The organism is Hymenobacter perfusus (assembly GCF_003944765.1).
GTDB classification, from domain to species: domain Bacteria; phylum Bacteroidota; class Bacteroidia; order Cytophagales; family Hymenobacteraceae; genus Hymenobacter; species Hymenobacter perfusus.
In genome coordinates this window covers 172636-229538 of record NZ_RWIU01000001.1, presented here as the reverse complement: position 1 = coordinate 229538, position 56903 = coordinate 172636, and the positions used below count along the sequence as shown (strand labels likewise).

The 56903-nt window shown below is 60.9% G+C and carries 52 protein-coding genes (2 of these 52 only partly in view); 35 read left to right on the top strand and 17 right to left on the bottom strand.

Annotation, left to right across the window (positions count from 1 at the left end; translation table 11 throughout):
• The 8 genes from EI293_RS00960 to EI293_RS00920 form a co-directional block, all read left to right on the top strand.
• Positions 1–794, top strand: the 3' portion of a protein-coding gene (locus EI293_RS00960; RefSeq protein WP_170170192.1) for an MlaD family protein. It extends 211 nt beyond the left edge of the window; only the last 794 of its 1005 coding nucleotides appear in the window; the start codon falls outside the window, past its left edge; it ends in the stop codon at positions 792–794.
• Between the two features lie 200 nt (positions 795–994).
• Positions 995–2623 (top strand): acyl-CoA carboxylase subunit beta, encoded by a 1629-nt coding sequence (locus tag EI293_RS00955; RefSeq protein ID WP_125434835.1) that lies wholly within the window; start codon positions 995–997, stop codon positions 2621–2623.
• Complete coding sequence (locus tag EI293_RS00950) at positions 2623–3120, top strand: hypothetical protein (RefSeq protein ID WP_125434833.1); 498 nt, start codon at positions 2623–2625, stop codon at positions 3118–3120. Before EI293_RS00955 ends, EI293_RS00950 begins: the two co-directional genes overlap by 1 nt.
• 108 nt (positions 3121–3228) lie before the next feature.
• Positions 3229–3804, top strand: coding sequence for a hypothetical protein (locus EI293_RS00945; protein ID WP_125434831.1), 576 nt, complete (start codon positions 3229–3231; stop codon positions 3802–3804).
• A 547-nt stretch (positions 3805–4351) separates the two neighbouring features.
• The gene (locus EI293_RS00935) at positions 4352–5221 is read left to right on the top strand and encodes a DUF5694 domain-containing protein (RefSeq protein WP_125434827.1); all 870 of its coding nucleotides are present in this window, start codon (positions 4352–4354) and stop codon (positions 5219–5221) included.
• 34 nt (positions 5222–5255) lie between these two features.
• Positions 5256–5828 carry a DUF1572 domain-containing protein gene (locus EI293_RS00930; RefSeq protein ID WP_125434825.1) on the top strand — a complete coding sequence of 191 codons (573 nt, stop codon included), beginning with the start codon at positions 5256–5258 and terminating at the stop codon, positions 5826–5828.
• 88 nt (positions 5829–5916) lie between these two features.
• The gene (gene poxB, locus EI293_RS00925; RefSeq protein WP_125434823.1) at positions 5917–7644 is read left to right on the top strand and encodes a ubiquinone-dependent pyruvate dehydrogenase; all 1728 of its coding nucleotides are present in this window, start codon (positions 5917–5919) and stop codon (positions 7642–7644) included.
• 179 nt (positions 7645–7823) lie between these two features.
• Positions 7824–8693, top strand: coding sequence for a transglutaminase-like domain-containing protein (locus EI293_RS00920; RefSeq protein WP_125434821.1), 870 nt, complete (start codon positions 7824–7826; stop codon positions 8691–8693).
• A 105-nt stretch (positions 8694–8798) separates the two neighbouring features.
• Here the strand turns inward: EI293_RS00920 and EI293_RS00915 are convergent, their stop codons facing one another.
• The gene (locus tag EI293_RS00915; protein ID WP_125434819.1) at positions 8799–9407 is read right to left on the bottom strand and encodes a redoxin domain-containing protein; all 609 of its coding nucleotides are present in this window, start codon (positions 9405–9407) and stop codon (positions 8799–8801) included.
• A gap of 107 nt (positions 9408–9514) precedes the next feature.
• Positions 9515–10171 carry a 4'-phosphopantetheinyl transferase family protein gene (locus EI293_RS00910; protein WP_125434817.1) on the bottom strand — a complete coding sequence of 219 codons (657 nt, stop codon included), beginning with the start codon at positions 10169–10171 and terminating at the stop codon, positions 9515–9517.
• Between the two features lie 131 nt (positions 10172–10302).
• Between EI293_RS00910 and EI293_RS00905 the strand changes: the two genes are divergently transcribed.
• The 7 genes from EI293_RS00905 to EI293_RS00875 all read left to right on the top strand — a co-directional run bounded on the left by EI293_RS00905 (position 10303) and on the right by EI293_RS00875 (position 20779).
• Positions 10303–11229, top strand: coding sequence for a WD40 repeat domain-containing protein (locus tag EI293_RS00905; protein ID WP_125434815.1), 927 nt, complete (start codon positions 10303–10305; stop codon positions 11227–11229).
• Positions 11230–11347: 118 nt separating this feature from the next.
• Positions 11348–12385: a DivIVA domain-containing protein gene (locus tag EI293_RS00900; RefSeq protein ID WP_125434813.1), complete on the top strand. Its 1038-nt coding sequence runs from the start codon at positions 11348–11350 to the stop codon at positions 12383–12385.
• A gap of 227 nt (positions 12386–12612) precedes the next feature.
• Complete coding sequence (gene folB, locus EI293_RS00895; protein ID WP_125434811.1) at positions 12613–12969, top strand: dihydroneopterin aldolase; 357 nt, start codon at positions 12613–12615, stop codon at positions 12967–12969.
• Positions 12970–13250: 281 nt separating this feature from the next.
• Positions 13251–13670, top strand: a complete 420-nt coding sequence (locus EI293_RS00890) for a BlaI/MecI/CopY family transcriptional regulator (protein ID WP_044002930.1) — start codon at positions 13251–13253, stop codon at positions 13668–13670.
• Positions 13667–16288 carry a M56 family metallopeptidase gene (locus EI293_RS00885; protein WP_125434809.1) on the top strand — a complete coding sequence of 874 codons (2622 nt, stop codon included), beginning with the start codon at positions 13667–13669 and terminating at the stop codon, positions 16286–16288. Before EI293_RS00890 ends, EI293_RS00885 begins: the two co-directional genes overlap by 4 nt.
• A gap of 239 nt (positions 16289–16527) precedes the next feature.
• Positions 16528–19137 carry a DUF5916 domain-containing protein gene (locus EI293_RS00880; RefSeq protein WP_170170191.1) on the top strand — a complete coding sequence of 870 codons (2610 nt, stop codon included), beginning with the start codon at positions 16528–16530 and terminating at the stop codon, positions 19135–19137.
• Positions 19138–19318: 181 nt separating this feature from the next.
• Positions 19319–20779, top strand: a complete 1461-nt coding sequence (locus EI293_RS00875; RefSeq protein ID WP_125434805.1) for an alpha/beta hydrolase-fold protein — start codon at positions 19319–19321, stop codon at positions 20777–20779.
• Between the two features lie 20 nt (positions 20780–20799).
• Here EI293_RS00875 and meaB read toward each other — a convergent pair whose 3' ends face one another.
• The gene (gene meaB, locus EI293_RS00870) at positions 20800–21777 is read right to left on the bottom strand and encodes a methylmalonyl Co-A mutase-associated GTPase MeaB (RefSeq protein WP_125434803.1); all 978 of its coding nucleotides are present in this window, start codon (positions 21775–21777) and stop codon (positions 20800–20802) included.
• A gap of 131 nt (positions 21778–21908) precedes the next feature.
• On the opposite strand from meaB, the gene EI293_RS00865 reads away from it, so the two are divergent.
• The gene (locus tag EI293_RS00865; protein WP_125434801.1) at positions 21909–23306 is read left to right on the top strand and encodes a DUF5723 family protein; all 1398 of its coding nucleotides are present in this window, start codon (positions 21909–21911) and stop codon (positions 23304–23306) included.
• 235 nt (positions 23307–23541) lie between these two features.
• On the opposite strand, the gene EI293_RS00860 is transcribed toward EI293_RS00865, so the two are convergent.
• The 3 genes from EI293_RS00860 to EI293_RS00850 all read right to left on the bottom strand — a co-directional run bounded on the left by EI293_RS00860 (position 23542) and on the right by EI293_RS00850 (position 26102).
• Positions 23542–24642 carry a YncE family protein gene (locus EI293_RS00860; protein WP_125434799.1) on the bottom strand — a complete coding sequence of 367 codons (1101 nt, stop codon included), beginning with the start codon at positions 24640–24642 and terminating at the stop codon, positions 23542–23544.
• 103 nt (positions 24643–24745) lie between these two features.
• Positions 24746–25303 carry an NUDIX hydrolase gene (locus EI293_RS00855; RefSeq protein ID WP_125434797.1) on the bottom strand — a complete coding sequence of 186 codons (558 nt, stop codon included), beginning with the start codon at positions 25301–25303 and terminating at the stop codon, positions 24746–24748.
• A gap of 43 nt (positions 25304–25346) precedes the next feature.
• Positions 25347–26102, bottom strand: a complete 756-nt coding sequence (locus EI293_RS00850) for a L,D-transpeptidase family protein (RefSeq protein WP_125434795.1) — start codon at positions 26100–26102, stop codon at positions 25347–25349.
• A 133-nt stretch (positions 26103–26235) separates the two neighbouring features.
• Here EI293_RS00850 and EI293_RS00845 point away from each other — a divergent pair, with 133 nt between their 5' ends.
• Genes EI293_RS00845 through EI293_RS00835 form a run of 3 tightly spaced genes read left to right on the top strand, consistent with a single transcriptional unit; the run spans position 26236 to position 28880 of the window.
• A complete protein-coding gene (locus tag EI293_RS00845; protein ID WP_125434793.1) occupies positions 26236–27213 on the top strand; it encodes an alpha/beta hydrolase in 978 nt (325 codons plus the stop codon).
• A gap of 32 nt (positions 27214–27245) precedes the next feature.
• Positions 27246–27680: a DUF4174 domain-containing protein gene (locus EI293_RS00840; protein WP_170170190.1), complete on the top strand. Its 435-nt coding sequence runs from the start codon at positions 27246–27248 to the stop codon at positions 27678–27680.
• A gap of 42 nt (positions 27681–27722) precedes the next feature.
• Entirely contained in the window at positions 27723–28880 is a 1158-nt protein-coding gene (locus tag EI293_RS00835; protein WP_125434789.1) for an NAD(P)/FAD-dependent oxidoreductase, read from the top strand.
• 73 nt (positions 28881–28953) lie between these two features.
• On the opposite strand, the gene EI293_RS00830 is transcribed toward EI293_RS00835, so the two are convergent.
• Positions 28954–29745 carry an SDR family NAD(P)-dependent oxidoreductase gene (locus EI293_RS00830; protein ID WP_125434787.1) on the bottom strand — a complete coding sequence of 264 codons (792 nt, stop codon included), beginning with the start codon at positions 29743–29745 and terminating at the stop codon, positions 28954–28956.
• Positions 29746–29916: 171 nt separating this feature from the next.
• Here EI293_RS00830 and EI293_RS00825 point away from each other — a divergent pair, with 171 nt between their 5' ends.
• Positions 29917–30405 carry an ankyrin repeat domain-containing protein gene (locus EI293_RS00825; protein WP_125434785.1) on the top strand — a complete coding sequence of 163 codons (489 nt, stop codon included), beginning with the start codon at positions 29917–29919 and terminating at the stop codon, positions 30403–30405.
• A gap of 148 nt (positions 30406–30553) precedes the next feature.
• Here the strand turns inward: EI293_RS00825 and EI293_RS00820 are convergent, their stop codons facing one another.
• On the bottom strand, positions 30554–31288 hold the full coding sequence (locus EI293_RS00820; protein ID WP_125434783.1) for a metal-dependent hydrolase: 735 nt from the start codon (positions 31286–31288) through the stop codon (positions 30554–30556).
• 251 nt (positions 31289–31539) lie between these two features.
• Here EI293_RS00820 and EI293_RS00815 point away from each other — a divergent pair, with 251 nt between their 5' ends.
• The 3 genes from EI293_RS00815 to EI293_RS00805 all read left to right on the top strand — a co-directional run bounded on the left by EI293_RS00815 (position 31540) and on the right by EI293_RS00805 (position 33918).
• Positions 31540–32013, top strand: coding sequence for a hypothetical protein (locus EI293_RS00815; protein ID WP_125434781.1), 474 nt, complete (start codon positions 31540–31542; stop codon positions 32011–32013).
• Positions 32014–32219: 206 nt separating this feature from the next.
• A complete protein-coding gene (locus tag EI293_RS00810; protein WP_170170189.1) occupies positions 32220–33341 on the top strand; it encodes an MBL fold metallo-hydrolase in 1122 nt (373 codons plus the stop codon).
• A gap of 136 nt (positions 33342–33477) precedes the next feature.
• Positions 33478–33918, top strand: a complete 441-nt coding sequence (locus tag EI293_RS00805; RefSeq protein ID WP_211339456.1) for a VOC family protein — start codon at positions 33478–33480, stop codon at positions 33916–33918.
• Between the two features lie 22 nt (positions 33919–33940).
• On the opposite strand, the gene EI293_RS00800 is transcribed toward EI293_RS00805, so the two are convergent.
• The 5 genes from EI293_RS00800 to EI293_RS00780 form a co-directional block, all read right to left on the bottom strand.
• Complete coding sequence (locus EI293_RS00800; protein WP_125434775.1) at positions 33941–35383, bottom strand: Gfo/Idh/MocA family protein; 1443 nt, start codon at positions 35381–35383, stop codon at positions 33941–33943.
• 227 nt (positions 35384–35610) lie between these two features.
• Positions 35611–36048, bottom strand: coding sequence for a hypothetical protein (locus EI293_RS00795; RefSeq protein WP_125434773.1), 438 nt, complete (start codon positions 36046–36048; stop codon positions 35611–35613).
• Complete coding sequence (locus EI293_RS00790; protein ID WP_125434771.1) at positions 36048–36941, bottom strand: hypothetical protein; 894 nt, start codon at positions 36939–36941, stop codon at positions 36048–36050. Before EI293_RS00790 ends, EI293_RS00795 begins: the two co-directional genes overlap by 1 nt.
• An 11-nt stretch (positions 36942–36952) precedes the next feature.
• Positions 36953–39097, bottom strand: coding sequence for a methylmalonyl-CoA mutase (gene scpA, locus EI293_RS00785; RefSeq protein ID WP_125434769.1), 2145 nt, complete (start codon positions 39095–39097; stop codon positions 36953–36955).
• Between the two features lie 126 nt (positions 39098–39223).
• On the bottom strand, positions 39224–40999 hold the full coding sequence (locus tag EI293_RS00780; protein ID WP_125434767.1) for a methylmalonyl-CoA mutase family protein: 1776 nt from the start codon (positions 40997–40999) through the stop codon (positions 39224–39226).
• Positions 41000–41171: 172 nt separating this feature from the next.
• Here EI293_RS00780 and EI293_RS00775 point away from each other — a divergent pair, with 172 nt between their 5' ends.
• The 4 genes from EI293_RS00775 (at position 41172) to dnaA (ending at position 45973) form a co-directional block, all read left to right on the top strand.
• Entirely contained in the window at positions 41172–42401 is a 1230-nt protein-coding gene (locus tag EI293_RS00775; RefSeq protein ID WP_125434765.1) for a porin family protein, read from the top strand.
• Between the two features lie 30 nt (positions 42402–42431).
• Positions 42432–43187 carry a 5'-nucleotidase C-terminal domain-containing protein gene (locus EI293_RS00770; RefSeq protein WP_125434763.1) on the top strand — a complete coding sequence of 252 codons (756 nt, stop codon included), beginning with the start codon at positions 42432–42434 and terminating at the stop codon, positions 43185–43187.
• A gap of 124 nt (positions 43188–43311) precedes the next feature.
• A complete protein-coding gene (locus EI293_RS00765; RefSeq protein WP_125434762.1) occupies positions 43312–44238 on the top strand; it encodes a bifunctional metallophosphatase/5'-nucleotidase in 927 nt (308 codons plus the stop codon).
• A gap of 235 nt (positions 44239–44473) precedes the next feature.
• Positions 44474–45973: a chromosomal replication initiator protein DnaA gene (gene dnaA, locus EI293_RS00760; protein WP_125434760.1), complete on the top strand. Its 1500-nt coding sequence runs from the start codon at positions 44474–44476 to the stop codon at positions 45971–45973.
• Between the two features lie 161 nt (positions 45974–46134).
• Here dnaA and EI293_RS00755 read toward each other — a convergent pair whose 3' ends face one another.
• Positions 46135–46614, bottom strand: coding sequence for a hypothetical protein (locus EI293_RS00755; RefSeq protein WP_125434758.1), 480 nt, complete (start codon positions 46612–46614; stop codon positions 46135–46137).
• A gap of 117 nt (positions 46615–46731) precedes the next feature.
• On the bottom strand, positions 46732–47160 hold the full coding sequence (locus EI293_RS00750) for an OsmC family peroxiredoxin (protein WP_125434756.1): 429 nt from the start codon (positions 47158–47160) through the stop codon (positions 46732–46734).
• Between the two features lie 166 nt (positions 47161–47326).
• On the opposite strand from EI293_RS00750, the gene EI293_RS00745 reads away from it, so the two are divergent.
• From EI293_RS00745 to EI293_RS00725, 5 genes are all read left to right on the top strand, one after another.
• Positions 47327–48823 (top strand): GH3 auxin-responsive promoter family protein, encoded by a 1497-nt coding sequence (locus EI293_RS00745; protein ID WP_125434754.1) that lies wholly within the window; start codon positions 47327–47329, stop codon positions 48821–48823.
• A 92-nt stretch (positions 48824–48915) separates the two neighbouring features.
• On the top strand, positions 48916–49329 hold the full coding sequence (locus EI293_RS00740; protein ID WP_125434752.1) for a hypothetical protein: 414 nt from the start codon (positions 48916–48918) through the stop codon (positions 49327–49329).
• A complete protein-coding gene (locus EI293_RS00735; protein ID WP_211339455.1) occupies positions 49329–49811 on the top strand; it encodes a hypothetical protein in 483 nt (160 codons plus the stop codon). The genes EI293_RS00740 and EI293_RS00735 overlap by 1 nt, the downstream gene beginning before the upstream one ends.
• Positions 49812–49842: 31 nt before the next feature.
• Positions 49843–50688, top strand: a complete 846-nt coding sequence (locus EI293_RS00730; protein ID WP_125434750.1) for an endonuclease/exonuclease/phosphatase family protein — start codon at positions 49843–49845, stop codon at positions 50686–50688.
• Positions 50689–50731: 43 nt separating this feature from the next.
• Positions 50732–51178, top strand: a complete 447-nt coding sequence (locus EI293_RS00725; protein WP_125434748.1) for a 3-oxoacyl-ACP synthase — start codon at positions 50732–50734, stop codon at positions 51176–51178.
• Between the two features lie 99 nt (positions 51179–51277).
• On the opposite strand, the gene EI293_RS00720 is transcribed toward EI293_RS00725, so the two are convergent.
• The gene (locus tag EI293_RS00720) at positions 51278–51757 is read right to left on the bottom strand and encodes a hypothetical protein (RefSeq protein ID WP_125434746.1); all 480 of its coding nucleotides are present in this window, start codon (positions 51755–51757) and stop codon (positions 51278–51280) included.
• 159 nt (positions 51758–51916) lie between these two features.
• Between EI293_RS00720 and EI293_RS00715 the strand changes: the two genes are divergently transcribed.
• From EI293_RS00715 to EI293_RS00705, 3 genes are all read left to right on the top strand, one after another.
• A complete protein-coding gene (locus tag EI293_RS00715; protein ID WP_125434744.1) occupies positions 51917–53092 on the top strand; it encodes a 1-deoxy-D-xylulose-5-phosphate reductoisomerase in 1176 nt (391 codons plus the stop codon).
• Between the two features lie 198 nt (positions 53093–53290).
• Positions 53291–54634 carry an RIP metalloprotease RseP gene (rseP, locus tag EI293_RS00710; protein WP_125434742.1) on the top strand — a complete coding sequence of 448 codons (1344 nt, stop codon included), beginning with the start codon at positions 53291–53293 and terminating at the stop codon, positions 54632–54634.
• 155 nt (positions 54635–54789) lie between these two features.
• Positions 54790–55293 (top strand): DUF6702 family protein, encoded by a 504-nt coding sequence (locus EI293_RS00705; RefSeq protein WP_125434740.1) that lies wholly within the window; start codon positions 54790–54792, stop codon positions 55291–55293.
• A 236-nt stretch (positions 55294–55529) separates the two neighbouring features.
• Here the strand turns inward: EI293_RS00705 and EI293_RS00700 are convergent, their stop codons facing one another.
• Positions 55530–56903, bottom strand: the 3' portion of a protein-coding gene (locus EI293_RS00700) for an OmpA family protein (RefSeq protein WP_125434738.1). 696 nt of this gene lie beyond the right edge of the window; 1374 of the gene's 2070 nt are visible here — the last part of the coding sequence; the start codon falls outside the window, past its right edge; the stop codon is at positions 55530–55532.

Genomic DNA, 56903 nt, shown 5'->3' with positions numbered 1-56903 from the left:
AAGAAGGCAACCGGGTGAAAGTGGCCGTGGAGCTGCAAAAGGGCGTAACCGTGGGCGACTCCACGGTGGCTTCGCTCAGCGGCTCGTTGCTTGGTTCCAAAACCATTACTCTGTTTTTGGGCAAGGATAGCAAGGTGTACGACGGCGGGGAGGAGCTGAAATCCTATACCGTAGCCAGTATCACGGATGCCTTCCAGGCCAAGGCCCTGCCCGTGCTCGGCACTGTGGACTCCACGCTGATCAAGGTGAACGGCTTCCTGAACAAGGACGCCCGCGTGAGCCTCCAGGCCACCTTGCTCAATGCCCAGGGCAGCACCGAGGCCCTGAAAAATCTGCTGCTGATGAACCAGCGCAACATAAACGAAATTACCACCAACATGGCCCGCCTGACTTCGGAGCTGAACAAAACCAGCGCCAAGTTCGACCGTATTGCCACCAATTTCTCGGTGCTCAGCGACTCGCTGAAAGGTGCGCCCGTGGGTCCGGCCATGCGTAAGCTCAACGCCACCATGACGGAAGCTCAGGGCACCATGACCACCCTGAACCGCTCATTATCGGACCAGAAAGGCTCGTTGGGCAAGCTCATCAACGACACTACGCTCTACAACAACCTCAATGCTACGGCCGCCAGCACCAACACGCTGCTCACCGACTTCCAGGCTAACCCCAAGCGCTACGTACACTTCTCGGTGTTCGGTGGCGGTAAGGACAAAGCCAAGAAAGAGGTGGAAACCACGACCGTGAAGCCTAATGGCACCGTAACCGAAACCGAATCCAAAACGACCATCAAGTAGGTATCGACCACAAACAGCAATCCTCTTACCTTTGAATCCGCCCTGCGAGGGGCGGATTTTTTGCTTCCACCCAATGGTGAACTTGTGAGATGGTGAAATAGTGAGTTTGACGTTCAAACTGCGCCGCATAGGCCAGCAGAACGTCAAACTCACTATTTCACCATCTCACAAGTTCACCGCTCCCACCCGTTCCCACCCCAATGAACCTCGAATTCAACAAAAACGAAGACAGCATCAAGCAACTCAACTTCCAACTGAAAAAGCGGCTGGAGAAAGTGGCCCTCGGCGGCGGCGAGAAGCGCATTGCCGCGCACAAGGCTAAGGGCAAGCTCACGGCCCGGGAGCGGATCGAGTATCTGCTCGATAAGGACTCGGAAACTGTGGAAATCGGGGCGTTTGCGGGGGAGGGGATGTACCAGGAGGAAGGCGGCTGCCCTGGCGGCGGCGTGGTGGTAGTGATTGGCTGGGTGCAGGGCCGGCAGTGCGTGGTAGTCGCCAACGACGCCACCGTGAAGGCCGGCGCCTGGTTCCCGATTACGGCCAAGAAGAACCTGCGGGCCCAGGAAATCAGCATCGAAAATAAGCTGCCCATTATCTACCTCGTCGATTCGGCGGGCGTGTACCTGCCCATGCAGGACGAAATCTTCCCCGATAAGGAGCACTTCGGCCGCATCTTCCGCAACAACGCCGTGATGAGCAGCATGGGCATCGTGCAGCTGGCCGCTATTATGGGCCCATGCGTGGCCGGCGGCGCCTACCTGCCCATTATGAGCGACGAGGCCATGATTGTGGACGGCACCGGCTCGGTGTTCCTGGCGGGCTCCTACCTGGTGAAGTCGGCCATCGGCGAATCCATCGACAACGAGACGCTGGGCGGCGCTACTACGCACTCCGAAATTTCGGGCGTGACGGACTACAAGTTTGCCACCGACGAGGAATGCCTGGAGCACATTCGCAACATCTTCGATAAGCTGGGTGGCCACGCCACGGCTGGCTTCTCGCGCAAAACGCCCACCGCGCCCAAGGAAAATCCGGCCGAAATCCTGGGCTTGCTGCCCGCCGACCGCGCCAAGCCCTACGACATGATGGACATCATCCGGCGGCTGGTGGATGACTCGGAGTTCGAGCCCTACAAGGACCTCTACGGCCAGACGCTGCTCTGTGGCCTCGCCCGCATTGATGGCTGGGCCGTGGGCATCGTGGCCAACCAGCGCAAAATCGTAAAGACCAAGAAGGGCGCCATGCAGATGGGCGGCGTCATCTACTCCGACTCGGCCGATAAGGCGGCGCGCTTCATCATGAACTGCAACCAGAAGCGCATCCCGCTGGTGTTCCTGCACGACGTGTCGGGCTTCATGGTGGGCTCGCAGAGTGAGCACGGCGGCATCATTAAGGACGGCGCCAAAATGGTGAATGCCATGGCCAACTCCGTGGTGCCCAAGTTCTCAGTGGTGATTGGCAACAGCTACGGCGCCGGCAACTACGCCATGTGCGGCAAAGCCTACGACCCGCGCCTCATCGTGGCCTGGCCCACGGCCCAACTGGCCGTAATGAGCGGAGCCGCCGCCGCCAACACGCTCCTGCAGATTCAGGTAGCATCCTTGAAAGCCAAAGGCGAAGTCATCACGCCCGAAGCCGAGAAGGAGCTGCTGGACCGCATCAAAGCCCGCTACGATGAGCAACTCTCGCCCTACTACGCCGCGGCCCGCCTCTGGGTCGATGCCATCATCGACCCGCTGGAAACCCGCAAAGTCATTTCCCAAGGCATCAGCATGGCCAACCACGCGCCCATTGAAAAGGCGTATAACGTGGGCGTGATTCAGGTGTGATGACTATTTTGTTGGAAGAAGGGTGGCAGACGGATTTAGATAGAATTCTGCCAGTAATTCGGCCACAGATTGAAAAGTTAAACTGGGTTATCTCCAATCTGGAATGCTGGCATCTCAAGGAGTTTGTACCGATGCTAGAAGCTTGGCAAAGTAAGATGGAGCACTCCTATTCTTACACGGTAGTATCTGGCAAGACGCTGTATGACACCATGGCTAACCAGAGTGTTCAAGTAGTATGGGGCGTTTTCTGTGGCATAGCAGGAGACGTCCCTGATTTGGCTGATGATGAAGTTCCCTATGCTGATGGAAACCGACAGATTTGGACTGAGCCTGAGGTATTCCAATTAGCAGCTTCTGAAATCGAAATAGTAGCCTTTGATAGTACCTTCACACAGGTGAAGTTTCGGGATGAAAGCCTTGGTCATCAGTTTCTGCAAGCAGTTCCACAAAGCAGAATCATACTGACTCCTGATGATATGCTGACTTCCTACCAGTAGCCTATATGATTTCGCAAAGCATCAGCATGGTCAAATACGCGCCCATTGAAAAGGCATAGAACGCTGGGCGTGATTCAGGTGTGAGGTTTAAAAACATCATATACTTTTATGATTACTATCGACCAAGCTAAGTTTCTTGATAACCTGCGGATTACTCAGGCTTATTGCGAGCAGCAGCTACAGCAGAAAGAAAAGCTCGATTGGGTTATACTGAGAAGCGCAATTAATCCTGTTTGTAGGGACGAACAATGGTTTGTCCATATGCTAGGCCATAACAAGGCTGCCTGTGACGAACAACCTATTCCATTGAAGGAATGGGCCAGAAAATCAGACCCGTATTATCATGATTCTTTTGTCGAACTATTCAATCTTCAGCTTGATTTTAAAACCTCGGTTTCCGATAGGCTGAAATTGGATGGCATATGTCAAGGAAAAATATTGGTTGTAGAACACGGGGAAAATATACCTGATGGTGCCGCTGACCCAGAGACTAATAGCTTTTTTGACGAATGGGATTTGCCTCCAATTGACACTTGGTTTTATAATGACTACAGCCCTAGCAGAGGTGGTATCCTGTTTGCATGGATTCCTGAAAAATTCATTAGACTCGCTGATGTAGCAATTGAAATTCAATTTTTAAATATTTTACACTGGTTTGAAAAACCGAGTAATTGGAACATATAATTCAGCAGGCGCAATTGGCCTATGCTACCTCTTGGCTGCCCCCAACGGCGCAGGCAAACCCCCGGCCGCATACATGCTGCCGGTGCTGCTGGGAGTTCGTGTGAAACTATAAAATCAGTATAGGTCATATGGCCCGCTCTTACCGGCACACCCCAATTATGGCCGTAACAACTGCCGCATCAGAAAAGCAGGACAAACGGCAAGCAAATAGGCTGTTGCGACGCAAAGTGAGGCAAGGAAAGGTGTGCCTGACCTTGCGAGAAGTCAGTAACGTCTGGGCCTTCAGTAAAGACGGTAAAACGTATCAGCTTTCTGCTACTGCCCGAAACATAAGAAAATAGCAATTGACACATCCGGCTCGTTGGTACCACCCAGTACGGCGGGCCATTGCATTTGCGCAGGAAAGCGCATAAATCTACCTGCATCAAGGAAGTTTCGGGATGTGGGAGATATGATAGGGCGGCGCATCAGGCCGAAAACCAGTAATTATGCGGTAGGCCAGCCGGAACCAAGTGGGGCTGGCCCCTGAGTTATTCTATTCCTTCCTATGTCTTCTCGCAAAACAAGCAGCCTGCTGTTCACGCTGCTGACGCTTAGTGCCCCGGGTTTCGCCCAAACGCGGCCCGCCGCCGCTGATGTGATGATAGTCGGCTGCGACCATTTCAACCAGATTTACAAGGCCGATAAGCCCACCACCGATGTGCTGACGGCCCAGGGCCAGCAGGAAATCAGTCGCTTCACGGCCGCTATTGCCCGCTACCGCCCCGATATGCTGGCGGTGGAAGCCCTGCCCGAAGAGCAGCCCCGCCTCGACAGCCTCTACGCCCTGTACCGCCAGGACAAACTGGATCTGGCCACGATGCCCGGCGGCCGTAGCGAGATATACCAAGTGGCGTTCCGGCTGGGCAAGCAGTTGCAGCTGCCCAGAATCTACTGCACCAATGCGCCGGGCGGCACTTCCCAGGGCATTCTGCGCACCGGCCAGAACATTGCGCTGTACCAACAGGCCGGCGCGGAGCTGAGCCAAGTAGCCGGGGCCAAGCGCGCCGGGCTGGAAGACGGAAGCCTGCCGCTATACCGCTATCTGGCCGCTATCAATCAGCCGGAAGTGTACAATCTGGTGTACCGGCTGCGCTATGTGACGCCGGCGAGGGTGACGAACAGCCGCTTCACCAACCCCGACGCGGCCGTGGATACGGCTTTCATCGACCCGCGCTACATTGGGGCGGAGCTGATTTCGGTGTTCAAGAACCGCGACTATAAAATCTACTCCAACATCGTGACGCAAGCGCTGACGGCCCAGCCGAAGCGGGTGTTGGCGCTGTTTGGGGCCGCGCACATCGGCTCGCTGCAGAGTATTTTCGCCAGCGACCCGGAGTTTCGGGTGGTGGAGTCGCGCAAGTATCTGAAGCAGTAGCGGCCCGTTTTGTCGTCCTCAATTTCCACGTGCTATGAATACCGCCTACCTCACCAGTGCCCGTAAGCAGTTCGAATACTACAAGCTGCTCGGCGACCAGACCTTTGCCCAACTGCCCGACGAGGCCCTGTTCTGGCAGCCCAACCCCGAAAGCAACAGCGTGGCCACCATCGTGAAGCACCTGTGGGGCAATATGCTTTCCCGCTGGACCGATTTCTTGACCACCGACGGCGAGAAGCCCTGGCGGCAGCGCGAAGCCGAGTTCGATAACGACCTGGGCACCCGCGCCGAGGTGCTGGCGCGCTGGGAAGCAGGCTGGCGCTGCCTGCTAACCGCCCTCGATTCGCTCACGCCCGACAACTGGGACCAGCCGGTGTACATCCGCAACCAAGGACACACCGTCACGGAGGCCCTCAACCGGCAGCTGGCGCACTACCCGTACCACGTGGGGCAAATCGTGTTTATCGGGAAGCTGGTGCGGGCGGGGCAGTGGCAGTCGTTGTCGATTCCGCGTGGCACCTCGGCCACTTATAACGCCGAGAAGTTTGCCCAGGAGCCGCACCGGGCGCATTTCACCGACGAATATCTTGGGCGCAAGCCGGAATAAGCAAGTCTCATAATTGGCGGCCGGTGGGCGGTGGTCCGGCCCGTTCGCGGAATCTGCCGTATAGCCTTCAGACCCAATTCTGAAGATTATGGCGAAGAAAACCGTCTCTGAAATACTGGTAGATACCCTGCTGGCCGCTGGCGTAACCCGCGTGTACGGCGTGGTGGGCGACTCGCTCAACGGCATCACCGAAGAAATCCGCAAGCGCGACGGCATCGAGTGGATACACGTGCGCAACGAGGAAGCCGGCGCCTTTGCGGCCGGCGCCGAAGCCCACCTCACGGGCGCGCTGGCCGTGTGCGCCGGCAGCTGCGGCCCCGGCAACACCCACCTGCTCAACGGCCTCTACGACTGCCACCGCAGCCGCGTGCCGGTGCTGGCCATTGCCGCCCAGATTCCGAGTGCCGAAATCGGCAGTCAGTATTTCCAGGAAACTCACCCCGAAAACACATTCAAGGAGTGCAGCGCCTATTGCGAGCTGATTGCCCATCCCGACCAGGCCGTGCGCTGCATCGAAATCGGGATTCAGACGGCCCTCACCCAGCGTGGCGTGGCCGTGCTGGTGATTCCTGGCGACATCAGCCATGAGAAAACCGAAGCCCCGGAGCCGCGCCTGCCCGTACTCCGCAACCGCGCCCGGCTGGTGCCCGCCCCGGAGGATTTGCGCGCCGCCGCCGACCTGCTCAATACCGGCAGCCGCGTGACCATTATGGCCGGGGCCGGCTGCGCCGAGGCCCACGCCGAGCTGCTGCAAACCGCCGAGGCTCTGGGTGCGCCGGTGGTGCACGCGCTGCGCGGCAAAGAATACGTGGAGCCCAACAACCCCTACGACGTGGGCATGAGCGGCCTGCTGGGCTTCACCTCCGGCTACCACGCCCTCATGGATGCCGACACGCTGCTCCTGCTCGGTACCGATTTCCCGTACCAGCAATTTCTGCCCCAGGAGGCCCGTACCGTGCAGATTGATTTGCGCGGCGAGCATATCGGGCGGCGGGCGCGGGTGGAGGTGGGACTGGTGGGCGACGTGGCCGCCACGCTTCAGACCCTGCTGCCGCTACTCAACCATAAGCGCGACCGGGCCCATCTGGAGAAAGCCCAAGAAAACTACCGCGAGGCTCGCAAAGACTTGGACGAGCTAGCCACCGGCGAGGCCGGCGACACCAGTATGCACCCGCAGTACGTAGCGCGGCTGCTCAACGAGCAGGCCGCCGAAGACACCATTTTCACCTGCGACGTGGGCACGCCTACCATCTGGGCGGCGCGTTACCTGCGCTTCAACGGGCGGCGGCGGCTGATCGGCTCCTTCAATCACGGCAGTATGGCCAACGCCATGCCGCAGGCGCTGGGCGCGCAGCTTACGTACCCCGGCCGGCAGGTAATTGCGCTGGCCGGCGACGGGGGCTTTGCCATGCTGATGGGCGAGCTGCTGACGCTGAAACAGCTGAAAACGCCGGTCAAAATCGTCATCTTCAACAATAACAGCCTGGGCTTCGTGGAGCTGGAAATGAAGGCGGCCGGCATTCTGGAATACGGCACCGAGCTGGAAAACCCCAACTTCGCGGCCCTGGCCGAAGCCGCCGGCGTGCGCGGCATCCGCGTTTCCAACCCCGCTGAGCTGCCCGCCGCCATTGCCGCTATGCTAGCCCACCCCGGCCCCGTGATTCTGGATGCCGTGGTGAAGCGCGCCGAGCTTTCCATGCCACCCACCATCGAGGCGGCCCAAGTGAAAGGCTTCAGCCTCTACACGCTCAAGGCCATCATGAGCGGCCGCGGCGACGAAATCCTGGAACTGGCTAAAACCAACCTGCTGCGGTAATGCACTCAGGCAAATCAGCGGTGTGCCACGCAAAGCCAGCTGCCTAAAAAGGGCAATTGCTGAACAAATAAGCCTTGGCTGGCTGTTATTTCCGAATAGCTGCGTGCGGCACTCCCGCGCCGGATACGTTTCTTTGCCCTTTCTGACTTCTGCGGCCCCGGCCGCAGCCCCGCCGCTCCATGACTAACCGCGAAATCAAAGCCCTCATCTCCCTGCTCGATGATCCGGAAATTGCCCCGCAGATTCAGGAGAAAATCCAGACGCTGGGCGAAACCATCATTCCGTTCCTGGAGGAAAGTTGGGAAGAAACGCTCGACACCCAGCAGCAGCAGCGGCTGGAGGATTTAATTCATCACCTGCAGTTTGAGGGGCTAAAACAACGGCTGCGCGTGTGGCGCGACTCGGGCGGCGAGAACCTGCTGGAAGGCATGTGGCTGCTCAACAGCTACCAGTACCCCGACGCCGATTTTCAGGTGCTGAACCGGGCCATTGAGCAATTACGCTTCGAGGTCTGGACGTTGCTACAGCCCGAAATGCACCCCGCCGACCAGGTCCAGACGCTTAACCATGTCCTGTTTCGGGCCCATAAATTTGCGGCCAACACCCAGAACTTCCATTCTCCGGCCAACTCCATGCTGCACCGGGTGCTGGAAACTAGGCGCGGCAATCCGCTCACGCTCTGCGTGATTTACCTGCTGGTAGCGCAGCGGCTCAAGCTGCCCGTGTTCGGGGTGAACCTACCCAACCTGTTTGTGCTGACCTACCGCCTGGAGCCGCCGCTGGAGCCGTTCTACATCAACTGCTACAACCGGGGCCTGGTGCTTTCCCGCACCGATATCGAACACTACATCGGCCAGCTGAATCTCACGCCCAACGAAATCTTCTTCCAGCCCTGTTCGCACCTGGATATTGTGCGGCGTGCCCTGCGTAACCTGCAGTTCAGCTTCGAGAAAATGCAGGAGCCCAGCAAAGCCGCCGAAGTAGCCCAGCTCCTGGCTATCCTGACCGACGACGCCCCCACCACTGACGCAGCTTCCGACGAGGAATAGGCAGTAGAACTGAGAAGCAAGAAGTGCGAGGTAAGACTTTCGTTCAAATGGCGCGTTGCCAGAACGAAAGTCTTACCTCGCACCTCTTACTTCTCAGTTTTCTACTTAAAACTTCTTGATCAGACAGCCGGCCGCGCGCTTATCGGCTACGCCGGCGGGGCGGCCGGCCAGTATGTTGTCGAGCGCCTGCTCCAGATATTTTTCCTTCACGTAAGCCTCCACCTGCGGATTATCGTCGATGGCGCCTTTGTAGCGGATGGCAAATCCGTCGCCGGCGGGTTGCAGAATCACGGCTTCGGGCGTTTTGGTGGCTCCCAGCAGGTTGCTGACTTTTTGGCCTTCATCAGTAAGCAGTGGCAAATCAGCTCCGGTGGCTTTTACCTTCAGCTTTTCGGCGTCGCCAGTATCGGCACTGGCCTCCAGGTTGATGGGCGCATTCACGAACAGAAACTGCACGCCTTTGGCCCCATACTCCGCGCTCAGGGCCGAAAGCCGGTTCTGGTAGAGTTTGGAGAAGGCGCAGGTAGGATTGAGGAAGACGACCACTACGGCCTTGCTGCCGGCGTAGCTTTTCAGGGCTACCTCGGTGTTAGAAGCGTTTTTGAGGCTGAAATCCGCCACGGAGCGGCTGCCCTGGGCGCGGGCGGCACCCACTGCTACCGTACACAACAGCAGCGCCACAGCGGCAACAATAGAAATTCGGCGGAAAGACATGGCGAAGATGAAGTGGTGAAATGGTGAGTTAGTGAGATGGTGATTCAGTGGGTTCTACGCTTTGGCTGCGCAAGTAGCGCAGGCAGAACGTCAGACTCACCATTTCACTAACTCACCACTTCACCGATGGCGTAAGTTAAAACGTAGCCCGGACTCGGGTACAAATACTGAATCTGGTGTTGGCTGCGGGAGTTTTCGAGGAGCAGGTGTCCCGTCAAAACACCTGCCTCCCGCAGCTCAAACGGATTGAGCAGAATCTGCTCTTTAAACACCAGGCCCCGGCGGCTGTGCAGCTTGTAAAGCGTTTCCTTGGCACTCCAGTAGAAACAATACTTCACGGCATCGTCGCCGGCATCGGCCAACTCGGCTTCCGACAGAACCCGGGGGGCCAACTTTTTGGCTTTGGTCCGGATCATTTCAATATCTGTGCCAACGGCCTCGGTAGTAGAAAGTAAAGCCGCCACCCACTCGCCGGAATGCGACAACGACACGCCGTAAGCCGGTAATTCCCGGAAGAACGGGCGGCCGTTGGCGTCGTTATGCAGGGTGGCGGGGGCGTCGTTCAGTTCCCGCAGCAGCTGGTGGGCCAGCACCCGGCCGGCCAGCCACTGGCGGGCGCGCAGCTCGTCGCGTCCCTGCGGAAAACAGCCCAAGTAATGCGCCTGAGCCGGCAGCAGCGCCCAGAGTGCCTCGGCGGGCTCCGTCAGCCGCCACAAGCCCAGCAACGCCGTCGGGGAAACCGGGGAAAGAGAATGAAGGGGCAAGTGGTGAAATTGTGAAAGGTGAAATTGTGAAAGCGGAAGGTACGAGGGAAACTATGCGCCGAATGTTCCGGTAGCCGCTGGGCGGTATCTTTACCCGCACTTTCATAACTTCACCCTTCACAACTTCCCCTTTGACCTCCCGTCCTCAGGTTCAGAAACTCGCCGCGCTTACCGGGCACCGCGACTGTGTGTACGCGCTGGCCGGCGCGGCCGGGCAGGAAACCGTGTATTCGGCCGGGGCCGACGGGCTGGTGGTGGCCTGGCAGGCCGATGCCTCGGCGCAGGACGGCGAGCTGGTGGCCCGGGTAGAAAACTCGGTGTACGCGCTGCTCCATTTGCCCGCCCGTAACCTGCTGGTGCTGGGCCACAACTTCCAGGGCGTGCAGGTAATCGACTTGAGCACCCGAACCCTGCTGCACGCCACGGCTCTGCCGCCGGTAGCCATCTTCGATTTGGTGTATTCCGAGCAGCGGCAGCGCCTGTACGTGGCCCTGGCCGACGGCACCCTGGCCGTGCTGCGCGCCGCCGACTTCCGGCTGGAAACCCTGGTGCGTATTTCGGATAAAAGTCTGCGTTGCCTGGCGTTGCACGAGGAGCGGGGGGAGCTGGCCGTGGGCGGCTCCGACCACCTGGTACGGGTGCTGGCTGCCGATTCGCTCGACCTCAAACACACGCTCACGGGCGCTACCAACTCGGTATTTACCTGCGCCTACTCGCCCGATGGCCGCCACCTGCTCACGGCCGGCCGCGACGCCCACCTGCGCATCTGGGACGTGGCGGCCGGCTACCAGGCCCGCCAGAGCATCGTGGCCCACATGTTCACCATCAACCACCTAGCTTTCTCGCCCGATGCCCGCCTGCTGGCCACCTGCAGCATGGATAAAAGCATCAAGCTCTGGGACGCCGAAACCTGGCAGCTGCTGCGCGTGGTGGACCGCGCCCGCCACGCCGGCCACGGCACCTCCGTCAACAAGGTAATTTGGCCGGGCAGCGGGAATCGGCTAGTTTCGTGTAGCGACGACCGGAGCCTGGCCGTTTGGCAAGTAGGTATTGAGTAGATGGTAATTGGAAACGAAGGAGGCTGCAGCAAACACGCTCGAATGCACTATGCTCGACTTCTACGCTACCCCGGCCATTGCCTGTCTTGATATCTGATACCCATTACTTAGTACCAACATGAAAATTACCGCCCTCGATATCCGGCAGAAAACCTTTGAAAAAGCCTTTCGGGGGTTGGACAAGGATGAAGTACAGGCCTTTCTGCAAACCCTCTCGCAGCAGTGGGAGCGAATGGGTGACGAAAACCGGGAGCTGCGCCTTAAGCTGGACCACGCCACCCAGGACGTAAGCAAGATGCGTGAAGTAGAAACCAGCCTCTACCGCACCCTCAAAACGGCCGAGGATACCGGCAACAGCATCACCGAGCAGGCCCAGCGCGACGCCCAGCTGCGCATCCGCGAAGCTCAGCTTCAGGCCGAGCAGCTACTTAACGATGCCCGCCAGAAGGCCCGTACCGTGGTGGACGATGCTTACCAGCAAGCCGAGCGCACCGTGGCCGAGATGCAGAAGGAAGTAAGCGGCCTGGGACAGGAGTGTCAGCGGCTGGAAAGTCTGCTCGACGGCCTCACCCGCGACCTGCACCATTTGGCCTCTGATGCGCTGGACAAGGTGGAAAAAGCCCGCGCCCGACCGAAAGCCGGCACGGCGGCCATCCTTTCGCGGGCGGCCAGCGTAAAAGTGAACCGGCCGCCTTCCGCGGACGATTCACCCAAATCCGACGCTGCCATGCACGTATCTTCTGCCTTCACTTCTTCGGCCACTGCGGTTAGCGGTGCTGCTGCCCCGGTCTACCACGGCGGTTCTTCCGTGGTGCTCGAACCCCAGGCCCGCCCGGCGGCTACCACCGGCTACAACCCCAAGCCCGGCCAGCAGCCCGACCCCGGTGCCCCGGCCCAGCAGCCCGGCCCCGAGATTGAGCGCCCCGGTGCCCCGGCCGAAAACCCCGGCATTTCGCCCGCCCCCCACATCGATCCGCCCGCGCCGTCGCAGGTGCCCGATCCGGCCCCGCCCCGCGTGGAGCCCCCGGCCCCGGATATCCAGCCCATCGGCCCCGGCCACCCCGAAATTAACCAGCCTGCCCCGCCCATGCACCCCGGCCAGCCGGGCATGGCCGCCGCCTCGCTCGGGGAGAAGTCGTTTTTCGATGAAATCTAAGCGTAGCGCGTAGCTTTGCCTTATCAGAAAGCCTGCCTTCCGGGGCGGGCTTTTTTGTTTGCTTTACCAGCCGCGTGCTTCCCCGGAGCATGTTGCGCTTGGAGCAAGGACGAAGAATCTCGCGTGCTGACCTTGGATTACTCTGGCAACATCAGCACGCGAGATTCCTCGCGGGGCTCGGAATGACGTTCATTTAGCTCACCACTCACCACTCACCAATTCACCGCATGGGTCAGATTGCACTTGAAGGCATGGAGTTTTTTGCCTTCCACGGATACTACGACGAGGAACAGAAGATCGGCAACAAGTACGGCGTGGACCTCTACATCGACACCGACCTGCACGCGGCCGGGGCTTCCGACCAGCTGCGCGAAACTGTGAACTACGAGGTGCTGTACCGGGTGGTGCGCGAGGAGATGCAGGCCCCAGCTCGCCTGCTGGAACACCTGGGCCACCGGGTGCTCGACCGGGTGCTGGAGGCATTCCCCTACGTGGCCGGCGTGCGGGTGAGCGTCTCGAAGTTCAACCCGCCGCTGGGCGGTATCTGCGAGCGGGCCCGCGTTACGCTGGAGCGGCACCGGTAACAGCGGCTTTTCGCCAACGCAGCGGCCCAGGCCCCTGACTGCAGATAGCCTGCGGTCAGGGGTTTTTTATTATATTGTATGCTTATAATCAGGTAGATAAAATATTGTACGAAATAAATCGTAGATATATCTTGGACGTACGACACGTTTCGTATATGTTTGATGTACGAACTGGTTCGTAGTGCTTTTGGTCGTTGTTGCTCGTGCACGGAACAGCGGCCGGCGGCGGAGCTACTCACCGGGTTCGGAATCATTCCAGGTACTTTATAACCGCTTTTCTGATGAGTAAACAACCCCTTCCTAAGCCCACCGAGGCGGAGCTGGAGATTCTGCAGGTGCTCTGGCAGCACGGCCCCAGCACTGTCCGCTTCGTGAACGACGAGCTGAACCGCCGCCGTGAAGTAGGCTACACCACCGCCCTGAAACTGCTGCAGCTCATGCTCGACAAAGGGCTGGTGCTGCGCGACGACGACAGCAAAACCCACGTGTACCGCGCCGCCGTGCGGGAGGAGGAAACCCAGGGCCTGCTGCTCGACCGGTTTGTGGACGCGGCCTTTGGGGGCTCGGCCATGAAGCTGGTGATGCAGGCCCTCGGCAACCGCCGCACTTCCCGCGAGGAGTTGGCCCAGATCCGCCGCCTACTCAACGATATTGAGATTCAGAACGATACCACCTCACCCTCAACCGACGACGCCCGATGAACTGGTTTGAACAACTGCTACCTGCTGCCCTGATGCGGGCCCTGGGCTGGACTTTGGTACATTCTCTGTGGCAGGGGGCGGTGGTAGCCCTGGCCCTGGCCGGCCTGCTGCTGCTGTTGCGCCAACACAGCGCGGAAGTGCGCTACCGCACAGCGGCGGTGGGTATGCTGCTGCTCCTGACGCTGTCGGGCATTACGTTTGGCCGCTACTACATGGCCGCGCCAACGGCCGCGTCGGGCGCAACAGCCGCGTTCCAAATAGAAAATGAGGCCGCCCGGCCCGCCGCCCAGTCTGGGCTGGTGGCTGCCGCCCCGGCCTCAGCGGCCACTGAGGTGGCCCTGGCTCCGGCTGCGCCTACCGGCATGGCTGCCTGGATGGTGTACTTCGATGAGAACATTCCGGTGCTGGTAGCTGCCTGGCTGCTGGGGTTGCTGGCCATGACGCTCCGCTTGCTGGGTGGGCTGGCCTACGTGCAGCGCCTGCGCCGCTACCGAGTACAGCCGCTGGCCGAGGAGTGGCAGGCCCGTCTGCTGACCCTAGCCAATAAGGCCGGGCTGAAACAGCCCATCCAGCTGCTGGAGTCGGCCCTGGTGCGGACGCCGGTGGTGGTGGGACACCTGCGGCCGGTAGTGCTGCTGCCGCTGGGTACCGTCACGGGGCTGAGCCTGACGTATATGGAGGCCATTCTGGCCCACGAGTTGGCCCATGTGCAGCGTCGCGACTACCTGATGAACCTGTTGCAGTCGGTGGCTGAAACTGTGTTCTTCTACCACCCGGCCGTGTGGTTTATCACGGCCTGCCTGCGCACCGAGCGCGAAAACTGCTGCGACGACGTGGCTACGGCCCTGGTGGGTGGCAACCCGCTCACGGTGGCCCGCGCTTTGGCCGCCCTCACGGAGCTGACCGCCCAACCCGAAACTGCTAACGGCCGCCTGGCCTTATCGGCCCTGGGGCCCGATGGCTCGGTGCTGGGCCGCATCCGGCGGCTGGTGCAGGGCCGCACGGCTCCCACGTTCACGGAGGGCTTTATGGCGGCTTGCGTGGTGCTGGGCGGCCTGGTGCTGCTGACCTCGGCCGTGGCCATTGCCGACCCGAGCCCCACCGCCGGAACGGCCGGCCGGGGTGCTCTCTCGCGGCTTCCTTTCCTTAGCGAAGAAACCGATACTACCCGTAAGCCAGCCGAAGCAGAGCTGCTGCCAGCTGAGGCACCGGCAGCCGATGCCGCCGACGTGGCCGATGTAACCGAAATGCCCGAGCTAATGGAGTCCGCTCCGGCACCTGCGGCCGTTGGCGGCGACGAGGAAGAAAAGCGCCGCAAGCGCACCCGTCAGCAGATTGTGGTAGTACCCCAGCCCGGTCGGAACCGGTCCGGGACCATCGTGTTGGAAAAAGACAAAAAGGGCCGCGTAACCAACTTCACCGTGGATGGCCAGCGGGTGGAAGCGGCCACCACCGGTAAGAAAAAAAGCAAGAAGGGCGACCCGCAGGTGGAAGTAGTACAACTGCCCGGCCGTCGGGGACCGTGGAACGGCTCCGATAACTTCAGCTTCAATTTCGACCAGACCTTCGATAAGACTTTCGATAAGAATTTCAACCAGAACTTCCGCTTCCAGGGGCCAGGCCTGAGCAAAGCCGAGGCTGTCCGCATCCGGGCCGAGGCCCAGCGCGCTGCCGCCGAAGCCCGCCGCCAGTTCAGCGAAAACCCGCAGTGGCGCGCCGAAATGAACCGGAGCGCTCTTTCAGCCGACAAAAGCCTGTCCATTCGGTTGCAGGCCTTGCAGAGTGCCGAGCGCTCCTTGCGCAACACCTTGCAGGATGAAAAGCTGACCGAAGAGCAGCGCGAGGAAATTCAGGACCGCCTTAGCGACCTGCGCGACCAGCAGCAGGACGCCCGCGACGAAGCCCAGGACCGCCAGGATGCCCGCGACGAAGCCCGCCGCGACGCGGCCCAGGAGCAGCAGGAAATCAAAGTAGACGTGGAGGTGGACATGCGCCGCCACGAGGAAGAAATGCGCCGCCATGAAGTAAACATGCGCCGCCACGACGAGGAAATGCGCCGGGCCGACAGCCGCCGCGTGGCCGATGAAGGCCTGCTGCGGGAGCTGCGCAACGATGGCCTCATCAAAAGCACCAACAATGTGCAGATGACGCTCACGCCCACGGCGCTTACCGTCAACGGCAAAAAGCAGTCGGCTGCGCTGCACGCTAAATACCTGAAACTGGTAGAGCAGCGGGATGGGCGCAAGCTCACCAAAGGCTCCTTCGTGATGAACCGCCAGACAAACGGCACCACCACTACCACCGGTGGGGATATGCCCGCGCCGCCCGCGCCGCCAGCGGCTCCCCGTTCACCCCGCGCCCCGCGTGTGCCACTGCCCCCGGCCGCTCCCGCCGCTCCGCGCGTCGATTCGGACGAGGTGCGCGCCGAGCTGCGCCGCGACGGTTTGCTGGGAGCCAACGAAAAGGCGTTCCAGCTCCAACTCACCAAAGACGGCCTGACCGTGAATGGCAAAAAGCAGTCGGCCGCCCTGACCGAGAAGTACCGCAAGCTGCTGGATGCTCCCGATGCCAACGGCCGCAACACCAGCCAGACCATCCAGATTTCCGTGAATGAGTAAGGTCGTGTGAGGCCTCAACCGGCCGCCGCTGCAACGGCGGCCGGTTATCTTATGAAGTATTTGTGAAGTGAGGCAACGGTTGCCGGGAGGCCTGCATCTATTGCAGCGTTCCGCCGCGCCGGCGGCAAGTATTCCGCCCGTTTTGCCCGCCGCCGCCTGGTCTTTACTGTTCTGGTCGGCGGGCGTTTCACCTCGCTACCACCTACCGCTTGTTTTACCTCTCCTCTCGTCTTTGCGCCGTGAAGTATATCCGTGTGTTCCTACTGCTGGTGGGCGTGCTGCTGACCACCGTAGCCGGGCAGGCCCAATCCCAGCCCGCCTCCGAGGCGGCCGTTACGGCCGCCGCCGTGCCGGCCCCCAAGCGCCAGCTCCAGGCTTTGCGCATTACCGAAGCCATCAAGCTGGATGGTGACCTGAACGAGGCCATCTGGCAGCAGGCCCCCATTGCCACCGAGTTCATCCAGAACCGGCCCAATCCTGGCCCCCGCGAAAAGCACCCGACCGAAGTCCGCATTCTGTACGACGACGCCAACCTCTATATCGGGGCCATAATGCATGACGTGTCGCAGGACTCGATTATGCGGGAACTGTCGGAGCGCGACAATATGGGCAATACCGATTTTTTCGGCATTTTCCTCGATACCTATCACGATAAAATCAACGGCTACGGCTTCTTTATCACCACTGGCGGCGTGCAGGCTGATGCCCGCTACTCGCCGGCCGGGGGCGAAGATTTCAACTGGAACGCCGTGTGGGACTCGCGCACGGCCCTGCGCGGCACCGACTGGGTGGCCGAAGTGCGGATTCCGTACTCGGCCATCCGCTTCAGCAAAGCCGCCGAGCAGCTCTGGGGCGTGAATTTCATGCGCCAGCGCAAGCGTGACAACCAGGGCTTTTTCTGGAACGAGGTGAAGCCGGCCGTGGATGGCTTCGTGAACCAGTGGGGCGAGCTGCAGGGCCTCAAGAACATTCAGCCGCCGTTGCGCCTCTCGCTCACGCCCTACATTTCCAGCTACGTCAACCACTACCCCTACAACGAGCAGGGCACCCGCAACTCCAGCACCAGCTTCAACGGCGGGGCCGATGTGAAGTGGGGCATCAACGAGAGCTTCACGCTAGACGCCACACTGGTACCTGATTTCGGACAGGTACAGAGCGACAACCAAGTGCTCAACCTGTCGCCTTTCGAGGTGCAGTTCCAGGAAAACCGCCAGTTCTTCACCGAGGGCACCGAGCTCTTCAACAAAGGCAACCTGTTCTACTCGCGGCGGGTGGGGGCCACGCCCATCGGCTTCGGCAGCGTGGGCGACCAGCTGCGGGCCGGTGAACGGGGCCCCGACGGCCAGTGGCGGCCGGGCGAGTCGGTGGTCAGCAACCCTGGCGTGACGCGCCTGCTCAACGCCACCAAAGTATCGGGCCGTACCAGCAAAGGGCTGGGCGTGGGCGTGTTCAACGCCCTCAGCAACGATGTGTACGCCACCGTGCGCGACTCGGTGGATGGTCGGGAGCGGGACGTGCTGACGCAGCCGTTCAGCAACTACAGCATCATGGTGTTGGATCAGAGCCTCAAGAACAACAGCTACGTCTCGCTCATTAATACCAACGTCACGCGCTGGGGCAGCACGTACGATGCCAACGTAACGGGCGGCCTGTTCCGCTTCGCCGACAAGAAGAACGCCTACGCCATTGACGGCCGCGTGGTGTACTCGCGCCGCCAGGGTAATGCGTTTGGTTCGGAGCAGCGCATCGATGACCAGAACGGCTATAAGTACCAGATCGGCCTTAATAAAATCAGCGGCAACTTCACCTGGCAGCTGGGGCAGGGCATCGAGTCGGACACGTACAACCCCAACGATTTGGGCATTCTGTTCGGCAACAACAACATTTCGCAGTACCTGAACCTGAGCTACAACAAATACCAGCCCTTCTGGAAGGTGAACAACTTTTACTCTTGGGCCAGCCTCAACCACTCGCTGCTCTACAAACCCACGCGCTACCAGAACGCCAACGTAGCGGCGGGCTGGAACACCACCTTCACCAAAAGCTTCCTGACCACGGGCATGAACTTCGATGCCAACCCCGTGACGCACGACTACTACGAGCCCCGGCAGTACCCCTTGGGCGACTATTACGTGCGGGTGCCGGTGAATGCCAACGTGGGCGGCTTTCTCTCCACCGACTACCGCAAAAAGCTGGCCTGGGACCTGAACGCCGGGGTGCGCTGGTACGCCCAGGACGACCGGCTGCCCCGGGCCCGGCGCATGGGCTATGGCTGGGGCGTTTCGCCGCGCTACCGCGTGAGCAACCAGCTCAACTTCCGCTACAACCTCGACTGGAACCTGCGCGAAAACCAGATTGGCTACGTGAACGGCGGCCTCGATACCAGCCTGCCCGACGACGCCCGGTTCCGCGACAACCACCCCGGCGACGTGCTGCTGGGCCGCCGCCGGGTGCTGACGGTGACCAACACACTGTCGGGGGCGTACACGTTCAACAACCGCATGTCGCTCACCATTCGCACGCGGCACTACACCAGCACCGTGAATTACCGCGACTTCGCCCGCCTCGGCAAGGGCGGCGCGGAGCAGCTGGTGGACTACCGCCGCAACCGCGACAACACGTTCAACGCTTTCAATGTGGATGCCGTGTACTCGTGGTGGTTTGCGCCTGGCTCGCAGGTGAGCATCGTCTGGAAAAACGCCAGCTCCTCCTTTCTGGAAGCCAACGAGGCCACCCCGCTTTACTTCGATAACCTGAGCAACACCATCAACACGCCCCACAACAACAACGTGAGCATCAAAATCCTGTACTACCTGGATTACCTGATGCTGAAGCGCCGCCGGGCATAGTTGTCGGCAGCTAACCGGCCGGAGCAATAACTCTGGCGGGCGAACTGGCCGCTGGTTGTCATTCCTTTATTCTTTCGGAGAACACCTTTGGCAACGGCCGTAGCTGCTGCCCGGGCGCGGTGTGGCCGGGCCTGGGCAGCAGTGGGCGGTACTTGTTCGGGGCTAATCAAGCCATAGCACAATGAAGAAATACGCCACTCTGCTGCTGCTGTGGCTGTGGCCGCTGCTCTTGGCGCAGGCCCAGCAGTTCCGGGTCTCCTACCCGGCCGCTGCCTACGCGGGGCCGTTCACCGGCAACGTGCTACTGTATCTGTCGCAGAAGAACGCGCAGCCTAAAAACCAGCCCGGCTGGCCCTGCTACCGGCTGGCGGTGCGCAACGTGCAGCCCGGCCAAACCATCGTCTTCTCGGATTCGGCGCTGTCGTATCCGACGCTGCTCTCGCGCCTGCCGCGCGGCGACTACTACGTGCAGGCCGTGTGGGATTTGAACCTTGGCGGGCGAGTAATTGGGCAAAGCCCTGGCAACCCCTACAGCGTGGCACGCGAGGTTTCGCTCCAGGCTACCGACGAAATATTCACGCTGGCATGCAGCCAAGTGGTGCCCGCGCCGGTGTTCGTTGCCACCAAATTCTGTAAGGAAATCAAGGCGCCGTCGGCACTGCTGAGCCGTTTCCACCGCAAGCCGGCCTCGCTGGATGCGGCCGTGATTCTGCCGGCCGACTACTACCAACACCCGCAGCGGCGCTATCCGGTGCTGTTCACGGTGGGCGGCTTCGGCGGCGACTACCACCACTACTCCCGCTCCGAAAGCACCGACACGCTGCCCGCCACGCCCATTGATACCATTGCCTGCATCCGGGTGTATCTGGATGGGGCCAGCCCGTTGGGGCACACCGTGTACGCCAACAGCGCCAACAACGGCCCCGTCGGCGACGCCTTTGCCACCGAGTTTCTGCCGCTGCTTGACCAGCAGTACCGCACCAACGGCGGGCGCGTGCTGCGCGGGCACAGCAGCGGCGGCTACACGGTGGTGTATCTGATGACGCACTACCCGAAGCTGTTTGCCGGCGCCAACGCCAGCTCCCCCGACCCGGTGGATTTTCGCAACTTCGTGCGAACCAACCTCTACACCGATGCCAAAAGGGTGGAAATGGTGGATTCCATGACCTACGGCGAGGTGCTGCCCATGGCCGAGGCCTACGACCGGCCTAACATCGTGCGCCGGCTGGAAGACATCATCTACCGGGGCGAGCAGGAAGTGTCGTTTGATGCGGTATTCAGCCCGCGGGGCCGCAACGGCCTGCCCAAACCGCTGTTCAACTCCACTACCAAAGTGCTCGACCGGAAAGTATTTCGGCACTGGCAACGCTACGACCTGACGCAGTACGTGCGCCAGAACTGGCGCCGCCTCAAACCCGACTTGAACGGCAAGCTGCGCCTCGCCACCGGCAACGAGGATACCTACTTCCTGAACCTGGCGGTGATGCTGATGGAGCAGGAAATGAAAGAGCTGGGTGCCGATATGCCGTTTGCCTATTATCCCGGCGACCATTTTTCAGTCGTGACGCCGGAGTACAGAAAGGCGGAAATGCAATGGCTGAAAACCACCTATCTGCACTGGCTCACCCAGCACCCGCAATAGTACGTCCGGCGCGGTTTGCGCTACAGGCCTAGCAGCTCCTCGGCGGCACCGAAAGCGGATTTTCGGCCGGCCATCACCTGCTGCTGCACCTGGGCGAGGCGCTGGGCCACGTCGGGGCGCTGGTAGAAGCGGGTTTCCAGTGTTTCGCGGATGGTTTCGTGGAGCCAATGCAGATTCTGTTCCTGGCGGCGGCGCTGGAAATAGCCGCTTTCCTGGGTCTGCTGCACGTAGCGCTGCACCACTTCCCACACGTCCGGTACGCCCGCGCCAGTCACGGCCGAGCTGGTCGTGACGACGGGATTCCACTGGCTGGGCGCGAGCGGGTAGAGGTGCAGCGCGTTCTGGTACTCGGCGCGGGCGCGGCGGGCGGCCAGCTCGTTGCCGCCGTCGGCCTTGGTGATGGTCACGGCGTCGGCCATTTCCATGATGCCCTTTTTGATGCCCTGCAGCTCGTCGCCGGCCCCGGCCAGCATCAGCAGCAGGAAGAAATCCACCATGCCATGCACGGCGGTTTCGCTCTGGCCCACGCCCACGGTTTCCACGAAGATGACGTCGTGGCCGGCGGCTTCACAGAGCACCAGCGCCTCGCGGGTACTTTTGGTGACGCCGCCCAGGCTGCGGCCCGCCGGCGAGGGCCGGATGTAGGCCTGCGGATGTGCGACCAGCTCATTCATGCGGGTTTTATCGCCGAGGATGCTGCCGCCGCCGCGCTGGCTGCTGGGGTCCACGGCCAGTACCGCTAGGCGCTTGCCCTGCTCGCGCACCAGATGTAGCCCCAGGGCCTCAATAAACGTGCTTTTGCCCACGCCCGGCACGCCTGTAATGCCCACCCGCACCGACCGGCCGGCGTGGGGCAGCACCGCATCGAGCACCTGCTGGGCCAGGGCCTGGTCGGAGGGTAGAGTGCTTTCCACCAGCGTGATGGCCCGGCTGAGTAGCACGCGGTTGCCGGCCAGAATGCCGTCGATGTATTCGGAAGCGGAAAAGCGTTTGGGCACGAGGCGTAGGAAAATGGGGCGCAAGCTTTAGCTTGCGCCGTGCGCCGGGAAAACCGATATCTTCAGCAAACGGCCCTGCTACCAAGGCCGGCCACCACCGCAAGCTACGGCCTCCGCCCCAATTTCTGCCCATGAATCGTCTTTGCCTACCCTTCGCGCTGGCCCTGCTGCTGGCTTTGCCCACCGCCGTCCGCGCCCAGAATGAGCTGAGCAATTTTACAGCCACCGGCCGGGGCGGCGTGGCCACCACCTTCGCCACCGACTATCAGTCCATAGGCATCAATCCGGCTAACCTGGGCCGGGTGGGAACGGCCCGGGTGGCTTTCACCATTGGCGAGGTGGGAGCGGGCGTCAGCTCCCAGTCGCTCACGCGGCAGCAGCTGCGCCGGTTCATCTACGATACCAACCAGAATCTCACGCTGGCTGAAAAGCAGGCGCTGGCTACGGCTTTCAACTCCGATAACGCGGCCAACTTCAACGCCGATGCTACCACGTTTGCGCTGGCTGTGCAGCTGCCGGTAGTGGGCGGTATTGCCGTGAGCAACCGGGTGCGGACGGCCGGCCACGTCGGGCTAAACAAAAATGCCGCTGATATTCTGTTTCTGGGCCGGGATGCCCCTATTTATACCAGCACCGCCGCCGGCAATATTCCGCTGGTATCAGAGGCGCTGGCCGGGACGGATATGCAGTTCGCGGTGATGAACGAGTTCAACCTGGCCTGGGGGACGCAGATAGTCGACCTGCCGTTGTTTCAGCTCTCGGCCGGAGCCGGCTACCGCTACATTCAGGGCATCGGTATCGTGGATATCAAAGTGCAGCCCGGTAACCTGCAGGCGTACAGCTCCATGTCGCCGGTGTTTAACGTCGATTACGGCGACCTGGTGAACAATCCCAGCTTCAACCTGAAAACGGGCAGCGGCCTGAGTCCAGTGGGGAAAGGCCACGGCTTCGATGTCGGGCTGGCCGCCGAAATAGGCAAGACCGTACGCCTGGGCCTGGCCGTGACGGACCTGGGCCGTATGACCTGGGAGGGCAACCTGCTCACGGCCAACGACCAGAAGCTGAAACGGCTCAAATCGGAAGGCGTAGGGAGTTATAACTTCATCAAGGAAGCCGCCGAAATTTTTGCTTCCGGCTCCGACAGCCTGTTTCAGTATCAGACCGGCCAAGAACGCCGTGCCGACCTGCCCACCAAGCTACGGGCCGGGGCGGGCCTGCGCATCAGCGAGTATTTTGAGGCCGGCCTCGACGTAACCTTGCCGCTCAACAGCGTGGCCGGTAATTTGCCCTCCCCCTTCATTGGAGCCGGCCTCGACTACAAGCCCGTGAAATGGCTGCGCCTGAGCAGCGGCCTCACCGGCGGCGCGGGCTATGGCGTGAGCGTACCGCTGGGCTTCACCCTGGTTACTTCCATCTACGAAGCCGGCCTCAGCACCCGCGACGTAGCCGGCCTGCTCACTTCCGAAAACCCCTACCTCTCCGTTGCGGGTGGTTTTCTCCGCTTTAAGCTGGGCGGCAAAACGCAATAAGCGGTGGAATTGTGAAGTAGTGAAATGGTGAGTTGGAGAAGGGATAAACCGTCATTTCGAGTGAAGCAATCCTCCACCATGCCTCAAACCTGCAAGCAGCAAAAAGCCCCTGACGTCCGCACTGGCGTCAGGGGCTTTTGAATAGGTCAGCGGTGTGCGCTGTGGGAAGGATTGCTTTGCCGGCGGCTCGCAATGACGGCTTACCCCTGCACAATTTTTCCCTTTACAACTTCGCCTACTTCCCTGGCTCGGTGATGAAGTTGGGGAGGCCCAGTTTGCTGCGGCGGCCACCAAGTTTCAGGCCGTCATCCACGTACTTGGCGGCGTCGGAGTTGGGGTTCTGGATGAGACCAAGGAACTGATTGTCCTCGCGGGCCACGTAGATGTTGCCATCGGGGGCGCGCTGCAAAGAGCCCACTTTGCGGTTGGCCGATTTGCCGATGACGTTAGCTTTGCCGGTTTTCAGATCGAACTGAAACACCTGGGCCTGACCGCCACCTTCGCCGTTGCTGGAGCCGTACAGTTTCGAGCCGTCGGGGGAAAACTCCACGCCGTAGGCCTCGGGGTAAGGCGCGAAGGCCTTCACGTTCTTCACCAGGCCGGTGCTGCGGTCAAAGTCGAATACCTCGTACTTGTTGGCTTCGCGCCACAATGCCACGGCCAACTTGCGGCCATCGGGCGAGAATTTCATGGCGCCAATGGCGTTGCGGCCGGGGCCGGCGTGCATGCTGCCCACGTTGCTCATGATAAGCTTGCTCTGCACCCCGTCGGCCGTCACCAGAAAGCTCACAAAGGCGTTGGAATTCCAGCGGTGGGCCACAATCCAGACGTCGCGGCCGTTCTGGTGGCGCACGGCGGCTAGTTTCTCCGCCACGGGTGAAATGAGCAGCGCGTTGGAGCGGGGCACGTCGCCGAGGCCGTTGTCGCGGGTCATATCCACGATGGAGTAGCGCAGCCCGTTGGGGCCGCCCTGGGCACCCACCGTAAACACGTAAAACACGTTGCCGGAGCCCGGGTCGGGCACGATGAGGGCGCTCTGGGTGCTGGAGTTGGAGCCCATCAGCTTTTTGCCGTTGGGCATCACCTGGTGCTGGCGGTTGAAGATGAACTCGCCGTTGGTGTAGAACAGCAGCTGACCCTGAGCATTGGTGGCCACGGCCGAGCCCTCGTAGGTGGTCATTTTGCTGGTGAGCAGCGGTGTAGGCGTGCCGCCACCCTCGGGAAACTGCAGCCCGGCCTGCTGACCGAACAGCCAGACGGACTGCTCGCGCTGGGCGAGGGCCGCGCCGGGCAGCAGCAGCGTTAGGAGCAAAGACAAAAAAGAAAGGCGTTTCATAAGCAGGTCAGATGATTTGGTACCGGTCAGGATGCAATTTCGTGCCAGTTTTTTTTAAGGGAGAACAAGCAGACTTCTCACCGGAATGCTTCCCACTGATCCTCTAGAATTCCCACTCCCCGGCCAGCAGCCGCGGAATCAACGGTCGGATGATGTGGTAGCTGGCTCCCCACAGCGGGTGGCCGCCCGCCAACCGGTAAAACGGAATGCGGCGCGGACCGGGCCAGCCGGGCAACTCCCAGCTTTCCTCGGTGTGGTTGGCGGCATCGGCCAGAAAGCGGAGCGGAATTTCCAGCACCTCCTCTACCTCCTTCTTTTGCCACTGCCACGCGGCCGGCCGCCGGATGCGGCCCAGAAACGGACTGATGCGGAAGCCGGTGAGGACCGGCACGGTGGGCAGCTCGGCTAGTACTACTACCTCCGTAGGCGGCAGAAATACTTCCTCGTGGGCTTCCCGCAGCGCAGTGGCCTGCAAATCGGTGTCCTGGGGTTCGGGCTTGCCGCCGGGGAAGGCCAGCTGCCCGCCGTGCACACCAAACGCGGTCCGGCGTACCATCACTACCTGCAGTTCACCGGCCGCGTCCCGGAATACGGGGACAAGTACGGCCGAGGCGCGCAGGTTTTGAGGAATCGGAAAATCAGAAAAGGTAGCGGAAGACATGGGCGCAAAAGTACGTCGGCGGCGCGGTCCGGCTTACGTTGGGCTACCGTACCGCGTAACGGCCGGCGTCAGTCACCGTCACTGCCGGCAGGTCGTGGGTATCCTCAAACACCTGGTAGCCGGGGGCCAGCTGCTGCCAGAACACCAGGTGTGGGCTGGCCATCCGTCGCGCCAGGTTGTCGGCCGTTAGCTCAAACGGAAAAATATGCACCGAAATACTGGCCTGGCCGGCCGCGCGGGCTTCCACGGCCAGTACGTACAGCTCACGAATGCCCTCATCGGTAATGGGCAGGCAGCCGATGGTTTCGTGGGAGCCGTGGATAAAAATGTCGTTGCCAGGGTCGAGAGGACCGGCGCGAAACGCATCGGCCGCGTTGGGATAATCGAGGCCCAGCGAGAGGTAAAACTTACTGTCGGGGTTGAAACGGTTGATGGTATAAAAACCCTCCGGAATCTGGCCGTCGCCGGCCTGTCGTTTGGGCCCCAGCGTGCCCGAGGTGCCGGCCAGCCGAAACGTGCGCAGCAGCACAAAGTGTCCGGTGCCCTGGTTGCGGCCCCAGGCTTCCAGCCGCCGCCCTACTTTAAACACCCGCAGAAATAACTCCAGCTTTTCCGGCGCCAGGCCGTTGCGGTGGAGCAGGTTCTGCACCGTGGTTTCGTGGGCCGCGTACGCCACCCGTACTTTCGGAAACAGCAGCTGATTGGCCCGAAAGGACGGATTAGGCTCGGGAGTGCGGGCAGAGGACCGGGCGTACAAAGCCGCCAGCAGCGCGGCGGCGAGCAGGAGAAGCAAGCGCATAAGAGGAGGGAAGGCGGCCCCAACCCGGGTCCGCCGCCAACTAACGGAAGCCGCCCACTCTTTCGTATCGGAAGGTTGCTATATAGCTGACTGCTGCCGATTATCATTCCACCGGCTTTTGCGTAGAGCCGGTATGCCTCCTGCTTCCTCCGCTTCCGGTTCCTACCAGCCCGACCCGTTGGGCGCTGATTTCGAACAGCTCATCCTGACCCAGCCGGCCGACTACGAAGGCCCCGTCCGGGCGGTGCTGGTGCGCTGCCGGCCGGTACCGGCGGGCCCAGCCCGGCGGGCCGTACTGTACGTGCATGGCTTCAACGACTATTTCTTCCAGCGCGAAATGGCCGCCGAATACACGGCGCACGGCTACCGTTTCTATGCCCTCGACCTGCGCAAGTACGGCCGGGCACTGCTACCGCAGCAGCGGCCCAACAATGTGCGGGACCTGACCGAATATTTCGCTGACCTGGATGCGGCCCTGGCCCAGATGCAGGCGGAAGGCTACCGGGAAATAGTGCTGAGCGGACACTCCACGGGCGGGCTTATCACGGCGGTGTACGTAGCCCACCGCCAGCCGCCGTCGGTAGGGGCACTGGTGCTGAATAGTCCGTTTCTGGAGTTTCATCAGTCGTGGCTGCGGCGGCAGGTAGCCGTGCCGGTAGCGGCGGCACTGGGGGCACGGTGGCCCAACCTGCCCCTGCCCGCCGGCCTGCCCGATACGTATGGGCAAAGTCTGCACCGCGCGTACCGGGGCCACTGGGAGTATGATCTGGCCTGGAAACCCAACCACGTATTTGCCGTGAATGCAGGCTGGCTACGGGCCATCCGGCGCGGTCAGCGGCAGGTGCGCCAGGGCCTCGGCCTACGCCCGCCCGTACTGGTGCTACATTCTGACCGCACCCTGGGTGGGCAGCAGTGGCAGGATGATTTTCAGCGCACCGACATCGTGCTCAACGTCAGGGATATTCAGCAACTGGCTCCCCGGCTGGGCTCCGGTGTTACCACGCAGGCAGTGCCCGGGGCCATCCACGACGTCTTCCTCTCGGAGCCGGCCGTGCGGGCCGTTGCCTATCACTACGTGTTCGAGTGGCTGGAAGGCAACGTTGGCCGTTGAAGGCGAAGCTCACCAGTGCTGCTGCCATGAATATGAAAATCACCGCTTCTCTGCTGTTGCTGACTTTGCTGCTGCATTGTGCTGCGCTGGCCCAAACAGCCCCCGCTACTTCTCTGGCAACTACGCTCAAAGCCAGCAAATGGCAGAAACGCGTCCTGCTGCTGTGCGCACCCAACGCCGATAACGCGGATTTGCGCCGTCAGCAGCAACTGCTGGGGCCGGTTCGGGCACAGCTGAATACCCGCGACCTGCTGGTGCGCGAAGTACTTACCAGCCAGCTCCCGCCCGCCGACCAGCGCTACGCGCGTGAGCAGCTGAAAGTCCCCGCCAGCGGCTTTGTGGTGCTGCTGATAGGGAAAGATGGAGGCGTAAAACGGCGCGAAACCTCCCCGCTGCCGCCCGCGCAACTCTTTTCCACCATTGACGCCATGCCCATGCGGCAACAGGAAATGCGGCGCGGCAACTAAGCAGCCAATCGGGTAACTGAAGCCGGGTGCGTACTTTCGGGCGTGGCTGTAGTTCCGGAGTATGATGTACTGATTGTGGGAGCCGGTCCGGCGGGGGCTGCCTGTGCGCTGGCCCTGGCCGAAAGCGGCCTGCGCGTGGTGCTACTGGACAAGGCCCGTTTCCCGCGTGACAAAGTGTGCGGCGACGCCATTCCCGGCCCGACGCTGAAAGCCCTGGCCCGCCTGCGCCCGGCGTACGCGGCAGAATTACGTCAGCTGACCGAGGCCCACCGCACTGATGTGCGCCGCAGCCGGCTGGTGTCGCCGGGCGGGCGGGAGCTGAGCGTGGAGTGGCAGGCCCCGGCCTTCAACTCGGCCCGGCTGCACTTTGATGAGGCGCTGCTCACGCTGGTGCGCCGCCATACTGCCGTTGAAATCCGGGAAGACAGCCCGGTGAAAACGGTGGCGGCCACTTCTGCCGGTGTAACGGCCACGCTGGCCGACGGGCAGGTGCTCACGGCGCATCTGGTCATCGGGTGCGACGGGCCCCACTCGGTGGTGGGCCGCTGCCTGCTGCCCCAACCGCTCAATCGGGCCCGGCATTGCGCCGCCGTGCGGGCGTACTACCAGGGCGTAACGGACGCGCCGGCTACTACCAGTGACTTCCTGTTTCTGCGGCGGCACCGGGCTGGGTACTGCTGGGTGTTTCCGGTGGGCCACGACACGTATAATGTGGGCTTCGGCATGCTGTCGGCGGATATTGCCCGCGAAAAAGTAGACCTGAAAGAAGTGCTGGCGGAGCTGCTGGCTACGCACCCGCTGCTGGCCCCGCGCTTCCGGGAGGCCCGGCCGCTGGGGCCGGTACAGGGCTTCGGGCTACCATTGGGCGGCTCCAGCCGGCCGCTGGTGGGGCCGCGTGCCCTGCTGTGCGGCGACGCAGCAGCCCTCATCGATCCGCTGCAGGGACACGGCATTGATAAAGCGGTAATCAGCGGTATTCTGGCGGCTGAGCACGCCCGCCGCTGTTGCGAAACCCAGGATTTCAGCCGGACTTCCCTGCTGCAATACGAGCAGGCCGTGCAACTACGGCTGGGCCAGGACCTGCGCCGCCGCTACCGGCTTATGCGGCTGCTGGCCCGAGCCCCGTGGCTGGTGGAAGCCGCCTTCCGGCTGGGCCAGTGGTCGTGGCTACGGCGGTGGCTGGTGCGGGCGGTGGGGTAGAAAGCAAAAGGTGCGTTTGACACCCAGATGGCCCCAGCAAGGCCGCCTGAATAGCAAACGCACCCGCGCCGATTTACCCAATGCTACGAATGACGCCGCCATCTACCCGGATTGAGGCCCCGTTGGTGGCCACGGCCAGCGGGCTGGCGAGGTAGGTTACCATGTTGGCAATTTCCTCGGGCGTGATGAAGCGCTTGAGCAGGGACGAAGGCCGGGCGTCGCGGAAAAACTCGTGCTCGGCTTCCGCCCGGGTTTTACCGTCACCGGCCAGCTGCTTCAGAAATTCCTCCACTCCTTCGGAGGCAGTAGGGCCGGGCAGTACGGAGTTGACGGTTACTTCCGTGCCAGTGGTTAGCTCGGCCAGGCCGCGGGCCACGGCCAGCTGAGCCGTTTTAGTGGTGCCATAATGCACCATTTCCTGCGGAATCTGCAGGCCCGATTCGCTGGAGATGAACAGGATGCGGCCCCATTTTTTTTCCAGCATCAGCGGAAAATACTGGCGCGAGAGGCGCACGCCACTCAATACGTTTATCTCAAAGAAACGCAGCCAGTCCGCATCCGAAATTTCCGCGAAGGGCTTAGGCTCGAAGATACCCACGTTGTTTACCAGAATATCCACGGCAGGAACCTGGTCCAGCAGCTGCTGCACTTGCTCGGCCCGGCCGAAATCTACGGCCACGCTGTGCAGCTTGGCCGTAGGAGTTTCCTGCAGAATGGTGGCGCGGGCCTCGTTGAGGCGGGCTTCCGTGCGACCCGTCAGAATAACTTCGGCTCCTTCCGCCGCCAGCCGCCGGGCAATGGCCAGCCCGATGCCGGCCGTGGAGCCCGTTACGAGGGCGAGTTTACCAGTGAGTTGCAAATCCATGCGCAAAGCCAGAAAGTGAACTGCTATAACCCGGCCGTGGCTATTTTGTCTGCCGGGCTATCCATTTCAGGCCGCTGCCGTACTGACAAACCGGGCGGCCCACCGGCCTATCGGCAGCGTGTTATTCTTTCCGACCTCCCCAAAAACTGCCTCTACCCAACCACATCGTTCATGGATTTTACTTCCTCCCGCCCCGAAGATCTGCTATTCAATGCTGCCCGCCAGGGTGACGCCACCACCATTACGGCCCTGGTACAGCAGGGAACCAACGTCAACGCGCAGGATAGCCGGGGCTTCACGCCTCTGGTGCTGGCCGCCTACGATAACCAGGCCGAGGCCGTGCAGGCGCTGCTGCAGGCCGGGGCCAACCCTAACCTGCGGGACGCCGCCGGCAACACGGCCCTGATGGGCGTGGCCTTCAAGGGCTACGCCGACATTGCCCGGCTGCTCATCGACAACGGTGCCGACCTGAACGCCCGCAACGGCAATGGGAGCACAGCTCTGATGTTCGCCACTCTGTTTGGCCGCCACGATATGCTGGCCAGTCTGCTCCAGGCCGGGGCCGATACCACCGTACGCGACGAAAACGGCCTCTCCGCCCGCGACCTTGCCGTGCAGAAGGGCAACCACACGGCCCTGGAGCACCTCCCCCAGGAGTAGTAGCGGTTACAAACGACAACCGGTCCGGCGGGCGTAGCCCGCCGGACCGGTTGTCGTTTGATCCATTTGCACGAAGGCGTAGCAACATGCGCCTGCTTCAATCGGCCCGCCGGTTTGCAGCCGCCGTTCCGGCAGGGCCAGTTTAAGCCTACCGTAGTTCTCCCAGATCCAGCGTTTCGCCGGCCGCCAGCTCGTGCACCGTCACCGCGTCGGCCGCAGCAAGGTGGCTGCGTAGCTGCTCCGGCGTGCCCACCAACGACGGAAACGTGCCGTAGTGAAACGGTATGACGTGCGGCACCCGTAGCAGATGAGCGGCGTGGGCGGCTTCGCGCGGCCCCATCGTGTACCGGTCGCCGATGGGCAGCAGGGCCACAGTGGGAGCATAGAGGTCGGCCAGCAGGCGCATGTCTCCGAATAGAGCCGTGTCGCCGGCGGCGTAGAGCACCGTGTCGTCGGAGAAGCGCAGGATAAAGCCTACACCTTCGTGGTGGTGGCTGGTGCCGCTGCCCGGCAAATCGACGTGGGCCGCGTGGTGGGATACGGTCATGGTCAGGCGCAGGTTCAGCACGTCAATGCTGCCGCCCACGTTCATGGCCTCGCACTGCGCGGCTGGCACGCCTTGTTCCTGCAGATAAAACCGAACGGGGGCAGGAGCAGCCACTTTGGCTCCGGTACGGGCCAGCAGCGCGGGCAGCTCGGCGTCGAGGTGGTCGTCGTGGCCGTGGGTGAGCAGCACCAGGTCGGTGCGCTCGGGGTGGCGCAGGGGTTCCGGCACGAAGGGGTTGTTCGTCAGCCACGGGTCCAGCAGAATGATGTGACCTTCAGGCGTGGTGATGCGGAAACTAGCGTGGCCGAGTAGCTGCAGTTGCGTGGTGACAGGCATAGGAAAGGCGTTGAGGAAGGAAACCGGCAGGCAAGGTAGGGCGTGAAGTACGGGTTTGTGGCTCCCGCACTCGGCCCGGCCCAGAGCCTGCCGGGGTTAGGGCGAATAAAAGGGGGAGTTGGTCGGTTATTCAGCGGGCTTGCTGGATTCTGGCTTCGTTGGGGCCGGACGCGGCACTTGGTTTGAAAGGAGGGAGGCAGAACACACCGTTTCACTTTCCACTGAATTTCACTTTCCATTTTCCTTTTCCCATGAAAAAGCACCTGTTGAGTTTCGCCCTTTTCCTCGGTCTGGTTGCTGCCGCCGCCGAGCCTTCCTTCGCCGCCCGGGCCATCAGTGGCCAGGAGCAGCGCCAGGATGACCACGATAAAGACCACCGCAAAGGCCAGCGCGCCGCCCATGATCCGCAGAAACGCCTGGATGCCATGGCCAAGGAGCTGGATCTGAGCAGCAAGCAAAAAGATAAAGTCGCCCGGATTTTCCAGGAGCAGCAGCAGCAGATGCAGGCGTTGCGCGGCCAGTCGGGCCAGGACCGCAGCCAGCACAAAGCCCAGGCCCAGAGCATCCGCCAAAGCACCGACAAGAAGCTGAAGGATGTACTGTCGAAAAAGCAGTACGCTCAGTTTGAGGCCAAGCGCCAGGAGCGGATGCGTCAGATGGGCAACCGCCCGGGTGGCAAGCAGCGCGGCGGCTTCGAGCGGCGCGACACCGGCAGCCGCAGCTAATTCCGGCCGATACTTCGTTTGTGACACAACCCCGTCCGGGCAACCGGACGGGGTTGTGCCGTATTGGGGAAGTATCGAACGGTCATGCTTCGGCATGCTCAGCATGACGGTCGCATTCTGCTTGGGCAGAGCGCCGCTGCAATATTTCCCGCCTCAATCCGACTACCTTACCGATGGCTGTTTTCGGCCGACTTCAACGACTATCTATGCGCAGATTATTGAAACTGACCGGCCGGCTGGCCCTGGTGCTGCTGGCGGTGCTGGTAGTGGCGGGTGTGGCCTTCGCCAACCTCAGCCCCGAGTTGGGCGGCAAACCTACCAAAGCCGAGCAGGCCGCCTACGCCCGCACCGGCCGCTACCACGACGGCGAATTTCAGAACCTGGAACCCACCGAGGTGATGACCGGCGGCAGCACGTTTTCGGTGCTGTGGCGTTTTTTGTTTACCAAAGTGCCCAACGCCGCCCCGGCCGCGCCCCTGTCCACCCGCCCGCTCGATTCGCTCAGCATCACCCGCAAAACGCCCAATCTGGTGCGCGTGACGTGGTTCGGCCACTCGGCGTCACTGGTGGAAATCGGGGGCAAAAACATCCTGTTCGACCCGATGCTGAGCGTGAAAATGGGGCCGTTGGCCTGGGTGACGCCTAAGCGCTACAACCCCAGCCTCGCCATTACGGCCGGGCAGCTGCCGGCCATCGACGCGGTGCTGATTTCCCACGACCACTACGACCACCTCGACTACCAAACCATTCTGCAACTCAAGGATAAGGTGGCGCACTTTTACGTGCCGCTGGGCGTGGGCGCGCACCTGCGGGCCTGGGGCGTGGAGGCCTCCCGCGTGCAGGAAATGAACTGGCAGGACTCGGTGCAGCTGCCGGGCCTGACCATCGTGAGTACGCCGGCCCGGCATTTCTCGGGCCGGGGCCTCACCAACCGCAATTCTACTTCCTGGAGCTCCTGGGTGCTCAAAACGCCCGCTCACCGCGTGTTCTACAGCGGCGACGGGGGCTACGGCCAGCACTTCCGCGCCATCGGCCAGCAGCACGGTCCCTTCGACCTGGCCCTGCTGGAATGCGGCCAGTACGATGCCAACTGGGCGCAGATTCACATGCTGCCCGAGCAGAGCGTGCAGGCCGCTCTCGATGTGCGGGCCCGCGCCATGCTGCCGGTACACTGGGGTGCCTTCACCGAGGCCCACCACGCCTGGAACGAGCCGGTGCGCCGCGCTACCGCCGCCGCCGCTTTGCACCAGTTGCCCATTGCCACCCCCGAGCTGGGCCAGCCCATCGTGCTGGGGCAGCCTCTACCGCAGCAGCGGTGGTGGCAGTAAGGAGTCGCTACGCGGCAGCGCGCAGCGTGTGGCATGCCCTCCGGATGGTGCCTGGCTCACTTCTGGTTGTAGTCTGCCGCTTGAGTTAAACCGTTTCATCTTTTTCACCGTCGCAACTCCGATGGCACACACGAGAATGAGGAAAGTTGTTGCGCTGGCAGTGGTCCTGACCGTCGGGCCGGCGGTAGCCCAGCTTCGGCCGGCTCTCAACCATATTGCCCTGTATGTGTATGACTTACCGAAAAGCACGGCCTTCTACCGCGACGTGCTGGGGCTGCGGCAGATTCCGGAGCCGTTCAAGGACGGTCGGCACGTCTGGTTTCGGATGGGGCCGCACAGTCAACTGCATCTTATTCAGGGAGCCGCGCGGGTAGAGGACCATGCCAAAGACACTCACCTGGCTTTCCGGGTGAAAAGTCTGCCGAAATTCATGGCCCACCTCAACGCCACCACCACCCGGTACCGCAGTTGGAGCGGCGAGGAAAAACAGACGACCCTCCGGCCCGACGGCGTGAAGCAAGTGTACCTGCAGGACCCCGACAACTACTGGATAGAAGTCAACGACGACCGTTTTTAGGCCCCTCGCTAGCCAAGGGCCGCTACTGCCAGCCCGGCCGGTACTCGCGCTTCACAAAGCGGTTGACGTCCTCGAAGTTGGTTACCCGCAGCTGCTGCGGGTCCCAGAGTAGCTCGATGCCGCGGCCGGGATACTCGAAGCCGGGGCCGGTGGTTTTGGGCCGCTGCACGTCGTAGCCCCGAATGGCGAGGTTAGCCATCAGCAGGGCCTCGGTCAGGGGCCCGGCCAGCTCAAACGGCGAGCTGACGGGCCGGTTGCCGTAGCCGGCCAGGCAGGCCTCCACCCACTGGGCATAGTGGCCGTCGGCCCCGCCGGGCACGCGGGCCAGGGTGGGTTTTACGCGGGCTTCCTGGGTGCGGGCAGTAGGCAGCAGGCGGGGCTCGGCGGCATAGGTGCTGGCCATCATCTTGCCTTTTTTGCCGATGAACAGAATGCCGTTGCCCCCGTCGCCGAACCGCTCGTTCGGGCCCAGCTCCTCCGGGCGTTCGGGCTGAATACCGCCGTCCATCCAGTGCAGGGTTACCTCCTGCTTGCTCCTGTCGGTTTGGGGGAAGGTGAGGATAACGTGGCTGGAAGGCGGGCAGCTGTTGGGGAAGTAGCCGCGCTTGAACTCATCCACATATACGCTGCCCACGCTGGCCTGCACGGCGCTGGCGTACTGCAGGCCCAGCACCCGGAAGGGCGCTTCCATCAGGTGGCAGCCCATGTCGCCGAGGGCCCCGGTGCCGTAGTCCCACCACCCGCGCCAGTTGAAGGGCACCAGCTTATCGATATAGGGCCGGGCGGGGGCCGTGCCCAGCCACAGGTCCCAGTCCAGCTCCGGGGGCACGCCGGCGGCCGGGGCGGGCCAGGCTATGCCCTGGGGCCACACGGGCCGGTCGGTCCAGCAGTACACGGTGTGCACCTTGCCAATCAGGTTGGCGTCGTACCACTCCTGCAGCTGCCGCACCCCGTCGCCGGAAGCGCCCTGGTTGCCCATCTGCGTAACCACTGGGTACCGTTTGGCGGCTTCGGTGAGGGCGCGGGCTTCGTACAGGTCGTGGCTGAGCGGTTTCTGCACATACACGTGCTTGCCCAGCTGCATGGCCGCCAGCGCCACCACGGCGTGGGTGTGGTCGGGGGTAGAAACCGACACGGCATCGAAGTTCTTGGCTTCCTTATCGAGCAGCCGCCGCCAGTCTTTGTAGTATTTGGCCTGCGGGAAAGCCTGCACGGAGCGGGCTGCCCGCCGGTCGTCCACGTCGCAGAGGTAGCCGATGCGCACTTTGCCCGTTTTGGCAAACGAGGCCAGGTCACTTTCGCCCTTGCCGCCCACGCCCACCCCGGCCACTACCAGCTGGTCGCTGGGGGCGGTGTAGCCCTTGCCGCCCAGCACAAAGCGCGGCACAATCATGAACGTGGCTACTGCGGCGGTACTCTGCTTGATAAATTCGCGCCGGGAGGGCAGAGGTGGAAGCTGGCTCATGGGTGGGGTGGCTAGGAGGCGGAACAGAAACCAGGCACCCCCGGCGGTTGGTCGGGCCGACCTGCGTATCCGGCTGGGCGCGAAGAGGGTATATTCTGAAGGTAGGCAAAATCAGCAGGATACAGACTACCCCGCCCGTACCAGCGGCCTTGCACTTGCCCCGCACCTCAACTTCCCCAACACGCCCAAAAAAGCCCGGCCCGCTAGCAACGGACCGGGCTGGGAGTTTACAAGATGCTGGCGGCTTCAAGAGTGTCCAGCTCGGCGGCGGAGCCCGGCAGCCGGGTGCGCCCCAGCAGCTCCGCCAGCGGCGGGGGCAGCTCGGCCAGGGTGAGGGGCCGCAGCGGCCGGGCCACCGCGTAGTAGCGCGTATCGGTGCGCTCGTGCAGGCGGGTTTTGGCGAAGGAGAACAGCCCGCGCCGGGCGTAACGGGCGGCTCCCGGGTAGGCCCCGTCCTGGGCCACCGCCGGCGCGGCCGCCACTGCCGAATCGGTTTCCGGTCGCGTCAGGAAATACTGGTGCAGCTCCAGCAGCGCCACCTCATCCGCCGCCACCGATTCCGGCAGCACCCCGCCCCCGGACGCAACGTGCACAACGTGCCCGGCCGCATCGGTGGCGAAGTAGTCAATGTCGGCGTCTGCTTGGTCGATGTCGTGAATGCGCATTATATTGATGAGCCCATTATTTGTTTGATACTTGATTCAATTAAGCTGCCTTTATTATAGTCTGGAAATAATTTTTGTGTGTCACTATCTTTAGATGCAGGCAATATTTGCGTTCCTTTTTCTATTAAATCTGCTATAGTATTAATGGATAACTTTAATCTTTCAATATTTTCGGGCTCATTTCTGTTGTAGTGTTTGTTAGAAATTGCTTCGGCTTCGTTTGCTAAAATATTGCTAAGTTGAGATTTTTGCGCCATTATAAAATCTTCAATGGCTGAGTTTTTTAATTCTAATGTTTTTAAATGTTGTTCAAATATTTTGGCTTCTAAATGCTTTTTCCTAAGAACCATTGCTGCCCAGCATAAAGAGCCTACTAAATTTATGGCAGCTATCGATCCAACTGAAACAATTAACCATATTGATCCAGTTTCAGCGGACACAATCTCAACATCACCTCCTATATCATCTAATTGAACAGGTATCTCGATAGACTTTCTTAGATCGTTAGCTGTCCTAGCAAGCTCTTCAAACGAATGTAGTTCAGGAAGCCTAATATATATAACATCCTCAGAGTTAGCATAATTTGATGAATTATAGACCCTTAGGAGATACTCGAGGCCAGTTTGTATTTTTTTAATGTATGGCTCTACTTCGCTATTTTTACTATAGTCAACACGTGTTTCATCGGCATCACTTTTAAACAACCAGGTTGATTCAATTTTATCTAATTCATCTTGTATATAAGGTATATTTTTTATGTTCCTCAATCCCAATCTTAATCTTCCTAGACCTTGAAGGTAATAAGGATTTTGTTCACCACTTAAATATTTATATTCATATTTGATATTTTGTATGTTATTTCGAATGAGATTGGCTATTTCTATTAGGTTCATGTGAAATATGATTAAAAATTTGAAAGATTAAAGTTACTCCCAAGCTTCCCCAAAATCTCCTGGGCGGCTACGGCAATAACCGTCCCGGGGCCGTAGACGCCGGCCACGCCGGCGTTGTAGAGGAAATCGTAGTCCTGGGCGGGGATGACGCCGCCGGCAATGACGAGGATATCCTCACGGCCGAGCTGCTGCAGTTCCCCGATCAGCTGCGGAATCAGGGTTTTGTGGCCGGCGGCGAGGCTGCTCACGCCCACCACGTGCACGTCGTTCTCGGCGGCCTGGCGGGCTACCTCGGCGGGCGTCTGGAAGAGGGGGGCAATGTCCACGTCGAAGCCCACGTCGGCGAAGCTGGTGGCAATGATTTTGGAGCCCCGGTCGTGGCCGTCCTGGCCCATTTTGGCCACCATCATGCGGGGGCGGCGGCCTTCCTGGGCGGCAAAGTCGTCGGCGGCCTGGCGGGCCTTGGCAAATTCCTCGTCGTAGTTCATTTCCTGCGAGTACACGCCCGAAATGGCGCGGATAGTGGCCTGGTGGCGACCATACACGGCCTCCAGCGCATCCGAAATTTCGCCTAGCGTAGCCCGCAGCCGCGCCGCGTGTACGGCCAGCGCCAGCAGGTTGTCGGCGCCGGAGCGGGCGGCTTCCGTCAGGGCGGCCAGGGCGGCTTGCACGGCGGCGTTGTCGCGGGTGGCTTTGATGTGGTTGAGGCGGGTAATTTGCGACTCGCGCACGGCATCGTTGTCGATGTCGAGCACCTCGATGTTGCTGGCCTCGTCCACGCGGTACCGGTTCACGCCCACCACCGTTTCCTTGCCCGAGTCGATGCGGGCCTGCTTGCGGGCGGCGGCCTCCTCGATGCGCATTTTGGGCAGGCCGGTTTCAATGGCCTTGGCCATGCCGCCCAGCTCCTCCACCTCCTGAATCAGGGCCCAGGCTTTATCGGCCAACTCGTGGGTGAGAGTTTCCACGTAGTAGGAGCCGCCCCAGGGGTCCACCACGCGGGTAATGTCGGTTTCGTGCTGGAGGTAGAGCTGGGTGTTGCGGGCAATGCGGGCCGAGAAGTCGGTGGGCAGGGCAATGGCCTCGTCGAGGGCGTTGGTGTGCAGGCTCTGGGTGCCGCCCAACGCCGCGGCCAAAGCCTCAATGGCGGTGCGGGCCACGTTGTTGAACGGGTCCTGCTCGGTGAGCGAGTAGCCCGAGGTTTGGCAGTGCGTGCGCAGGGCCAAGCTCTTGGGGTTTTCGGCTCCGAACTGCTTGATGAGCTTGGCCCACAGCAGCCGGCCGGCGCGCAGCTTGGCAATTTCCATGAAGTGGTTCATGCCAATGGCCCAGAAAAACGACAGCCGGGGCGCAAACTGATCAATGGTCATGCCCGCCTGCAGACCGGCGCGCACGTACTCCACGCCGTCGGCCAGGGTGTAGGCCAACTCAATATCGGCGGTGGCGCCGGCCTCCTGCATGTGGTAGCCCGAGATGCTGATGCTGTTGAACTTGGGCATGTGCCGCGCCGTGTAGGCGAAGATGTCGGCAATGATGCGCATGCTCGGCTCGGGCGGGTAGATGTAGGTGTTGCGCACCATGAACTCCTTCAGAATATCGTTCTGAATAGTGCCCGTGAGCTTATCGGAACTCACGCCCTGCTCCTCGGCCGCCACAATGTAGAAGGCCATAATGGGCAGCACGGCCCCGTTCATGGTCATCGACACCGACATCTGGTCCAGCGGAATCTGGTCGAACAGCAACTTCATGTCTTCCACTGAGTCGATGGCCACGCCGGCCTTGCCCACGTCGCCCACCACGCGCGGGTGGTCGGAGTCGTAGCCCCGGTGCGTAGCCAGGTCGAAGGCTACCGACAGGCCCTTCTGGCCGCCGGCCAGGTTGCGGCGGTAAAAGGCGTTGCTTTCCTCGGCCGTGCTGAAGCCCGCGTACTGGCGGATGGTCCACGGGTTCTGCACGTACATGGTGCTGTAGGGCCCGCGCAGGTAGGGCGCCTGCCCGGCCCCAAACCCGAGGTGGGTGAGGTGCTGCACGTCGTGGGCGGTATAGAAAGACTTGAGCGCAATGCCCTCGGGCGTAGCGGTAGTGGCCTCAGAAGCAGGGGCCGGCGCGGGCAGCGTGGCCGCGTCGTAGGCTATAGTTGAGAAGTCGGGCTTCATGTGTGTGATTTAGTGATTTAGCGATTCAGCGAGTGGAGGAAATAGAAAGTTGAAAATGTTGCTGGCCCCAGTGTTATGGGTCATGATACCAGCACATCAAGCTCACTAATTCACCATTTCACTAAATCACTTCTTCCCCTGCAAACGGGCCAGTACGGCTTCGGTGGTGTAGCCTTCCACCGAGAATTCCTGGAAGCCGAACAGCTGCACGGCTTCCTGCAAGGTGGCTAGGTCGGCGGTGAGCAGGGGCTCCGGAGTAAAGTTCGGCTCGTCGATGGGGACGTGGCTGATGGCGCGGGCCAGGCGGCCGAACTGTTCGGGCGTGGCGTACATGAGCGTGGCCTCCTCGGCCGAGGAAAACAGGACCGACAGCGTACCTTCGGGGTGCGAGTCGCGCAGCTCGGGGCGCTCCTGCTCCGGCAGCGTCAGCAGGAAGGATTCCAGGATAATCTGGTTGGTGTGGGCGCCCAGCAGCACCAGGGCCGCCCGCTTCTTCTTTTTCTCCCGGCGCTCAAAGTGCAGGGCCGTGGCCAGGCGCAGCACCTCAGCCGGGTAGGTGGCGCGGGTGCTGTCGAAGTCCCGGCTGCGCAGCAGGCGCTTGGGGTTGTAGTCGAAGGTTTCGTGGGGGTTCTGGAATTTGTTGGTGCCCACCACCACCTGTTCGCCGGTGGCAATGCGCCGGAACTGCGCCTGGGCCGAGGCGTGCAGCTCCTGCATCACCAGGCCGGTAGCGGCTGGTAGTCCGCCCTGGGCCTGCACTTTCTGGAACAGTGCCCAGCCTTCGCGGGCCAGCTGGTCGGTGAGGGTTTCGAGGTAGTAGGAGCCGGCGGCCGGGTCCTGCACCTTGTCGAGGCCGGCTTCTTCGCGCAGCAGCACTGGCAGGTTGCGGGCCAGGCGCTCGGCAAACTCGTTGGGAGCGTGAAACAGGCAGTCGAATGCGCCCACGCTCACGGCATCGGCCCCGGCCAGCACGGCGCTCATGGCCTCGGTGGTGGTGCGTAGCAGGTTGGTGTGCGGGTCGAGGGTGGTCTGGCTCCAGGTGGCCGTACTGGCGAAGACGGGCAGCTCGGTGGCCAGCTCGGCGGGCAGGCCGTAGGCGTGCAGCAGCGTAGCCCACAGGCGGCGCAACGCCCGCAGCTTGGCAATTTCAAAGAAGTAGTTCGGCCCCACAGCAATCTGTACCTGCATGGCGGCGGCCACGTCGGCCACCGCGAGGCTGGCGTTGGGCAGCTCACTCAGGTAGGCGGCGGCCGTGCTCAGGGTGAAGGCCAGCTGCTGGGTGACGGTAGCGCCCCGGTTGCTGTAGAACGCCATATCCAGCCCCAGCGCCTTGAATTCCGGCCAGGACCGGGCCAGCTGCACCGCCTGGCGGACTTCCTCCAGCTGGGCCGGCAGGTTGGGCGAATGGCGGGTAATGGGGTCGGTAACCAGAAAGCCGCGCGGGGCTGTGCCTAAAGCGGCCAGGCGCGCCAGCAGCGCGCTGCTGCCCCCGCGCACCGTGTAGCCGACGTAGGTGTCGGCCAGCGCCATGTGCTGCTGCAGGTACTCCACATCGAAGCCTTCGGCATGGGCCAGTACGAAGTGCGCGCCGTCGGCTCCCCGCGTGAGGGCTTCGGCGGCCCGATGAATGGTGGCGTGGCCGCGCTCCAGGGCCGGCACCTGGTAGGTAGGCACGTTGCGCCAGCGGGCCGGCCGTACCTGGGGGGCGGGGCTGCCACCCAGTGCTGCCAGAGCTTCCTGGTGGTAAAAAGGCTGCACGGAAAAGCCATCGGGCGTTTGCCAGGTAAGGGCGGCGGGGTCTTTTCCTTTCAGGTCGCGGGTGATACGCTCCTGCCACTGGGCGGTGGTCAGGGCATCAAACTCAGAAAACGAAACAGGCGCGGGGCGCGGCGAATCGGCCATAAGGCGGCGGAGTGGGGTGGGGTGGGGTGAACGGGAAGCCCGCAGGGGCGGGGCTAAAGATACCGGTTCGGGAGGGGAAAGCCAGCTTTGTCACCACTCAACAATACGTGTACCTTTACCTCTGGCCCAACTCGCAAAACACCCTTTTTACACTCCTTCTGTTTCTGCGTACATGAAAAAACTCTTACTGTCAATTGTATTCCTGCTAGCTGCTATTGACCTCTCTGCTCAAACTAACTTTGTACCAGGCTACGTTGTGACTTTAAGCGGCGACACGCTGCGCGGAGAAGTGGATTACCGTGGCGCGCAGCGCAGTGCCCGCCAAGCTCGTTTCCGCACCGCTGCCGGAGCTGAGGTAACCGAGTATACTCCAGCCCAGATCCGGGGCTACGGCTTTCCCCGCGTCCGGTTATACGAATCGCACAAAATTATCACCGACACCGCCAGCCAGCGCCAGCAGTACTTTTTGGAAATCCTGGCCGCCGGCAAGGCCAGCGTCTATAGTTTCCGTGATGGTGCCGACAAAGAGCGCTACTATCTGGGCGTGGCTGCGGAGCCCGTAGTAGAATTGGTGCAGCGCACAGTACGGGTGCAACAGGACAACCAGTTTGTTAGCGAAGAGCAATTTATTTACCGGAATACTCTTGCCACCGCGTTCCAGGACTGCCCGGCCGTGCAACGATATATTCTACGCCTACCTTTACGCGCGCAGGCACTGGCTGATCTTGTAACCCGCTACAATAACTGTTCAGCTTCCGAGGTGCCTCGCAACACCAATATGGGTCAGCGGCCCAAAGACCATCTGACGCTGTTAGTATTAGCTGGCGCGGGCACTAGTACGCTTTCTATTACAGGCAGCTCATTTAACTCAGATGGAAAATACGCTGGGTCAGTTGATCCCCTTGTTGGCCTTGGAGTAAATTTAACGATACCGGCGGTTAGCGAGAAACTCTCGCTGCAGTTGGAGGCATACTATCACGCGCAAGAGTACACTGTTTACTCGTCTTCCGGTACTGGAAACGGCGCGGCATCGGCCCCACTTACTTTGAGCTACATTCGGATGCCTCTGATATTACGGTATACCGCACGCAAAGGCAAAGTGCGACCTTATCTCCAACTTGGCTTCGGCGGAGGCTTTGCCTTAGAAGAAAAGTCGCACCTATATCTGTTCCCAACATTCACCATCAATCCAACTGGAGTAGGATTAGTTGTTGACAGAACCATTCGCCGATTCGAACTGCTGGGTACAGGAGGAATAGGATTGCGCATCGGGAAAGAAGGACAGCGTAAATTAGGGGTTGAAGCGCGACTGGAACGGGGTAATGGTTTCTCAACAGTTACTGGCACTACCACTGCCGTCACCAGGATTTTTGGACTGTTGAGCTACGACCTCACGAAGTAGGTCTCCGGTTTCTCGCCTTACCTTTGCCCAATGAACAAATTTGTAAACCGTAGCTTGGGGCTGTGGCTGGCCACCGGCCTGCTCTTTTCGGCCTGCCGTAACGGGGGCTACCTGCCCAAGGCGCAACTGGCCCCCGTTACGGCCCAGCCCGTAGGCAAAGCCCTGGCTGATAACGCCCAGGCCGCCGCTACCATTGCGCCCTACCGCCAGCGTGTTACCGACCAGATGACGGCCGTGATAGGCCAGGCTCCGGCAGCCATCACCAAGAACAGCGGCGAGTCGCCACTGGCTAACTTCGTGGGGGATATACAGCGGGTGCGCGCCAGCCGGGAGCTGAACCAGCCCGTTGATCTGGGCGTGATGTCGAACGGGGGGCTACGGGCACCCATTCCGGCCGGGGCCGTGACCATGGGCTCGGTGTTTGAGCTAATGCCTTTTGAGAATGAGTTGGTGGTACTGGATGCTTCCGGGGCCGTGGTACAGCAGCTGTTCGACTATGCAAACCGCATCAAAATGGCCGTTTCAGGCGCTACCTACACGGTAGGGGCCGATGGTAAGGCCCAGAACATTCTCATCAATGGGCAGCCCTTTGACGCCGCCCGCACTTACACCATCGCCATTTCCGACTACCTGGCCGGGGGTGGCGACAACATGGTGTTCTTCAAAGCCCTCAAGCCGCGTGGCACCGGCGTGCTGCTGCGCTCCGCCATTGCCGAGTACATCCAGGAGCAAACCAAGCAAGGCAAACCCATCGAGGCCAAAGTAGAAGGCCGGGTGAAGTTTTAATGTGAGCCATGTGAGGGGAATGAGGACGGATGTGCGGAATGAAACTTCGCGGTAACGTCTTCCCTTAGGCCCCAATCACATTTTCACATTTCTCCCATTCCATCACATTCAGCACATTCCAACCGTGGACCGTCGCGAATTTCTGAAATACTCCGGCCTGGGGGCCGCTTCTCTGGGCCTGATGGGCGCGGCTGCGCTGCCTGCTGCGGCCGCCGATAAAAAGGCCCTGCGCCTGACCATTCTGCACACCAACGATATGCACTCCCGCATCGAGCCTTTCCCCGACAATGCCGCCCAGTGGGCCGGGATGGGCGGGATGGCCCGGCGCGCTACGCTCATCGAGCAGATCCGCAAGCAGGAGCCCAACGTGCTGCTGCTGGATTCCGGTGACATCTGGCAGGGGACGCCCTACTTCAACTTTTTCCAGGGCGAGCTGGAGTACAAGCTCATGAGCCAGATGGCGTACGACGCCAGCACGCTCGGCAACCACGACTTCGATAACGGCCTGGAAGGGTTGCAGAAGCAGCTGCCCAACGCCACCTTCCCTTTCCTGATTGCCAATTACGACTTCACAGGCACCATTCTGGCCGGTAAATTCCAGCCCTATAAGGTGTTCGAAAAGCAGGGCCTCCGCATCGGAGTGTTCGGGCTGGGCATCGAAATGGCCGGGCTGGTAGCCGACAAGAACTTCGGGGCCACCAAGTACCTCGACCCCGTGGCCGTAGCCAAGGATATGGTAACGAAACTGCGCGGAGCCGAGAAGTGCGACTTGGTTATCTGCCTTTCGCACCTGGGCTACAAGTACGAGTCGGCCAAAATTGACGACCGGAAGCTGGCCGCCCAAGTAAGCGGTATCGACCTGATACTAGGCGGGCACACCCACACGTTCCTGGAACAACCTGAGTCCATTGCCAGCCCCAACGGCCACGCCACGCTGGTAAATCAGGTGGGCTGGTCGGGCATCAACCTGGGCCGCCTCGATTATACCTTCGAGCGTGGCAGCCGCCCCACGGTAGCCGCCACCGCCGTAGTACCCATCACGGCCGCCTAAATGAGTTATCAGTTACGCGTTGTCAGCTGCCAGGAACATACGACTGGCAACTGACAACGCGTAACTGATAACGCACTTGGTGCAAGGGTGGGAAATGCAAGAGATGGCCGGTTTTTTTGTCTCCTGAGTTTTCCACATTTTTGTCTCCCCCTAGAAAAAACAGGCCTTCTGAAGTCCTGCGCCGTCCTGTCCTTCCCCTCACCTGCACCCCCGTTGCTTTTGCCCTATCTGATTGATGCTGAAGGATTGTCGAACCGTATGGGCCAACTGTCTTCGCGTCATCAAGGCAACGATTGGTGAGCAGAGCTTCCGAACGTGGTTCCAACCCATCGTGCCGGTACAGCTCCATAATAATATTTTATTGATTCAGGTGCCGAGCACCTACTTCTACGAGTTCTTGGAGGAGCACTACGTGGAGGAGCTTAAACGGGCTATTCATCAGGAGCTAGGCCCCGATGGCCGTCTGGAGTACAGCATCGTGGTGGACCAGGGCAATGCCCAGCAGAAACCCCGCACCCTGAACCTGCCCACGGCCCGCAAATCGGCGGGACCGGCGGCTTCTTCTACCCCGGCGGCTACGGCTATGGCCACTAGTGCCATGACGGCTTCGGCCCGTAACGTGGCGGCCGCCTCGGTGGCCCCGGCCCCTACGCCGGCTACCCTGCGCAACCCCTTCGAGGCCAGTAAAACCATTGAGCGCGACTACCTTAAGTCGCAGCTGAACACCACGTACACCTTCGAGAACTACATTGAAGGTGACTGTAACCGCCTGTCGCGCTCGGCCGGGCTGGCCGTGGCGAACAAGCCGGGTACCACCAGTTTCAACCCGCTCATGATTTACGGCGGCGTGGGGCTGGGTAAAACCCACCTGGTGCAGGCCATCGGCAACCACATCAAGGCCACGAACACCGATAAGTTTGTGCTCTACGTGTCGGCCGAGAAGTTCACCAACCAGTTTATCGAAAGCCTGCGCTCCAACCAGGTCCAGGACTTCGCCAACTTCTACCTGTTGGTGGATATCCTGATTCTGGACGACGTGCAGTTTCTTTCGGGCAAGGACAAAACCCAGGAGATGTTCTTCCACATCTTTAATCACCTGCACCAGGCTGGCAAGCAGATTGTGATGACCTCCGACCGGCCGCCGCGCGACCTAGTGGGGCTGGAAGACCGTTTGCTCTCCCGCTTCAAGTGGGGCCTGACGGCCGACCTGCAAAGTCCCGACTTCGAGACGCGCATGGCCATCATCCAGAACAAGATGCAGCAGGATGGCATTGATATTCCGCCGCAGGTGGTGGAGTACCTGGCCCATTCGGTGAACACCAACGTGCGGGAGCTGGAAGGCGTCCTGATTTCCCTGGTGGCCCAGAGCAGCCTCAACCGCCGCGAAATTGACCTGGAAATGGCCAAGCAGGCCCTGCGCCACATCATTGAGGAAGTGGAAGCGGAGGTCAATATTGACTTCATCCAGAAAACCTGCGCCGAGTATTTCAGCGTGCCGCTGGACTTGCTGAAGGCCAAAACCCGCAAGAAAGAGGTGGTTACGGCCCGGCAGGTGGCCATGTACTTCGCCAAGGAGCACACCAGCCATTCGCTCAAGAGCATCGGCCACCACTTCGGCGGCCGTGACCATAGCACCGTCATCCACTCCGTGCAAACCGTCTCGGATCTGATTGACTCCGACAAGAGTTTCCGCAGCACCATCATAGAGCTGCGTAAGAAATTCGCGGGCCGGTAGCAGCTGTCATTGCGAGGACGAAGCAATCCGTCCTTTCCGAGACCCCAAACATAGGTGTACAGAAAGCCCCTGACGCTCGGGCTGGCGTCAGGGGCTTTTGCGTAAGTCAGAAGCTGGGACTTTGAAAAGGACGGATTGCTTCGTCCTCGCAATGACGGTCGTTACTGCACGTCGCGCAGGGCAATGCTGTGTTTGGCGGCGAAGGCGCGAACCTGTTCGCGGAGCATGCGCTTACGCTTGGTCCCCTTTACCTGGCGCAGGCTCAGGTTAAGCGTGTTGCCTTCTTTCAGTTGCACCCGCAATTGCTGCGGTGCCAGTTCCAGCCCGCTGATTTCCTCGGCGGCCAGGGCCTGCTTGGGGCGGAATAGTCCGTCCTTGTGTACGATGTAAGCCGGCGTGAATTCCAGGTAGCTCTGCGTACCGAAAATAGGCGCATTATGCACCAGCACGTAGCCCACGTACACCAAGCTGAACAACAGGAACAGATAATGCAGGAAGTGGAAGTCGCTGGCTCCCGCGCCCGTTACAATGAGTGCCACCGTGTAGCCAATCCAGAGGAAGCCCAGAAAGAGTTGGCCCCAGAACGGGATGCGCTGCGTGTTGGCGGGTTGCAGACGAATGCGGGTAGAGTCAGGATGCATAGAAAACAGAAAAGTCTATTTGACCCGCAAAAGTAAGGAGTTGCCGGTTATGAGTGGCGAGTAACCACCAGAACGTCATTCCGAGCCGGTTCGGAATGACGTTCTGATGTTAACCGGCTATTTCAGCTTGGCCGAGGCCAGCTCCATTTCCGGCACGGCTTTCAGCAGTACGGAAATGGGGCAGTTTTCCTTGGCCTTCTCGGCGTACTGCTGAAATTCCTCCTGCGAAATACCTTCCACTTCGCCTTCGGTGCTGAGGCTGATTTTTACAACCTTGGGCACCTCGCCCGAGGTATCCAGCGTCACCTTCGATTCGGTGTGCAGGTGTTTAACGGCTTTGCCGTCTTTGCTCAGAATGCTGTTCAGAAACATGGTGTAGCAGCCGGCGTGGGCCGCGCCGATGAGTTCCTCGGGGTTGGTACCCTTCTGGCCCTCGAACCGTGCGCCTACCGAGTAGGGTGCTTTTACAGTGCCGCTTTGGGTGGAAATTTCGCCGCTGCCTTTAATGTCGCCGTTCCATTCGGCCGTGCCACGTTGGTTGATCATAAGTGAAGTTGTGAAGGGTGAGGTTGTGCAGGCAGTACGGGAAAGAAGCCGCAAAGGATAAGCTTGATGCTTCTGGCGAAAAATGGCCGGAAGTGTACCTTTGAATAGTGTCGGTTGAGAAGAGGGTGCTCTTTTCCCAACGTCACCTTCCACAACGTCACCATTCATGGGCCTGAAATCTACCCTGAGCCGGCCGCTGGCCGCCTACATTGCCCGCCAGTACGCCAAGTGGCAGCACGACCCCATCGGTACCCAACAACGGGTGCTGCGCGGGTTACTGGCGCGGGGCGCAGGCACGGCCTTTGGGCAGGCTCACCACCTGGAAGGCGTGCGTACGGCCCAGGATTTTGCCTGGCAAGTGCCCGTGCGCGACTATGAAGCCCTGAAGCCCTGGTTCGAGCGGGTAAAAACCGGGGAGGCCGACGTGCTCTGGCCCGGCAAGCCGCTGTACCTGGCCAAAACCAGCGGCACCACCTCCGGCGCCAAGTACATTCCGCTGACCAAAGACAGCATTCCCAACCATCTCAACGGCGCGCGGGATGCGTTGCTGCATTACGTGCACAAAACGGGTAAAAGCCGGTTTCTGGATGGCAAGCTGATGTTTTTGTCGGGTAGCCCGGAGCTGGAAACGGTGGGCGGCATTCACACGGGCCGGCTCTCGGGCATCGTGAACCACCACGTGCCGGCCTACCTGCGCCGCAACCAGCTACCCAGCTACGCCACTAACGTCATCGAGGACTGGGAAACCAAGCTCGACCGGATTGTGGACGAAACCCTGCCCGAGCGTATGACCCTGATTTCGGGGATTCCGCCCTGGGTGCAGATGTATTTCGACCGGATTGTGCAGCGCACGGGCCGGCCGGTGGGGGAGGTGTTTCCCGATTTCGACCTGTTCGTGTACGGCGGCGTCAACTTCGAGCCCTACCGCAAAAAGCTGCTGGAAACCATCGGCCGGCCCGTGGACAGCGTGGAGCTGTTTCCGGCCTCCGAAGGGTTTCTGGCTTTTCAGGATGAGCCCGGCAACCCCGGCCTGCTGCTGCTTCTGGACGCGGGTATCTATTACGAGTTTGTGCCGGCCGAGCGGTTTTTTGAGAAAAACCCGCCCCGCTGCACTCTGGCCGATGTGGAGCTGGACCGCCAGTACGCCGTGGTGCTCAGCAGCAACGCCGGCCTCTGGGGCTACTCCCTCGGCGACACGGTGCGCTTCGTGAGCCGCTACCCGTTCCGGGTGGTGGTCACGGGCCGCATCAAGCATTTCCTGTCGGCTTTTGGCGAGCATGTTATTGCCGAGGAAGTGGAGCAGACCCTGCGCGAAGCCATGCGCCAGCATCCCGAGGTGGAAGTGGTGGAGTTTACCGTGGCTCCCCAGGTAAGCGACGACCCCGCCGTGCCCTCCCGCCACCAGTGGCTGGTGGAATTCGCCCGCCCGCCCCACAATGCCGCCACCTTCGCCGCCGCCCTCGACGCGGGCCTGCGCCAGCGCAACGTGTACTACGACGACCTGCTGCGCGGCCACATCCTGGCCCCGTTGCAGCTCACGGCCCTGCCGGCCGGGTCCTTCCAGCGCTACATGAAAAGCCAGGGCAAGCTCGGCGGCCAGAACAAAGTGCCCCGCCTCAGCAACGACCGAGCGCTGGCCAAGGGGCTGTTGGGCGTTGGATAGCTTTTTTTAATTCTTGAGAACTGTTCTGACCACTGCCCTTAGCCCAGCAACTCCTCGCAATGGGTCTGTCTTTCTTTTTCAAAATCTCCGATATGAAGACTGGTAGCCTACAGATTTCGGCGTGGAGTGTTACGTATGATAGTTACAGCTTTGCACTAACTATCCGTTTTGGCCAGCTGGTAACGGAGGTGGAAGTGTACGCCGACCGGAAAACGTGGCAACAGTTTGGGAAGGAGCTGCAGACCTTCCCTCACAGCCCAACCCATAGCGTGACGCTCCGCATAGACAGGGAAGCAGAAATAGTGCTTACTGCTATCTGCTACGATGAGGAGGGCCACGCTGCCCTGCGGGTGCTGGTTGCTGATGACCGAGTGCAGCCGGGGCCGTACCGGTTGGAATTCGCCATTCCCGTTGATATTGCCGGGCTCAATGATTTGGGTAATAAGCTTGTTGCATGGCCCCAGAATGAGTATGAAAATTTGTACTGGGACGCCTATAAAAGCTGATGCCTGTGCGCCTCGCCTTCGACCTCGACAATACGCTCATCCGCAACAACTACCTGTTTCCACTGGAGCAGCCCCGCTGGCCGCTGCTGGCCCGGTTGTTTGGGGGCGAAGGATTACGGCAAGGGATAGTACAAGCAGCCAGATTTTGCCGGGCGCAGGGCTGGGAGGTATGGGTATACACCACCTCGTACCGCAGCGCGTGGTACATCCGGCGGCTGTTCTGGCTGCACGGTATCCGGCTGGATGGCGTAGTAAACCAGCAGTGGCACGACCGGCACGTTAGGGTACGCTGTACCAAGCACCCGCCCACATTCGGTATTAATCTGCTGGTAGATGACTCTGAAGGCGTGCGGCTGGAAGGCGAACGGTACGGCTTTCGGGTGTTGGTGGCGCCGCCAGAGGATGCGGAGTGGGTAGCCGCCGTGCGGAGGGCCGTAGGAGGTAGCCCAGCTGAAAGTGCCGGGGAAAGCCAGAACCCGTAATTTGCCCCGCCTTCCATTAACTATTTTCTTCATGCGCCTGCTTTTTCTGGTGCTGCTGAGCTGCCTGCTCGGGAGCCGCCCTACCATCGCCCAGAAGCCCGCCCAACCCCTGCGGGTAGCCACCTACAACCTGCGCCTCAACGTGGCCAGCGACGGGATGAATGCCTGGCCCAACCGCAAGGAGCTGGTTAAAAACCTGGTGCGCTACCACAATTTCGACGTGTTTGGCACCCAGGAAGGTTTCCGCGGCCAGCTCAACTACGTGGCCGAGCTAACGGACTACAGCTTCGTGGGCCACGGCCGCGACGATGGCCAGGAGGCCGGGGAGCACTCGGCCATCTTCTACCGGAAAAGCCGCCTGCAACTGCTGCAATCCGGCGACTTCTGGCTAAGCCAGACGCCCGACCAGCCCTCCAAAGGCTGGGACGCCAAATGCTGCAACCGCATCTGCAGCTGGGCCAGGTTCCGGGACCTTGCCACCAAAAAGGAGCTGTTCTTCTTCAGCGTCCACTTCGACCACGAGGGCTTGGAAGCCCGCCGCCAGTCGGGCCGGCTGATGGTGCAGAAGATCAAGGAAATAGCTAAAGCGGCTCCGGTTATCTGCGTCGGCGACTTCAACTCCACCCCCGAAACCGAGCAAATCCAAACGATGCAGACGCTGCTGCAGGATGCTTTCCGTATTACCCGGCAGCCGCCCTACGGCCCCGTGGGCACGTTCAATGGCTTCAAGCTAGATGCTACTCTCACTGACCGTATCGACTACATCTTCGTGAGCCGGCAGTTCTCCGTCCTCGATTACGCCGTCCTCACCGATTCCATGCGCGGCCTGTACCCCTCCGACCACTTTCCGGTGCTGGTGAACGTGGTGCAGCGGTGAGAAAGTGCAGCCCAATAATTTGCGAAGTCAGTTAAGTAAGCTAATGCTCAAACCCCACCTCCACGCCCTCTGCCTGGCCTACGTGCAGGAGCGCATCGATGCCTGCCAGGCCGCCATCCGGGCCGCCCAGGAATCGGCCAACTCCGAAACCAAGAGCAGCGCCGGCGACAAGTACGAAACCGGCCGCGCCATGGCCCAGAACGAGCGGGACCGGAACGCCATCCAGCTTCAGCAGGCTCAGCAGCTTCAGGGCGAGCTGCAGCGCATCAACCCCGTCCTGCCCTGCGACAACGTGCGGCCCGGGGCCCTAGTGCGTACCAGCATGGGCACGTTCTACCTCGGCATCAGCGCGGGCAAGCTCACCGTGGAGGGCCAGGACTACTTTGCCGTATCGGCCGCCGCGCCGGTGGCGGCCGCCCTGGCTGGCAAACGGGCCGGGGAGGCAGCCGTGTTCAACGGCAAGCCGGTCCGGGTTACGGCCGTTGAGTAAATTGAACGGAGACTGTCATTCCGAGCAACGCGAGGAATCTGGGTGAATTATGCAACGGTCCGACCAGATTCCTTGCGCTGCTCGGAATGATAATTCGTTTTACACCCGCGGCAACAGGCTGCCCAGGCCACGGATGTTGAGGCGCGTGAAGTTGCGTACCCGCTCGAAGCGGGCGGCGGCTTCTTCCAGCTCCTCATCGGGCTCCAGCTTGGTGGGGCGGTGGGTGTCGAGCAGGGCGAAGACGGTTTCGGCCAGGTCCATGTAGCCCAGAATCATCAGGAACAGCAGCTTCTTGTCGTCTTCGGGGTAGCTTTTCAGGCGCACGGCTTTTACCAGACTATCGAGCTGGGAGGTTTCGTCCACGTACAGGTCGCGCAGTACTGCCCGCTGGTGCTGGTAATCGAGCAGCTGCTGGGGCTCCAGGCTGGCGGCCGAAAAGGGGAAGGTATCGGTAAAGCGGGTAGCGGCCCGAAAGTCCTTTTCGGCGGCGTACACGCTTGTTAGGTGCTTTTGCAGACTGGTCCAGAGGCCCGTGCGGGCTTTGTCAAAAGCGGAAGGGGTAGCGGCGGGTTCGGTCACGGCAGCAGAAACTGAGGGCGGAAAAGCGAAAGTACGCGGTTTTCAAGCCGTAAGGCCAACTCCGTCGAAATCCGGTGCCCGCCGCAGCAAGCCAAACTTCACCGTACTTTTACCGCGTAACTATCCGCAAATATTCCCGCTCCTGACCTTCCGTTCTTGATGCCCTCCGAATTTCCCAAACGCGTCAGCCTGCTCGGTTCCACCGGCTCCATCGGCACGCAGGCCCTTGAGGTGGTGCGCGCCCAGCCCGGGCGGTTTACCGTCACGGCCCTGTCGGCGCAGTCCAACGCAGAGCTGCTGGTGCAGCAGGCCCGCGAGTTCCGGCCCGCCGCCGTGGTTATCGGCGACGAAAGCAAATACCAGCAGGTGCGCGATGCGCTAGCCAATCAGCCCGAAACCGAGGTGCTGGCCGGGGCCGCCGCCCTCACCGAAGTAGCCGCCCGTCCCGATACCGACGTGGTGCTGACGGCCATGGTGGGCTACGCCGGCCTGCTGCCCACGGTGGCCGCCATCCGGGCCGGCAAAGACATTGCCCTGGCCAACAAGGAAACCCTGGTAGTGGCCGGCCAGCTCATCACCGGGCTGGTGCAGGAGCACGGCGTGCGCCTGTTGCCCGTCGATTCCGAGCATTCCGCCATCTTCCAGTGCCTGGTAGGGGAGGAGCAGAACCCCATCGAGAAAATCGTCCTCACGGCCTCGGGCGGGCCGTTTCGGGGCCGTAGCCGCGAGCAGCTGGCCCAAGTCACGAAGGCGCAGGCCCTCAAGCACCCCAACTGGGACATGGGGGCCAAAATCACCATCGACTCGGCCTCGCTCATGAACAAAGGGCTGGAGGTGATTGAGGCCAAGTGGCTGTTCGGGCTGCGCAACGAGCAGATTGAGGTGGTCGTGCATCCCCAGAGCATCATTCACTCGCTGGTGCAGTTCGAGGACGGCTCCCTGAAGGCCCAGCTCGGCCTGCCCGATATGAAGCTGCCCATTCAGTACGCGCTGGGCTACCCGCAACGGCTGGCCAACAACTTCCCGCGCTTCCGCTTCCTCGACTATCCCCAGTTCACCTTCGAGGAGGCCGATACTAGTGCCTTCCGCAACCTGGCCCTGGCGTTTGAGGCCATGCAGCGCGGTGGCAACGCGCCTTGCATCCTCAACGCGGCCAACGAAATTGCGGTGGCGGCCTTCCTGCGCGACGAAATCGGCTTCCTCGAAATGTCCGATGTGGTGGAGTCCAGCCTCGCCCGGGTTTCGTACCTTGCCGCTCCCTCGCTGCAGGACTACGTGCTCACCGACCAGGAAACGCGCCGGGTGGCCCGGGAACTGGCCGGCTTCCGCGCCTGACACCTTGACCGCCCATCCGCCGAACCCGGCGGTTCGGTTCGTTGTTTGTAGCGGCGGAACCCCACCCCAACCCCTCTCCTCCGGGAGAGGGGCTTTAACTATAGTAATCTAGATTTCTAGAAAGCTGAGGCTAGAGCCCCTCTCCCGGAGGGGAGGGGTTGGGGTAGCTCAATTCATCACCCCATTACTTCCATTCCGTTGACAGGACTTATCATGGCCGGGCAAATGCTGCTGGGCCTCTCCATACTGGTTGGCTTGCACGAATTCGGGCACTTTGCCACCGCCAAATATTTCAAAATCCGGGTCGATAAGTTTTACATCTTCTTCGACTTCCTGTTTCCGCTGCCCGGGGTGATGAACTTCGCCCTGTTCAAAAAGAAAATCGGCGAAACGGAGTACGGCCTGGGCTGGTTCCCGCTGGGCGGCTACGTGGCCATCCACGGCATGATCGACGAAACCCAGGACGCCGACAGCCTCGCCGCCGAGCCCCAGCCCAACGAGTTCCGGGCCAAGCCAGCCTGGCAGCGCCTGATTGTGATGCTGGGCGGTATCATCATGAACGTCATTACCGGCATCGTCATCTTCTCGCTGATGACCTTCAGCTACGGCGAAAGCTACCTGCCGGCTTCGGAAGCCCGATTTGGCGTGATTCCGAATGCGTTGGGTAAGGAGATGGGTTTCCGCCAAGGCGATAAAATCGTGAAGATCAACGGCCGCCCGTTCGACGATTTCAGCGACGTATACAGCCCCGACGTAATTCTGGGCAACGATGCCTACTATACCGTGGACCGGGCCGGCCAGCTTATCGACGTGCCCGTGCCCAATAACTTCATGGACCGCCTTGCCGATGAGGGCGAGCAGCGGTTCGTGCAGCCCCTCGACCCCTTCGTGGTGGAGGAAGTAACGCCCGGCAGCCCCGCCGACAAAGCCGGCCTGCAAGCCAACGACCGGATTATGCAGGTCGCCGGCACACCTATCCAGTTCTTTCCCGAACTGCAGAAAGCCCTGAAGGACAACGCCGGCAAACCCACCGCCGTGCGCGTGGAGCGCGCCAGCCAGCCCGTCACGCTCAAAGTCGCCGTTGATACCGACGGGAAAATCGGCTTCAAGCCCAAGTCGCTACTGAAGTTCGGTACCCGCGAATACGGTTTGCTAGAAGCCATTCCGGTGGGCACCAAGCAGGCTTTTGGGGTAATTACCACCCAGATTAAAGCCTTCGGCAAGATTTTCAGCGGCGAAGCTTCGTTCCGCAAGTCCATTGGCGGGCCCATCGAAATTGCCCAGCAGTACGGCGGTAAGTGGGACTGGTTCCGGTTCTGGACGCTGACCGGCATGCTCTCCATGGTACTGGCCTTCATGAACCTGCTCCCGATTCCTGCCCTCGATGGCGGCCACGTAGTATTCCTGCTCTACGAGATGATTGCCGGCCGCAAGCCCTCCGATAAATTCCTGGAAAATGCCCAAAAAGTGGGTATGATTCTAATTCTCGGCCTGATGGTATTCGTGTTTCTGAACCCGCTCCTGAAGAAGTTCGGTCTGTAACTGGCAGCGGTTGTCCGCCTCGTGAAAGCCGTGTTGCCCGCAAGGGTGGCACGGCTTTTATACTCCCTGTCCTTCCTTCGGCTCCGGCCCGTAGCACAGCCCGCCAAGCGGGCCAGCGGCTGCAACCATAGCAGCCGAATTACACCTTTCCTGTCATGAGAACTGCCCGTTTCTTTCTGCTTCCGTTGCTGCTGCTCACGCTGAGCCTGGCCGTCTGGGCGCATACCTACCACGCCAGCATCCTAGAGCTGCGCTTCAATCCGGAGAAGCAGCGGCTGGAAATGGCCCTAAAAATCTTTATCGACGACCTGGAAAAGGACCTTTCCAAAGGTAAGGCCGTTCCCGTTCGCACCGACCAGCTCAGCCGCGCCCAGCTCAACCCGCTGCTTCAGGACCTGTTGCGGCGCTCGGTGCAGCTCAGCCGCACGGCTGGTAAGCCGCTGCCGCTTACGCTGGTGGGCCTGCAGAAGGAAACGGATGCCTACTGGGTGTACTTCACGGCCCCGCTGCCGGCCACGGCCACTGGCATCACGCTGCGCCATCAGCTCCTGCTCGACATCTTCCCCGACCAGATGAATATCGTGAACCTGGATGCCAAAGGCCGTAAGCAAAGCCTGCTATTCCGGGAAGGAGAGGAGCAGCAGCAGCTGAAGTGGTAAAGTTTTAAAAGGAGTGTTTATACTGCTTATAAAGCATTATGCCTATGATACATACTATAAATAGGCCTGATGCTGGCAGTTGCTTTCAGCCACAAAGGTTTGCGAAGAAAAAAGAATTGGGTAGCTATAATCGTATAAACCGGAAGGGTAAAGACGAAAACCCACGGTATGGTTGACAGCAGGAGCAAGCCTATTTCTGCCCATAGTAATCGGTAGAATGAACGCTCCATTGCTATTTACCACTCCAGCTTGCCGTCCTCTTCGCCGGCTGCCGGTTTGGGTTCGGGCTTCTTGCCGGGTAATGGGTCGGCCTTGAAGGGCGCGTCGTCTTTCTCGGGTTTGATCAGGCGGAACTCCACGCGGCGGTTGGTTTTGGCGTCTTCCGGCGTTACCTCATCCTTGAGTGGGCGCGTGGAGCCGTAGCCGAAACTATCGATGCGGTTGGGTTTGAGCTTGCCCTTCTGTTCGATGTAGCGCCGGATGGATTCGGCCCGCTCCTGCGAGAGTTGCTCATTGAAATCCGGGTCGCCCTTGCCGTCGGTGTGGCCGCTCACGCTCAGCCGGAACTCCGGATGGTCCACCATGAACACGGCAATGCGGTCCAGCACGGCGTGCATACTGGGTCGGATGTGCGCCTTATCCTGATCGAATTCGATGTTTTTGAACACCAGCGGCAGCTTGTAGTCGATGGAGTTGGTCATCAGCTTCATCACCGTGTCGCCGGCCAAGGCAAACTTCTTCTCTACGCTGAAAAAGTCGGGGCTCTGAATCAGCATCACGTAGTGCGAGCCTTCAATCAGGTCGAAATCAAACGAGCCATCGTCGCGCAGGTACTTGCTGGCTACCTCAATGCCGTTGTCGGTATCAATGATGCTCACGATGCCGTTGAGCGGCTTCTGGCTCACTGAATCTACCAGCGAGCCTTCTACGTGCGTGGTGGCCAGGGGCTGGGCCTCCATGGGCAGCGGAAACGAGAACAGGTCGAGGTTCTTCATTTCCTTCTCCTCGGAGCGGGCGTAGTACAGGTTTTTCGATTCGGCGTCGATGGTGAAGTAGTACTCCGAGCCCTTCCCGTTCACTAGCGGACCGATGTTGATGGGCTCCTGCCAGCGGCTGCGCACCCGGTACGTTTTGTAGATATCGAAGTCGCCGAAGTTGAGCAGCTGGCCCCGGGAGCTGAAGTATAGCACGTGGTAGAGCGGGTGGTAGAACGGGCTGACCTCACTCTCGCGGGTGTTCACCACCGGCCCCATATTTTGGGCGCGGCCCCACTGGCCGTTCTTGCCCTTCACCGTGTACCAGATATCCGACAGCCCGAAGCCGCCCAGCCGGTCAGAGGCGAAGTACAGGGTATCCTCGCCGGGCGAAAGAGTAGGCTGCGAGTCCCAGGCCGTGGAGTTGACATTGGTGCCCAGGCTTTTGGGCATGGTCCATTTGCCATCCTGGAGGGAGGCCGTGTACAGATCGCAGTTCCCGTGGCAGGTGGGGCACTCACACCGGGCAAAAAACAAGGTTTTACCGTCCTTGCTGATGCAGGCCGAGCCCTCGTTGTAAGGCGAGTTGATGGGTTTGGGCAGCGGTTCGGCTTCCGTCCAGACGCCGTTTTCGCG

Bases quoted from the DNA above. Each gene is read 5' to 3' on its own strand.
- EI293_RS00875 (WP_125434805.1), top strand. From the start codon at position 19,319: ATGAAGAAATACGCCACTCTGCTGCTGCTGTGGCTGTGGCCGCTGCTC.
- EI293_RS00900 (WP_125434813.1), top strand. From the start codon at position 11,348: ATGAAAATTACCGCCCTCGATATCCGGCAGAAAACCTTTGAAAAAGCC.
- EI293_RS00935 (WP_125434827.1), top strand. From the start codon at position 4,352: ATGTCTTCTCGCAAAACAAGCAGCCTGCTGTTCACGCTGCTGACGCTT.
- EI293_RS00805 (WP_211339456.1), top strand. From the start codon at position 33,478: ATGAGGAAAGTTGTTGCGCTGGCAGTGGTCCTGACCGTCGGGCCGGCG.
- EI293_RS00800 (WP_125434775.1), bottom strand. From the start codon at position 35,383: ATGAGCCAGCTTCCACCTCTGCCCTCCCGGCGCGAATTTATCAAGCAG.
- folB (WP_125434811.1), top strand. From the start codon at position 12,613: ATGGGTCAGATTGCACTTGAAGGCATGGAGTTTTTTGCCTTCCACGGA.
- EI293_RS00725 (WP_125434748.1), top strand. From the start codon at position 50,732: ATGCTCAAACCCCACCTCCACGCCCTCTGCCTGGCCTACGTGCAGGAG.
- EI293_RS00770 (WP_125434763.1), top strand. From the start codon at position 42,432: ATGAACAAATTTGTAAACCGTAGCTTGGGGCTGTGGCTGGCCACCGGC.
- EI293_RS00815 (WP_125434781.1), top strand. From the start codon at position 31,540: ATGAAAAAGCACCTGTTGAGTTTCGCCCTTTTCCTCGGTCTGGTTGCT.
- dnaA (WP_125434760.1), top strand. From the start codon at position 44,474: ATGCTGAAGGATTGTCGAACCGTATGGGCCAACTGTCTTCGCGTCATC.
- EI293_RS00955 (WP_125434835.1), top strand. From the start codon at position 995: ATGAACCTCGAATTCAACAAAAACGAAGACAGCATCAAGCAACTCAAC.
- EI293_RS00920 (WP_125434821.1), top strand. From the start codon at position 7,824: ATGACTAACCGCGAAATCAAAGCCCTCATCTCCCTGCTCGATGATCCG.
- EI293_RS00915 (WP_125434819.1), bottom strand. From the start codon at position 9,407: ATGTCTTTCCGCCGAATTTCTATTGTTGCCGCTGTGGCGCTGCTGTTG.
- EI293_RS00885 (WP_125434809.1), top strand. From the start codon at position 13,667: ATGAACTGGTTTGAACAACTGCTACCTGCTGCCCTGATGCGGGCCCTG.
- poxB (WP_125434823.1), top strand. From the start codon at position 5,917: ATGGCGAAGAAAACCGTCTCTGAAATACTGGTAGATACCCTGCTGGCC.
- EI293_RS00930 (WP_125434825.1), top strand. From the start codon at position 5,256: ATGAATACCGCCTACCTCACCAGTGCCCGTAAGCAGTTCGAATACTAC.
- EI293_RS00865 (WP_125434801.1), top strand. From the start codon at position 21,909: ATGAATCGTCTTTGCCTACCCTTCGCGCTGGCCCTGCTGCTGGCTTTG.
- EI293_RS00755 (WP_125434758.1), bottom strand. From the start codon at position 46,614: ATGCATCCTGACTCTACCCGCATTCGTCTGCAACCCGCCAACACGCAG.
- EI293_RS00775 (WP_125434765.1), top strand. From the start codon at position 41,172: ATGAAAAAACTCTTACTGTCAATTGTATTCCTGCTAGCTGCTATTGAC.
- EI293_RS00830 (WP_125434787.1), bottom strand. From the start codon at position 29,745: ATGGATTTGCAACTCACTGGTAAACTCGCCCTCGTAACGGGCTCCACG.
- EI293_RS00890 (WP_044002930.1), top strand. From the start codon at position 13,251: ATGAGTAAACAACCCCTTCCTAAGCCCACCGAGGCGGAGCTGGAGATT.
- EI293_RS00740 (WP_125434752.1), top strand. From the start codon at position 48,916: ATGAAGACTGGTAGCCTACAGATTTCGGCGTGGAGTGTTACGTATGAT.
- scpA (WP_125434769.1), bottom strand. From the start codon at position 39,097: ATGAAGCCCGACTTCTCAACTATAGCCTACGACGCGGCCACGCTGCCC.
- EI293_RS00795 (WP_125434773.1), bottom strand. From the start codon at position 36,048: ATGCGCATTCACGACATCGACCAAGCAGACGCCGACATTGACTACTTC.
- EI293_RS00790 (WP_125434771.1), bottom strand. From the start codon at position 36,941: ATGAACCTAATAGAAATAGCCAATCTCATTCGAAATAACATACAAAAT.
- EI293_RS00850 (WP_125434795.1), bottom strand. From the start codon at position 26,102: ATGCGCTTGCTTCTCCTGCTCGCCGCCGCGCTGCTGGCGGCTTTGTAC.
- EI293_RS00745 (WP_125434754.1), top strand. From the start codon at position 47,327: ATGGGCCTGAAATCTACCCTGAGCCGGCCGCTGGCCGCCTACATTGCC.
- EI293_RS00945 (WP_125434831.1), top strand. From the start codon at position 3,229: ATGATTACTATCGACCAAGCTAAGTTTCTTGATAACCTGCGGATTACT.
- EI293_RS00820 (WP_125434783.1), bottom strand. From the start codon at position 31,288: ATGCCTGTCACCACGCAACTGCAGCTACTCGGCCACGCTAGTTTCCGC.
- EI293_RS00750 (WP_125434756.1), bottom strand. From the start codon at position 47,160: ATGATCAACCAACGTGGCACGGCCGAATGGAACGGCGACATTAAAGGC.
- EI293_RS00845 (WP_125434793.1), top strand. From the start codon at position 26,236: ATGCCTCCTGCTTCCTCCGCTTCCGGTTCCTACCAGCCCGACCCGTTG.
- EI293_RS00950 (WP_125434833.1), top strand. From the start codon at position 2,623: ATGACTATTTTGTTGGAAGAAGGGTGGCAGACGGATTTAGATAGAATT.
- EI293_RS00840 (WP_170170190.1), top strand. From the start codon at position 27,246: ATGAAAATCACCGCTTCTCTGCTGTTGCTGACTTTGCTGCTGCATTGT.
- EI293_RS00860 (WP_125434799.1), bottom strand. From the start codon at position 24,642: ATGAAACGCCTTTCTTTTTTGTCTTTGCTCCTAACGCTGCTGCTGCCC.
- EI293_RS00780 (WP_125434767.1), bottom strand. From the start codon at position 40,999: ATGGCCGATTCGCCGCGCCCCGCGCCTGTTTCGTTTTCTGAGTTTGAT.
- EI293_RS00825 (WP_125434785.1), top strand. From the start codon at position 29,917: ATGGATTTTACTTCCTCCCGCCCCGAAGATCTGCTATTCAATGCTGCC.
- EI293_RS00715 (WP_125434744.1), top strand. From the start codon at position 51,917: ATGCCCTCCGAATTTCCCAAACGCGTCAGCCTGCTCGGTTCCACCGGC.
- EI293_RS00735 (WP_211339455.1), top strand. From the start codon at position 49,329: ATGCCTGTGCGCCTCGCCTTCGACCTCGACAATACGCTCATCCGCAAC.
- EI293_RS00810 (WP_170170189.1), top strand. From the start codon at position 32,220: ATGCGCAGATTATTGAAACTGACCGGCCGGCTGGCCCTGGTGCTGCTG.
- EI293_RS00705 (WP_125434740.1), top strand. From the start codon at position 54,790: ATGAGAACTGCCCGTTTCTTTCTGCTTCCGTTGCTGCTGCTCACGCTG.
- EI293_RS00730 (WP_125434750.1), top strand. From the start codon at position 49,843: ATGCGCCTGCTTTTTCTGGTGCTGCTGAGCTGCCTGCTCGGGAGCCGC.
- EI293_RS00855 (WP_125434797.1), bottom strand. From the start codon at position 25,303: ATGTCTTCCGCTACCTTTTCTGATTTTCCGATTCCTCAAAACCTGCGC.